Here is a 54,828-nt window from a genome sequence, read left to right as displayed (position 1 = left end):
CGTCTCCGGCGCGGCCGAGCCGTACTGGACGGCGAGCTTCACCAGGAGCCCGGCGACACGGGCGCTCGTGGTGCGGGCGCCCTGTTCGGCGCGCAGCCCGTCGGAGTCCCGTAACCGGCCCACGACACTGCGCAGCACCGACAGACAGAGGCCGGGGTCGCGCTCCAGGAGCCGTACGAAGGCGTCCGAGGTCACCACCACGCCCTCCGTGCGGCGCATCGCGGTGACCGTCGCGCCCCGGGGTCCGCCGTCTATGCAGGCGAGTTCGCCGAGGAGTTCACCGGGGCCGCGCAGGGCGAGCAGGCTGGTGTAGCCGTTGGCCGAGTCGACCGTCGCCTTCACCAGCCCGCCGGTGAGCAGGACGACGAAGTCCGCCTCCTCGCCCTCCCGCATCAGCACCTCCCCGCGAGCCCACCCGCGCGGGTGCCCGGCCTCCCGCAACAGCTTCACTTCCCCGGGCGAGTAGAGCGCCACCCCCGAGCCTCCCCGGCCACGTCGACCCACGGTGACCGTTCGCCACCGGAGGGCCACTGTCCATCGTGCGGCCGGGCTCTGCCAAGGGGCCGGCGGCCGTACGGTGCCGCGGTCAGGGCTGCCGGAGCAGTGCGTTGACGGCCCGCCCGAACACCGCCCGGGAGGTCCGGTACACCAGCGGGTCCAGGGCCGACGGCAGCCCCCGGATCCGCAGTTCCTCGTGCCAGACCACCCGGGTACGGCCGCCGGGCCCCGGGTGCACCTGCAGTTCCGCCCAGCCGAGCACGACCCGGCCGTGCTTGACGAGGCGGCACCGGCCGGAGCCGCCGTCCTGCGGCGGATGCCAGACGGTCACCTCCATGGGATCCTCGAAGGAGAGGGGTCCGAGACCGGAACGCGCCACGAAGACCGTGCCCTCGTGGGTCGGGGGATCGGTGAGCACGGTGATCCGGGTCAGCGGGACCACGTCGGCATGCCGGGACCACTCCGTGAGCCGACGCCATGCCTCGTCGATGGGCAGCGGGGCCGTGCGTTGGAGGAGGAAGTTGACCACGGCACGATCGTAGGGAACCGGCCACCGGAAACGGGGCGCGCTCCGGCGTGTTCACAGGACCGTCAGGCAGGACCGACAGACAGCACCCACAGCTTCGTCCAACGCCGGCCGGTACCGGCCGGGGCACCCTACGATTTCCGTCATGGCGGGCAAACCACCCGCTTTCACGGGGAGTTGGTCATCATGCCGTTGAAGACCTATGGCGTACTGATCACGCGGGCCGTCGGCACCCGGCGCGAAGGCGCCGCCGAAACCCCGCACTACCAGATCCACCTCACGGACGACCACGGTGTCCACTACCGGGCCGCGGTCAACGTCCTCTCGCAGCAGAAGCCCGCCGACCTGCTCTACCTGGTCGACGACGACCTGAAGCACCCGATCACGGCCCGCCTGGACGGTCTGGCGGGCGGCTGGAACACCCTGCCGCCCGGTCCCGGCGGGCCGAACCTCGACTTCGTGCGCGGCAACCTGTTCGACCCGTCCCACCTGCGCACCCTGCCCCCGGACGTGAGCGGCCCCGACAACGACCTGGCCGACCTCCTGGACCACTACGTACAGCGGGCGGTCGACGACCCGGACGCCCGGCTGTACGTCTTCGGCGAGCGCTTCGGCCCCGAACCCGCCGTCAAGGACAAGGTGTTCGGCTTCCTGCCCGGCAACGGCGTCCACGACATCCATATGAACCAGGGCAACAGTGGCCGCTTCACCAGCGACGACGGGGTCTGGCAGGACGGCGGACTGCTCATCCGCTTCCCCGGCGACGGCCAGGGCCAGGAGCGCTGGGTCGGGATCTTCCTCGCCTTCCAGAGCCAGGGCTGGCACACCGACGACGTCACCGGCCACACCCTGCCCGACGTCGACGCCTCCCGTCCCGCCCCCGGCGACCTGCCGGTGCGGATCGTCGCCGCGCTGGTCAACCCGGCCGGCCCGGTCCCCGAGCACGAGACGGTCACCCTTCTCAACGCCTCTGCCGCCCCGGTCGACGTCACCGGCTGGCGCCTCCTGGACCGCATGGGCCAGGCATCCCCGCTGCCGGCCGGTTCGCTCGCTCCCGGCGCCACCCTCGCCGTACCGCTGACCAACGGCGCCCGACTGGGCAACCACGGCGGCGAGGTCACCCTCCTCGACGCGGCCGGCCTCAAGGCGCACGGGGTGTCCTACACGGCCCAGCAGGCGGCCCGCGAAGGCTGGTGGGTCGTCTTCTGACGGGACTGTGCACAGCCCCTGTCGTGGCGGCGCGGCGGTACGGCACCATGAGCGCGGTCCGTACCGCCGTCGTCGTCCCGGGGGGCGTCTCATGGAACGCGAACTGCACGACAGGCTCGACGACCTGATGCGTGAGCCCTATCCGCTCTACGCACGGGCGCGGGCGGCGGAGGGGCTCGTCCATGTGCCCGAGCTGGCCGCCTGGCTGGTCGCCCGGGACACCGACGTACGAGAAGTCCTGCGCCGTACCGAGGAGTTCTCGTCGGCGAACGCGTTACGGCCCGACGTCATGCCCTCGCCCGCCGCGCTCGCGGTCCTTGCCGGCGGGTTCGGCGCGGGGCCGGTGGTGGTCACCTCGGACGGCGAGCTGCACCAGCGGCTGCGCGCCCCGCTGGTGCGCGCGCTGTCCCCGGCCCGGGTCGCGGCGACCGTACCGTACGTCCGTGAGCGCGCCGCCGCGCTCGTCGACGGGTTCGCCAAGGACGGCGGGGTGGAGCTGATGGCTGCCTACGCCGGGCGGCTGCCCGGTGATGTCATCGGGCGGATCGTCGGCCTCGACCCCGCCGACGTGCCCCTCGTCGTGCACGGCGGGCACCGCGCCGAGGAACTGCTGTTCCGGCCGCTGCCGGAGGCCGAGCAGATCGCCGCCGCGCAGGACGTGGTCGCCATGCAGCACGTCCTCGACCGCTGCGCCCGCGACCGCTACACGCACCCCCGTGCCGACCTGTGCACGGAGATCGTCGCCTCCGTGACCGAACCCGGCCACGCCGAACTCCCCCTGGAGCAGCGGCACGAGGCCGTGGCACATCTGCAGAACCTGCTGATCGCCGGGCACCTGACCACGACCGCGCTGATCGGCACCACCCTCCTGCACCTGCTCGGCCACCGGGAGCAGTGGGAACTGCTCCGCGAGCGCCCCGAGCTGATCCCGGCGGCGGTGGAGGAGGCGGTGCGCCACGACGGCCCGCTGCAGGGCTTCCGTCGGGTCACCACCCGGCCGGTCACCCTCGCCGGCACCGAACTCCCGGCCGGGGCCGAGCTGTTCGTGGCCTTCGGCGCGGCCGACCGGGATGCCTCGCGGCACCCCCGCCCCGACACGTTCGACATCACCCGGTCCGCGCCCGCGCGCCACCTCGGCTTCGGCTTCGGCGCGCACGCCTGTGTCGGCGCCCAGCTGGCGCGCGAACAACTCCGCATCACGGTCGAGGAGTTCACCCGGCGGCTGCCGGGGCTGCGACTCGCGGACGGCCGCCCGGTCACCATGCGGCCGACGATGATCCATCGCTCGCCGGAGGAGCTGCACCTCACCTGGCCGGCGGATTAGGAGTGCGGCTCAGGGGCGGTACACCCGGGACCGGCACGACTTATAGAAAGTATGTGCGAATTTTCTGGCCGTGTCCGGCGGCGGGTGTGACCATGGGATGAGGGGGACCGACCCCGGCGGAGAGGACGTCCCATGCGCTACCGGGACCGCACCCAGGCCGGCCGCGAACTCGCCGCCGCGCTGGTGAAGTTGCATGACGAGGACGAGCTGCCGGACCCCGTCGTGCTGGCGCTGCCCCGGGGCGGCGCGGCGGTGGCCGTGGAGGTCGCCCGGGAGCTCCGGGCCCCGCTCGACGTGCTCGTCGTCCGCAAGATCGGAGCCCCGCACCAGGAGGAGTTCGGCGTCGGCGCCATCGCCGGGGACGATCCGCCGCTCCTCGACCGTGCGACCCTGGCCCACCTGGGCATGACCGAGGAGTCCCTGGCTCCCGTGGTCGAGCGGGAGCGGCTGGAACTGCGCCGCCGTGAGCACCGCTACCGGGAGGGCCGCCCGCCGCCCGAGCTGCGCGGCCGTACCGTGATCGTCGTCGACGACGGTCTCGCCACCGGTTCCACCGCCCGCGCCGCGCTGCGCCACGTACGGCGCCGGGACCCCGCCCGCACCGTGCTCGCTGTCCCCGTCGGCGCGCCCGACTCCCTCGACGCGCTCGCGGCCGAGGCCGACCTCGTCGTCTGCCCGTACCGGCCGGCCTTCTTCAGCTCGGTCGGCCAGTGGTACGACGACTTCGGGCAGCTGACGGACGCCGATGTGCTCGACGCGCTGCGCGGGGTCTGACGGGGAGGCGGTGCGGTGCCGGAGCTGGACGGGGCGGAGGCGCGGCGGCGGTTCGCCGCGGCCAGGGTGGCCCGGCTCGCTACCGTCGACGGGACCGGCCGCCCGCATCTGGTGCCGGTCGTCTTCGCGCGGTACGGCGCCGACGGGATCGTCACCGCCGTGGACCACAAACCCAAGACCACGCCCCGCCTCAAGCGGCTGCGCAACATCGCCGCGCGGCCGTCGGTCTGCCTGCTCGTGGACGCGTACGACGAGAACTGGGACCGCCTGTGGTGGGTCCGGGCGGACGGCGAGGCGAGGGTGGTTCCCGCCGACGTGACCGTCGTCGGGCCGCTGTGCGAGAAGTACCCGCAGTACCGGGAGCGGCCCCCGAACGGTGCGGTCGTTCTCGTCACGGTGTCCCGCTGGACCGGCTGGCAGGCGGCGGACGGGTGAGGTGTCCGTCCGCCGTTTCGCGGGGGCACCGTGCCGCTGGATACGATTTGACCAGGTTTCGGCTGCTACGGGGTGGACAGGTGATGGCGACGCGCATCGCGGGCTACGAGGTCCAGGGCGAGATCGGCCGCGGCGGAATGGCCGTCGTCTACCGTGCCACGGATCTGCGGCTGGACCGCACCGTCGCCCTGAAGCTGCTCGCCCCGGAGATGGCCCGCAACGACACCTTCCGCCGCCGTTTCACCCATGAGTCGCACGTGGCCGCCGCCATCGACCACCCCCACATCGTGCCGATCTTCGAGGCCGGCGAGACGGACGGCGTGCTGTACATCGCGATGCGCTACGTCCCGGGCCCGGATCTGCGCGCGCTGCTGGACCGGGAGGGAGTGCTCCCGGTGGACACGGCGCTGCGGATCGCCGCCCAGGTGGCCTCCGCGCTGGACGCGGCCCATGAGCACGACCTGGTGCACCGGGACGTGAAGCCCGGCAACGTCCTGCTGGCAAAGGGCACGGACAGCGAACACCCCGAGCACGTCTATCTCACGGACTTCGGGCTCACCAAGAAGTCGTTGTCGCTGACGGGGTTCACGACGGTCGGCTCGTTCGTCGGCACCCTGGACTACGTGGCGCCGGAACAGATCTCGGGGCGCCCGGTGGACGGCCGGTGCGATCTCTACAGCCTCGCCTGTGTGGTGTTCGAGATGCTGGCCGGCGGTCCGCCGTTCGTCCGGGACGAGGACATCGCGTTGCTGTGGGCGCACCAGTACGACCGGCCGCCGGTGCTGAGCGAGGTGCGCTCGGGACTGCCGCCGGAGTTCGACGACGTGCTCGCCAGGGCGCTGGCCAAGGCACCCGAGGACCGTTACGGCTCCTGTCTGGAGTTCGTGGGCGCGCTGCGGACCGCCGCGTACGGCACTGGACCGGGGGAGCGGACCCCGGTGCACTCGGACCCGTCCGCCGACGGAACCCGCACGGTCGGCCGGGACATCCCGCTCACCTCGCGTCCACCCGCCTGGGCCCGCCCGGTCTTCGGCCCCTAGCCTGCTCCGGCCCCCTCACTCCTCGCCGAGGATCTGCTCGGCCCACACCGTCTTGCCGGTGCCGGCGTGCCGGGTGCCCCAGCGCCGGGTGAGCCGGCCGACGAGCAGCAGCCCGCGTCCGCCCTCGTCGAAGGTGTGGGCCCGCCGCATGTGCGGGGCGGTGTTGCTGGAGTCGAAGACCTCGCTCGTGAGGGTGTGGTCGTCGTGGATGAGCCGGAGCCGGACGGGCGGGCGGCCGTAGCGGAACGCGTTGGTGACCAGCTCGCTGACGACCAGCTCGGTGACGAACGCGGCCTCCGCCAGCTTCCAGGCGGCCAGCTGCTCGGTGGCCAGCCTTCGTGCCTCGGCGACGGCGGCGAGGTCGAAGGGCAGCTCCCAGGTGGCCACCCGGTCGGCGTGCAGGGCCCGGGTGCGGGCGACGAGCAGGGCGATGTCGTCGTGGGGACGATGGGTGAGCATGGACGTCAGGACCCGGTCGCAGACGCTGTCCAGACTCTGGGCGGGGCGGGCGAGCGCGGCGAACATCTTGCCGAGGGCGTCGTCGATGCCGCGGCCGCCGGGTGCGAGCAGGCCGCTGGTGTAGAGGGCGATCAGGCTGCCCTCGGGGAGTTCCGTCTCGTACGACTCGAAGGGCATCCCGCCCAGGCCCAGCGGGGGTCCCGCCGGGACGTCGAGGAAGCGGACGGCGCCCGCGGTGACCACGGCCGGCGGCGGGTGGCCGGCCCGGGCCGCGGCCAGCCGCCGGGTGACGGGGTCGTACACGGCGTACAGACAGGTCGTGCCGACACCGTCGGCGGCCTCGTCGTCGACGGTGTCAGCGTCGTCAGCGGCACCGGCTTCCTCGGCGGCGAGGTGGTCGGAGAGGTCGTCGAGGTGGCTGAGGAGTTCGTCGGGCGGCAGGTCGACGTCGGCCAGGGTGCGGATCGCCGTACGGACCCGGCCCATGGTGGCCGCGGCCCTCGTGCCGTGGCCGACGACATCGCCGACGACGAGCGCGACCCGGGTACCGGACAGCGGGATCACGTCGAACCAGTCGCCGCCCGTCCCGTTCCGGCCGGCGGACGGCACACAGCGGGTGGCGATGTCCAGGGCCGCCTGCTCGGGCAGCCTCCGGGGGACCAGGCCGCGCTGGAGCGTCATCGTGGTGGTGTGCTGCCGTACGGCCTGCTCGGTGCCGTGGATGCTGGTGGCCGCCCGCGCCGCCAGCTGCTCGGCCAGCCACAGATCGTCCGCGTCGAACGGCTCGGCCCGCCGGGTCCGCCCGAAGAGGGCCACCCCGAAAGTGACACCGGCCGCCCGGAGCGGCACCGCCATCACCGAGTGCACCCCGCTCTCCCGGACCCAGGCGATCGCCCGCGGATCCTCCCGCGCCCAGCGGGTCACGGCCGCGTCACCGGCCGAGTACACCGCGCCCCGCCCCTCGGCCAGACTGCGGCCCGAAGGCGACCAGGGCGGGCAGTACAGCACATCGCCGGAGGGGTGGGGGAGCGGCGGTGTGCCCGGGGCCGACCGCAGGGCGGCCCGGCGGAAGACGAAGCCGCCGGGCCGGGGCGTGTCCAGCAGGTCCACGGTGCAGATGTCGGCGAAGGCGGGGACGGCGACGTCGGTCAGCTCCCGTGCGGTGCGCTGCACGTCCGAGGTGGTGCCGATGCGCACCCCGGCCTCGCTGAGCAGCAGCATCCGCTGCTGTACCAGCTGCTCGGACGGTTCGGAGCGGGCCGTCAGGGCCACCGCCCGCAACCGCCCGGCCGAGTCCGCCAGCGGAACGATCCGTACATGCCAGTCGTGCTCGGGTTCGGCCGGGTCCAGCCGGAGCCGGAGCTCCTGCGTCCCGCCGCCGCCCAGGGCCCGCCGCATCCCAAACTCGGCCTCGGCGCTGCCCTCGTACGGCGCGATGTCGGTCAGCCGCAGCCCGCGCATCGTCCCCTCGGCGAGGGACAGCGTGCGCTGCATTCCGGCGGTGGCCCGCACGAGCCGCAGCCCCTCGTCGAAGACGGCGGCGACCCAGGGGGACTGGCCGAAGGCCCATTCCCCCAGCGGCCGCTCGGTGGCCGACGGCATACCGGTCACGGCGGACACCACCTGCCACTCCCAGCCGCCCGGCCGGTCACCGGAGGGCCGGCGATGGACCAGCACATCGCGGTCCAGCCGGTGCCCGTCCCGGTGCCGCAACGCCGCGGTCCCGCTCCAGCGGCGCACCCCGGCCGCCTCCCGCCACGCGCCGCCCGCCGGCTCGGCGAGCAGCCGCGCGGCCCGCTGCCCCAGGATCTCGGCGGGCGCATAGCCCAGCAGCACCCTGGCCCCGTCGCTCCAGCCGGTCACCACGCCCCGCTCGTCCACCGTGACCGCGGCGGTGTGGGCTCCCTGCGGTACGACGTGGGTCTGCGCCCGCTTGCTGGGATAGGTGGGACTTCGTTCCATCGCCGCTCATCCTTCGCGGAGCCTGCACGGCCGGCACTCTCCCCAGGATGATCCCGGCCGGGACCGAGCACCAATCCGCTTGTCCTGCTCTGTCCGATCCTGCCCCATCCTGCCGTGCGCTGTCCCGCCTGCTGCCCGGGGCCGTGATCCCGCTCCGCCCGACAGATCCGCCGCGCCGTGACAGCGTGGATACAGCGGTCGGCCACGGTGTCCTGGAGGCGGAGATGACGGTGAACGGGCTCGGACTGGTGGTGCACGGCGGCAGGGCGGAGGCGGTGGACGCGGCCCGTGCGGTACGGGAGTGGGCCGCCGGGCGCGGGGTGCGGTGCACGGACATCGACGTATGGCACGACGGCGGACGGCACCACTCCGGGGAGGAGGTCGCGGCCGCAGGCGATCCCGACCTGATCGTCACCCTCGGCGGCGACGGCACCTTCCTGCGCGGCGCCCGGCTCGCCGCCCGCAGCGACGTGTTGGTCCTCGGCGTCGACCTGGGCCGGGTCGGCTTCCTGACCGAGGTGCCCGCCTGCTCGGTGCGCGAGGCGCTGGACGAGGTGCACGAGGGCCGGTTCAGCGTCGACAGCCGCCTGCTGCTCACCATGCGCGCCTCACGCCGCCTGGAGGTGCCGGCCGACATGGAGCGGCTGATGCAGTACGGCCGCGGGCCGCTGCTGCCACCGCCCCAGGTGCGCACGGACTGCGAGCGGGACCCCGACTGGGGCGTCCCCCTGCACATCACCGCGGTCAACGACGTCGTCCTGGAGAAGCTGTCCCGGGACCGTCAGGTGTCCGTCGGCGTGTACGTCGCCGGCCGGCTGCTCGCCTCCTACTCCGCCGACGCCCTGCTGGTGGCGACGCCCACCGGCTCCACCGCCTACAGCTTCGCCGCCGGCGGACCCGTCGTCTCGCCCTGCGCGGAGGCGCTCGTCTTCACGCCGGTCGCCCCGCACATGACGTTCAACCGCTCGGTCGTCACGGCCCCGGACGAGGCCGTCGGCCTGCGCGTCCTGGAGCGCTCGGGGCAGGCCGCGGTCAGCGTCGACGGGCAGGTGCGGGGCGTCGTCGAGCCGGGCGACTGGATCGGGGTGTACGCCGCCCCGAGCCGGCTGAAGGTGGTCCGGCTGGCGGCGATGGACTTCTACGGCCGTCTGCGCGAGCGCATGAACCTGACCGACGCCCCGGCCGCGGTCGCCGACGGTACGCCCCCGCCCCTGTGGTCGCTGACAGCGCCCCCGCCCGGCGACCTCGCCCACCTCTCCTTCCCGCTGCTCGCCGCCCAGCGCGCCCAGGCGGAAGAAGCGTGCGCCGACGGGAAAGACGGCGTCGCGCCCGCGCTGGAAGAGTCGGTCTTCCCACGTCATGCGCAGGAAGGCGAACATCCATGACCACCGGCCCCCAGGTCCAGACCGTCCGCGGCCCGGTACCGGCCGACGACCTCGGCACCGTACTGATGCACGAGCACGTCTTCGTGCTCAGCGAGGAGTTCCGGCAGAACCTCCCGGAGACCTGGGACGAACGGCAGCGCGTCGACGACGCCGTGACCCGGCTCAAGGCCCTGGCCGCGGCCGGCGTCACCACCCTCGTCGACGCCACCTGTATCGGCCTCGGCCGCAACGTCGCCCGCGTCGCCGAGGTCAACGAACAGGTCGACCTCAACATCATCGCGGCCACCGGCATCTCCACCGTCGCCGACGTCCCCGACCACTTCCGCTACCACGGTCCGGGCACCCTCCTCGGGCGGTGCCGAGGGCATGACCGAGCTGTTCGTCCGCGAACTCACCGAGGGCATCGCGGCCACCGGGATCCGGGCCGCGTTCCTGAAGTACGCGATCGAGGACCGGCTCACCCCGGGCGTGGAGCGGGTGCTGCGCGCGGTGGCCCAGGCCCATCTGCGCACCGGTGCCCCGATCACCGTGCACACCAACGCCGTCGCCCGTACCGGACCGGTGGCCCAGGACATCCTGCGCAGCGAGGGCGCGGACCTCGGCGCGGTGGTCGTCGGGCACAGCGGCGACACCGCCGACCTCGGCCATCTGCACGAACTCATCGACAACGGCTCGTACGTCGGCGCCGCTGCCGATCGGCTCCGGGTAGACGACCGTGAGGTGCCGCTCCAGTTCGGGCATGCGCAGGTACTCCCAAGTCGATGCCCGGGCCGCCGGAGTGCGCGATGCACACCGGGCCCGTGCCGTGCACGTGGTATCGCTGCACCAGGCAGTCGATCTCGACGGTGTGCGTTCCGGCGGTCAGGGGGTCGGCCAGGTGGTCGCTCAGGCGTGTGGTGCTCATGGGTGCTCCGAGTCCGGTGGGTTGCGATGACACCGGCAGGACGCGACGGGGAGGGGGAAGTTCGACCCGGCTCATATGAGGACGGTCACATGTGCGGCCTGCCGCGGCTGGACGCGGACGGCGACTGGAAGGGCCAGGCCGACCGCCAGATCAGGCTCCTGACGGACGGCCTGCAGACAGGAGCTCCGGCCCGCGCCGAAGGGCACGAGCCGGAGCTGTAGGGATCGAGAACGGTCAGTCCGCGGACCGTACCGTCGGCATGGCGAGCGCGACCGGCCCGCTCTTGCAGGAGTCGTGGCAGTCCTTCTCCAGGCTGCAGCACAGCGAGCAGATCGCCCCCGAGTGGAACGGGCAGCCCGCCACGTCCGGCCGCTCGAAGTCGGTCGCGCACACGGTGCAGGTCAGCACGGCCGCCGACGGCAGCCCGTCCGCGTCCAGCAGCGGCTCCGCGAGATCGTCGACGCGGGCGATGTAGTACTTCCCCTTGGTCAGCACCGCGAACAGCGGCGAGAGCACCATCGCCAGGAACAGCGCGATGAAGGGCGAGTACGCCTTGCCGTACTCCCCGAACGCGTTGAAGTACGCGGCGATCGAGACCGCCGACGCCATCAGCATCGAGCCGAACCCGACCGGGTTGAAGTTGTGCAGATGGGCGCGCTTGAACTCGATGTACGAAGGGCTCAGCCCCAGCGGCTTGTTGATGACCAGGTCGGCGACGACCGCGCCGATCCAGGCGATCGCCACGTTGGAGTAGAAGCCGAGCACGGTGTTCAGGAAGCCGAAGACGCCGCCCTCCATCAGGGCCAGCGCGATACCGACGTTGAGGAAGATGTAGACGACCCGGCCGGGGTGGCGGTGGGTCAGCCGGGAGAAGAAGTTCGACCAGGACAGCGAACCGGAGTACGCGTTGGTCGAGTTGATCTTTATCTGGGAGAGGATCACGAAGAACGTGGCGAGCCCCAGCGCGATGGGCGCGGCGAACGTCTTGAAGCCGGACACGTACTGCTGGATCGGCTCGTTGGCCTTGGCCAGGCCCACGCTGCCGGCGATGTAGAAGGCGAGGAAGGCGCCGCCGATCTGCTTGGCGGCACCGAGCACCACCCAGCCCGGACCGGCACTGAGCACCGCACCCCACCACTTCCGGCTGTTCTCCGGCGTCTTGTCCGGCATGAACCGCAGATAGTCGACCTGCTCACCGATCTGCGCGATCAGCGACAGCGCGACACCGGCGCCCGCACCGACCCCGAGCATGCTGATGCTCGGCCCGGTGGGGGAGTTGCCCGCGAAGTGCGTGAACCCCGAGAACCTGCCCGGCTCCTGGATCGCGATCGACACGAACGGCGCGACCATCAGCACCAGCCAGACCGGCTGTGTCCACACCTGCATCTTCGACAGCGCGGTCATGCCGTAGATGACCAGCGGCAGGATGATGAGGGAGCAGATCAGGTACCCGACGGCGAGCGGGATGTGCAGGCCGAGCTCCAGGGCCTGCGCCATGATCGAGCCTTCGAGGGCGAAGAAGATGAAGGTGAAGCTGGCGTAGATGACCGAGGTGAGCGTCGAACCGAGGTAGCCGAAGCCGGCACCCCGGGTCAACAGGTCCATGTCGATGGAGTACTTGGCCGAGTAGTACGAGATCGGGATGCCGGTGAGGAAGATGACCACCGCGGCCGTCAGGATCGCCACCATCGCGCTGGAGAAGCCGTTGGAGATGGCGATCGAGCCGCCGATCGCGAAGTCCGCGAGATAGGCGATGCCGCCCAGCGCGGTCGTGGCCACCACATACGGGGTCCAGCGGCGGAAGGACTTCGGCGCGTAGCGCAGCGAGTAGTCCTCCAGTGTGTCGTTCTTCGCCCAGTCGTTGTACGTCCGTTTGCTGTCCGTCAGTTCGTCCGCGGCCGCCTGTGGTGCCTCTTTGCCGACGATCTCCGTCACGGCTGTTACCTCTCTCGTCCCCGGGCGTTTGCAGGGAAGAGTCGCGGCACGCTGTTTCCCGGACGTTTCACTCGCTTTAAAAGACAAACCTTGATACTTCCCGCGGGAAGTAACGGGCTCACAGCTGGGCGACGATGTGGAAGTCGAACGCGTCCGCCCGTGCCAGGTACAGCCGTTGGGCGAGATGGTTGCCGTCGAGTCGTACGACGCCTCGCGGGCCCTCGTACGACACCGGGTCCCGCACCGCGCACATCGCCCGCACGTCCAGCGAGCGCGCCCGCTCGGCCAGGGCCGCCAGCAGCCGCACCCCTTCGAAGCACGACTCGCCCAGGCTTCCCACGACGGGCGCGTGCACACCGAACCGGGCCGCGTAGCGGGCGCCGAAGTCGAGGCTCTCGGGGGTCGCGAGGGTCTCGAAGAAGCCGGCCGTCGCCCAGAGCCCGTCGGTGGCCTCGGCGCCGGTGGCCAGCAGGATGTTCTCGTCCATGTGGGTGCTCAGCCTCAGGCACCGCTGGTGCAGCCCGTGCGCGGCGAACGCCCGGTTGAAGCGGGCCGCGTCCGCCCCGACCAGCAGCATCAGCACGGCGTCCGCCTCGCACCGCTCGATCCGGCGCAGCACCGGCCCGAACTCCTCCGTCCCCAGCGGCACGAACACCTGGTCCCGCACCCGGCCGCCGCAGTCCCGGGCGTACCCGCGGGCCGCGCGGGCGGTCACCCGCGGCCAGACGTAGTCGTTGCCCACCGTGCACCAGCGCCGCACCCCGGCCGACTCCGCCAGCAGCCGCATCGCGGGCAGCAGTTGGGCGGCGTCGGTCTCACCCGTCAGGAACACGCCGGGAGTCCGCTCGCCGCCCTCGTACTGCGCGGTGTAGACATACGGCACCCGGCCCGCGATCCCCGGCAGCAGCGCCTGCCGCACCGCCGAGGTGTGCCAGCCCACCACCCCGTCCACGGCGCCCGGCGCGACCAGGGCCTCGACCTCGGCGGCCACCCGCGCCGGCGGCGCCCCGCCGTCCACCGTGACCAGCCGCACCTCCCGGCCCAACACCCCGCCGACGGCGTTCAGTTCCTCCACGGCCAGCCGCGCGGCCGACTCACAGGACGGGCCGAGGACACCCGCCGGGCCCTGCAGGGGGACGACCAGAGCGAGAATCAGTGTCGTACTCAGGGGATCGCTCGGTGGCGCCGGACGCATCAGGTCGCCTCCGTGCGGGCTCGTTGCGGCTCGTATTCTGCGCGCACATTGAAGTGTTCTCCCGCTGGAGCCGGGAGATTCCCTCCTACCTCGCGGTGGCGGGCTTGACGCCTCGTGGGCGCCTGACGACTGCCCTCCCGGCAGCCGGGATGAGCGCGTGGCCCATCCGGTACAGGTGCAAGACGTTTCGGGCGGCGTTGTGGTCGGCGTTGCCCGACCATCCGCAGTCCGGGTTCTCGCACACGAACGTGGCCTGGTCCCTGCGGCTGCCGGGTGTGATGAAGCCGCAGGCGGAGCAGCGCAGCGAGGTGTTGGGTGCGGGGACCCTGTGCAGGGTCCCGCCGTGGCGGGCGGTCTTGTACGTCAGCATCGTCACGGTACGGCCCCACGCCTCCTGGCTGATGGAGCGGTTCAATCCGGACTTCTGCGCGACGTTCTTGCCCGGGGCGGTGATGGTGCCCTTGGCGGATTTGACCATGTTCGGGATGTCGAGTTTTTCCACCACGATCACGCCGTAGGTACGGGCGAGGCGGGTGGTGGTCTGGTGTTGCCAATCGGTGGCGCGGCGCGTGGCTGTTGCGCGTAGCCGCTTGATCTGGTTGTAGGTGATCTGGAGTCGGCGAGAGGTCTTCTCGCCGCGCTTGCGGAAGCTCTTGCGGTAGGCGGCGCGCCGCTCCAGGCGGAGCAGCCTGGCCTTCTCGTCCGGGTTGAGCCACTTGTCTCGGTCGGATGTGCTGTCGGGGAGCCGCGATGGGCGGCCGTGGTCGTGGTGGTTGCCGTCGGACAGGGCGAGCGGGATGTTGATTCCGATGTCGATGCCGACCTCGGGGCCGGGGTGCGGCCCGGCTGCGGCGTCGAGGGTCTGTACGCGGAAGGCGATGTGCCAGCCGAGGGCGTCCTTGACGAGCCGCGCCCCGGTGATCCGGTTGTCGTTGCCGGCGTGCTTGCCGACCGGGAGATCCTTGGTCCAGCGGAAGCGGATCCGGCCGACCTTGGGGATGTTGACCATGCCCCAGCGGCGGTGCACACGCTTGATCTGCAGATCACGCCCCTGCGGGACGTCCACCGACATCACCGTGCGCAAGCGGGCCTTGAAGTTCGGTTCGTCAGCCCGGCCTTCCCAGCAGCTCTTCCAGGCCTGGTGGTACGTCTTCAGCACTGCCTGGGCGGCCTGGGCGGGCAGGACACCGAACCAGTCGATCTCCTTGCGGGCCTGCCGGATCGCCTCGTCCGCAGCCTTGAGGAACCGGCGGCACTTCGGCGTCATCGTCCAGAAGTCGTGCAGGAGATTCCACGTCGCTCGTGCGGCGTGGGCCTGGGCGTCGACAAGCCGGACCTGTGCAGGCGTCAGCGTCAGACGGGCGCGGTGCCCGAACTGCCGCTTCTCCTGTGCACGTTCCGTAGTCACGCGAGCACGATATCATTTGGTCTATGTCGCCGCGCTGGAATCCAAATGCCGATGTGCGCACCGGGCGTCACGTCGTGTGCAACCTTCATGTTCACTTGGTGTTTCTCACTAAATATCGGCGCGGAGCAATGACCGGTGAGATGCTGACGCGCTGCGAACAGATCATGCGAGAGGTCTGCGAGGACTTCGAGGCCGAGCTGCAGCAGTTCAACGGCGAAGAGGATCATGTCCACCTGCTCGTGCACTACCCGCCCAAGGTCCAGCTCTCCAAGTTGGTCAACTCCCTCAAAGGTGTCTCCGCTCGGCTCCTGCGCAAGGAGTACGACGCCCACGTCCGCCGGTACCTGTGGGGCGGGCACTTCTGGTCCGGGTCCTACTTCGCCGGAAGCTGTGGCGGGTCACCTCTGACCGTCGTGCGCCAGTACATCGAGAACCAGCGGCGCCTCGTGTGGCGTCCGTCGTGAAGGATGGGGCACTGCGGAAGATCAGAAGGTAGACCTACCGGAAGGACACCGGCAATGCCGTCCGTACCCTCCTCGCCGGACCTCGCCCACCTCCTCAGCCATGCCGAGCGGCGCATCGTGCAGCGGCTGTCCGCGGTGCTTGCCGAGGAGGACTGCACGGTCGAGGAATGGCGTGTCCTGTCGATCGTCGGGGACAGCCAGGGGCGCCCGATGTCCGAGATCGCCGACCATGCGCTGATGCCGGCGCCCAGCCTGACCAAGCTGGTCGACCGGATGGTCGCCGACAACCTGGTCCACCGCCGCCCCGACCCCCACGACCGCCGCCGCGTCCTGCTCTACCTCACCGCACGCGGCGACGACCTCCACCGGCGTGCCGCCCACCGCGTCGCGGCCGACCAGGCCCGACTGCTCGACGCGGTCGACGACGACGGGGCGCTGGCGCGGCTGCTGTCCCGGCTCACGGTCGCGGCCGACGCCCCGAGCGGCTCCGTGCGGAGCGGCACCCGCGGCTGAGCTTCCCGCTGCCGGTCACGGCAGGTGACCTCCCTGTTGTCGGTGGTGTCCGACAATGCGAGCCCTGGTGGCGATACTGTCGACCCGATGCCACTCACAGGCTGCCCCAAGGTATCTGTTACGCACAAAGTGTCGACAGGTCATGGGAGTTGATGGACCATCAGCCGTGCGCAGGGACGCGCGCTGTCATCACCCTCAGGAGTCGTCATGAACGCGACTGCCCCAGGTACCCGCAGAAGTGTCAACAGAAGGACCCTCCTCGCCTTACTCGCCCTCACGGGCGCGGGGGCCCTCGCCAGGCCGCCCCGAGCCGCGGCCGCGACCACCGCCACCACAGTGGCCACCGCCGTCACCGACACCACTGTCACCACCGTCGCCGGTCAGGAACTGGCCCTGGTCGGTGCCAACCCCGACTTCGTCTTCGCCACGAACCTCGCCGGAACCGTCGGCTCCGGCGAGGCCTCGCCCGTCGACGCGGCCTACTGGCTCGGTGTCTACGAGGTCACCAACGCCCAGTACCTCGACTTCGCCGACGACACCGGCGAGGAGACGCCCTCCTACTGGGACAACGGCACCTACCCCGAAGGCGAGGCCGACCATCCCGTACTGCAGGTCTCCCTCGACTCGGCCACCGCCTACTGCGCCTGGCTCACCGAGCAGGCAGGCAACGGCGGCCAGACCTTCCGGCTGCCCACCGAGGCCGAGTGGGAGAACGCAGCCTCGGGACCCGACGCCCTCACCTACCCCTGGGGCGACACGGCCGGCACCTCCTACTCCGACCTCGTCCTGATCAGCAACTACAACTACAACGCCGTCTGCGCGGCCTACGAACTCGCCGAGCACGGCTCCGACCTGGCCACCTACACCGCGACCGGCTCCGACGAGTACGGCGAGAGCTATCCGATCTCCGAGATCCTCTCCATCGGCGCCACCGGAACCGTCGCCGGCTGGAACGTCACCGCCGGCCGCACCGGCTTCATCTACACCGACGTCTACGACGCCCTCACCGCCACCGGCGGCTACACCACCCCCGTCACCACCTATTCGGGCGGGGCCAGCGCCGACGGCGTGCTCGACCTCTGCGGCAACTGCTGGGAGTGGACCACCTCCGTCATCACGGCCACCCACGGCGGCGAGATGAACACCCAGGTCAACGCCATCCGCGGCGGCTCCTGGTACGCCAACCTGAACAGCTGCACGGCCATCTACCGAGGGGAGGGCCGCGACCCGTCCGGAGGCTATCCGACCGTGGGCTTCCGGGTGGCCGCCACCGCGTGACCGGTCGGCCATGTGACCCGTCGAGGGCCCCCCCCCGGGGGCGGGCCCGGGGCCCCCCCCGGGGCCCCCCCAGGGGTGGCCCCCCCCGCCCCCCCCGCCCCTGCCGGGGGGCCCCCCCGCCGGGGGGGGGGGGCCCCCCCCCGGGTGGGGGCGTCCGGGGGCGGGGGGGCGGGGCGCCGCCCCCCCCCTGGTGGGGGGGGCCTTGCCCCCCCCGGCCCCCCCCCGCACGGGGCGCTCGACGGGTCACCAGCCGGTGAACAGCAGATGGTTCAGCAGCAGCGCCAGCAGCGCCTGTCCGGTGAGCCAGACGCGCGGCCGGGGCAGGAACGCACAGGCCGGGAGCAGCCACATCGCGAACGGCAGCCAGATGCGTTCCGTCTCCGCCTTGCTCATCCCGGACAGGTCGGCGATCAGCAGCGCGAGCAGGGTGACCGCCACGAGGAACGCGAGACGCGTCCGAGCGGAGGAGACGGAGGAGACGGAGGAGGTGGAAGGGGTGACGGAGGCCGAAGGAGACTTACGGCGGTGGATCAGCGTCGCGCCCGTCCGCCGCAGCCCCGCCACCGTCGCCGGGCCGGTGATCAGCACCGTGCAGGCCAGGTTGGCCCACACCCAGTAGCCGTACGGTCGGGTGCCGCCGACGCCCTGGTAGTAGCGGGTGACCAGCAGCCGGTACCCCTCCCACCAGTCGAACCCGGCGAGCGTGAAGGCGACGGGGACGACCGCGGCCCCGGCCACCAGCAACAGGGCGAGGACGACCGGCCGCTCGCGGACCCGGCGCCGGCCGAGCACCAGCACCGCCGCCCCGATCAGCGCGAAGAGCGTCAGGCCGTACGACAGATAGCAGGTCAGCCCGTACAGCAGTCCGGCGCCCGCCGCCCACCCCACGCCCCGCCCGGTCACCGCGAGCGCCAGCAGCGCGACCGCCCAGGCGGCGACCGCCGCGAAGTACCCGTCGGCCGAGGCGCCCACCCAGACCGCGGCCGGGGCGAGCGCCAGGAAGGGCGCGGCCCGCCGGGCGAGCCGCTCGTCGGCCAGCGCCCGCACCGCGACCAGCACGGCGACACAGGCCGTGGACCCGACGGTGATGCACCAGGCGCCCGCCCAGCCCCCGCCGCGCAGTCCGATCCGGTCCAGCAGGACGAAGGTGAGCGTGGCCGCCGGAGGGTGTCCGGCGATGTGGGCGGGCCAGGGGGCCGGGGTGCCGCTGACGATGTGGTGGGTGAAGTCGCGCAGGGTCGCGGGGATGTCGTGGAAGCGGCCGATGACCGTGAGGTACTCGTTGGGGCTGGTGAGCCGGCCGGCCACGCCCCGCTGCCAGCCGTCGACCAGCGCCAGCGACCACGTCCAGGCCAGACAGGTGCCCCAGGCCGCGGCGAGCAGGCCGCGCCAGGGCAGCCGTACGGCGAGACCCGGCCCGTATGCCACCACGGCGGCCGCGACCAGCAGCGCGGCCGGGGTGCCCGGGCCCACATGCGGGTCCCAGTCGGCGAAGACCGGCGGCCAGTGCACGAACAGGGTGCGGTAGGTGTCCTGGATGTGCCGGCCGACCAGCACCGCGACGAGCACGAACAGGGCGGCGGCGAGGACGGCGAGCAGATCGGCGGAGCGGTCACGAAGGGGAGTGCGGGTCACACCGGAACGCTAGGTCGGCGACCGGGCGAGAGGGGGGATCAACGGGCTGACGTCAGACTTTCGTCATGGGTTGCGCACCCTTTCCCGGGGTTTCCCCGGCCTACGGTCGAAGCATGCGAGACGACGACCCACGGCTTCCCACCTCACCCGGCTTCTGGCGGAGCCCGCTGCGCGGCACCTGGTTCACCTCGGTGCTCGGCCTCGTGCTGCTCGTCGGCATCACCGTGCTGTTCGTGACGGGACTGCTGTCGTACGCCGCCTACAACCCGGACCTGGCGCCGGTGAACGACCAGACCCCGGACAAGGGCATTCTCGGCTTCTATCTGTTCTCCTGGCCGACGAACCCCTACTGGCTCTACCGGGTCACCCAGGGACTGCACGTCACCCTCGGTATCGCCCTGATCCCGGTGCTGCTCGCCAAGCTGTGGTCGGTGGTGCCGAAGCTGTTCACGCTGCCTCCGGCCCGGTCGCTCGCGCACGCGCTGGAGCGGATCTCGCTGCTGTTGCTGGTCGGCGGCGGCCTGTTCGAGTTCACCACCGGCGTCCTCAACGTCCAGCTCGACTACCTCTTCCCCGGCTCCTTCTACCCGCTGCACTTCTACGGCGCCTGGGTGTTCTTCGCCGCGTTCCTGGCACATGCGGCGCTGAAGACACCGGCGGCCGTCCGGGCCGTCCGTCGACGACGCGGAGACGAGGGCCAGTTGGAGGCGCCGCGGCCGGACACGCCGACCGTGTCCCGGCGCGGGGCGCTGTGGTTCGTCGGCGGCGCCTCCCTGCTGCTGCTCGTGACGACCGCCGGGCAGAGCATCGGGGGCGCCCTGCGCCGCACCGCGCTGCTCGCACCGCACGGCGGAGCCGACCCGGGCAGCGGGCCGAACGGCTTCCAGATCAACAAGACGGCCGGCTACGCGGGGATCGACGCGAAGGAGACCGGGGAGGAGGCATGGCGGCTCGTCGTCACGGGACGGGACGGCCGGACGGTCCGGCTCACCCGCACCGAACTCCTCCGACTGCCCCAGTACAGCGCCGCGTTGCCCATCGCCTGCGTCGAGGGCTGGTCGACCGCCGACCAGTGGTGGCGCGGGGTGCGGCTGCGGGACCTGGCCGCGCTCGTCGGCTACGACGGCGACCCACCGGACGTGTTCGTGGAGTCCCTCCAGCGGCACGGAGCCTTCCGCCGCGCCGCCCTGCGCGCCAACCAGGTCGCCGACCCGCGCTCCCTGCTCGCCCTGCAGGTCAACGGCGAGGACCTGTCCCCCGACCACGGTTACCCCGCCCGCGTGATCGTGCCCGCCGCGCCCGGTGTGCTCAACACCAAGTGGGTGGCCCGGATGACCTTCGGAGACCTGTGATGCGACCCCGCCTCGTCGTCGGCAGCCCCTTCCAGATCCTGCTCCTGGCCTGCTCGTTCGCGCTCGCCGCCTACGCCGGCGTACGGCTGCTGTCCGGGGACTGGCTCGGCGTGGCGCTGTGGGTGGTGGGGGCGGCGCTGCTGCACGACCTCGTGCTGCTGCCGCTGTACGCGCTGGCCGACCGGGCGATGGTACGGGGGCTGGGCGCCGCCGGGCGTCGGCAGTGGGCGATGTACGTCCGGGTTCCGGCCGCACTCTCCGCCCTGCTCCTCCTCGTGTGGTTCCCGCTGATCAGCGGGATGGTGGACGAGCGCTACCGGTCGGCCACCGGCCAGTCCACGGACGGCTTCCTGGCCCGCTGGCTGCTGATCACCGCCGTACTCTTCGGCGGCTCGGCGCTGCTGCTGGCACGGCGGCTGCGCAGGGCGACGAAGCGGCGCCCGCCGGCCGTCCACTGACCTTCCTGCTCCCAGCCCCGCGCGTACCGCAGCAGCGCCGGGGTGCCGAGCCGCGCCCAGAGAAAGGGCGCACCGACCGCGTCATGGGCGTCGGTGAGGTGGACGTCGGCGCGTTCGTCGACGTCCACCGGAGCGGCTTCGGCGATCAGCAGGCCACCGGGCACGAGGAGTTGTGCCACCCGGTCGAGCAGTGCGCCCGGGTCGCCGCCGATGCCGACGTTGCCGTCCATGAGCAGCACGGTGCCCCAGCGGCCCTGGCCGGGCAGCGGCTCGAACACCGAGCGGCGCAGGGCCTGCCCGCCGAGCCGCACGGCGTGGTCGACGGCGGCCGCGCTGACGTCGATACCGAGGACGGTACGGCCGCGGGCGGCGAGCTCCGCGACCAGCCGCCCGGGGCCGCAGCCGACGTCGAGGACCGCGCCCTCGCAACGGTCCAGGACCTCACGGTCGACCGGGTCCGCCCGTGCGCACCAGCGCTCCACGTCCAGGGGCAGCAGCCAGCCGTCGGTGCGGCGCAGGAACAGCGGGCCGCGCCCGGCGTGCAGGGCGGCGGCGTAGGGGTCGGCACCGGTCCAGGCGACGGCCGGCGAGGTGGTCATCGGCGGCCCGTTCCGCTCTGTGCCGTCCGTGCCGTGCACTGGGCCAGCCGGGCGGCGAACCGGCCGTCCGGGACGAGGGCGGCGACGGCGGCGGCGTCCGCCGCGGTGTCGACGTCCCGCAACCGCGGCAGATCGCACACGCGCAGCCCGGCCGCGACCAGCCGCCGCCGCTGGACGGCCCCGGTCTCCGGCACGGACATCGGCACGCCGCGCAGCAGCGCGGGGTGCGGGTCGGCGAGGCCCAGGGCCCAGAAGCCACCGTCCTCGGCGGGGCCGAACCAGGCGTCGCAGCCAGCGAAGTCCACGGTGAGCAGTGCCGGGGTGACCTGGGGGGTGTCCATGCCGATGAGGAGGGCGGGGCCGGTACAGCGGGCGAAGGCGTCGGCGAGACGTTCGTCCAGCCCGCCCGCGCACTGCGGCACGACGTCGAAGCCGGGCGGCAGCCAGGGGCCGGGCCGGCCGTCGAGCACGAGCACCCGGCGCGTGGCCGGTGTCGCGGCGACGGCGCGAAGGGTGTCGGCGAGCGACGCCTCGGCGAGGGCGGCGGCCTGCTCGGGGGAGAACGGCGGGGTGAGCCGCGTCTTGACCCTGCCGGGGCGGGGCTCCTTGGCGATGACGAGGAGGGTGGTCATGGGGGTTCCTTGGCTGGTGCGGGTGAGTGGGGGCCGGGGCGGGGGGTTTCGCTTACCGGCGCTGGCCGGGTGCCGTTGAGCTGGAAAGGCACTGCGGCTGCAGCGCCCCTTCAGGGGCGCGGGGCCCTATCGATTTGCGGCTCCGCCGCGCGGGCGCGACCAGCCCCCACCGGCCCGCACCCGGGGTGGTTCCCGCAGCACCCGGCTCATGTCCCGCACCGCCTGCCACGTGCCGCGCCAGGTCCCGGTGACCTTCGACGCACCCGTACGCGGCAGATACGCCACGTCGTGCTCGGCGATGCGCCAGCCCGCGTCGGCGGCCCGCACCACCATCTGCAACGGATAGCCGCTGCGCCGGTCGTCGAGGTCCAGCGAGAGCAACCGCTCCCGGCGCGCCGCCCGCAGCGGCCCCAGGTCGTGCAGCCGCAGCCCGGTCCGGCGCCGCAGCATCCGCGACAGCGCGAGATTCCCGGCGCGGGCGTGCGCGGGCCAGGCGCCCCGCCCCTGCGGCCGCCGTCGGCCCAGCACCAAGTCCGCCTCCCCGTCGGAGACTTCCCGCACGAAGGGCACGAGGAGCCCCGGATCCAGGGACGCGTCGCAGTCGCAGAAGCAGACGATGTCGGCGCTCGCCGCGGTCAGCCCCGCATGGCACGCCGCGCCGAAGCCGCGCCGCGCCTCGTGGACGACGGTCGCACCGAGCGCCCGGGCGATGTCCGCCGAGCCGTCGGTGGAGCCGTTGTCGACCACGAGGGCCCGCCAGCCCGCCGGGATCCGGGCGAGCACCCAGGGCAGGGCCTCGGCCTCGTTCAGACAGGGGAGTACGACGTCCACGTCCGTCGCCGGCGAGGATGAGGATGGTGAGGTGGTCACGGTCTCACCCTACGAACGTGAACCGGGCATATCGGGCGTCGGCTCCTTACGAAACGCGGACGTCGGCGCCCGGGTCCCGCCGCCCCCGTTTCTTACGAAACACGGACGTCGCACCCGGTGCCCGCCCTCGCGCGCGACATCCGCGACGGCCCGGTGCGAGGGTGGAGGCATGCAGCAGCCGTACGAGCTCACCGAGGACCGGGCCACCGCCGGTGCCGCCCGGGTCCTGGTCGTCGACGACGATCCGACCGTCGCCGAGGTCGTCGCCGGGTATCTCGACCGTGCCGGTTACCTCGTCGACCACGCCGACGACGGACCCACCGCCCTGATCCGCGCCGCCGCCCACTGGCCGGACCTGGTCGTGCTCGACCTGATGCTGCCCGGCATGGACGGCCTGGAGGTCTGCCGGCGGCTGCGCGGCCGCGCCCCCGTCCCGGTCATCATGCTCACCGCGCGCGGTGACGAGGACGACCGCATCCTGGGCCTGGAGGTCGGCGCCGACGACTACGTCACCAAGCCCTTCAGCCCCCGTGAACTGGTCCTGCGGGTGGAGTCGGTGCTGCGCCGCAGCCGCCCCGCGCCCGCCGCGAACTCCCTGTCCACCGCCGGGCTCACCCTCGACCCGGGCGCCCGCCGCGCCACCCGGAACGGCACCGAACTCGCCCTCACCCTGCGTGAGTTCGACCTTCTCGCCTTCTTCCTGCGGCACCCGGGGCAGGCCTACAGCAGGGAGGACCTGATGCGCGAGGTGTGGGGCTGGGACTTCGGTGACGTGTCCACCGTCACCGTCCATGTCCGCCGGCTGCGCGCCAAGGTCGAGGCCGATCCGGCCCGGCCGCGCCTGATCCAGACGGTGTGGGGCGTCGGCTACCGCTTCGAACCCGAGGGCCGCGAGGAGGTGGACTGACATGCGCGACACCCTGCTGATCGCCCTGTACGCCCTGGCCGGCGCCGCCGCCACCGGTCTCGCCGGTGCGGCCGCGCTCCGCCTGCTGCGGCGCCGGCCGCTGACCGCGTCCATCGCGGTGGTCGCCGCCGTCGGCGTGGTCGCGATGCTCGCCGGCACCCTGGCCGTCGCCTGGGCGATGTTCCTGTCGTCGCACGACCTGTCGGTGGTGACGACGGTCGTCGCGATGGCGGCCGTGGTCTCACTGGTGACCGCGCTGATACTGGGCCGCTGGGTCGCCGCCCGCAGCCGTGAACTCGCCCTCGCGGCACGCTCGTTCGGCGAACAGGGCGACTTCGCGGCGCCCGCCGTCCCGGCCACCGCCGAACTGGCCGAGGTGAGCCGCGAGCTGGCGGCCACCAGCGCGAAGCTCGCCGAGTCCCGGGAGCGGGAACGCGCGCTGGAGACCTCGCGGCGGGAGCTGGTCGCCTGGATCTCGCACGACCTGCGCACCCCGCTGGCCGGGCTGCGCGCCATGTCGGAGGCGCTGGAGGACGGCGTCGCCACCGACCCCGACCGCTATCTGAAGCAGATCCGCACCGAGGTCGAGCGGCTCAACGACATGGTCGGCGACCTCTTCGAACTCTCCCGCATCCACGCCGGGACGCTCGCGCTGAGCACGAGCCGGATGTCGCTGTACGACCTCGTCGGCGACGCCCTCGCGGGCGCGGACCCGCTCGCGCGCGAGCACGGCGTACGGCTGGTCGGTGACCGGGTGGAGCCGGTGCCGGTCGAGGTGGACGGCAGGGAGATGAGCCGGGTGCTGGGCAATCTGCTGGTGAACGCCATCCGCCGGACGCCCCCGGACGGCACGGTCGCGGTCGCCGCCGAACGCGGCCCCGAGGGTGTCGTCCTGTCCGTCACGGACGGCTGCGGCGGCATTCCCGAGGAGGACCTGCCCCGCGTCTTCGACACCGGGTGGCGCGGCAGCCACGCGCGCACCCCGCCCGCCGGAGCCGGACTCGGCCTCGCCATCGTGCGCGGGATCGTGGAGGCCCACCAGGGGCGGGCCTCCGTGCACAACATCCCGGGCGGCTGCCGATTCGAGGTCACGCTGCCGACGGCGCCCTAGCCACACTTCGCACTACTCCACGCGCGCGAACTCCCGCATCCCCTCCGCGAACCCGACCTCGGGCTTCCAGCCCAGTTCGGCCCGCAGCCGCGCGGAGTCGGCCGTGATGTGCCGTACGTCCCCCAGCCGGAACTCCCCGGTGACCACCGGCATCGGCCCGCCGTGGGCCTCGGCCAGCGCGCGGGCCATCTCCCCGACGGTGTGCGGCTCACCGCTGCCGGTGTTGTACACGGTCAGCGCACCCGGCGCGGAGCCCGCCTCCAGCGCCATCGCGTCGGCGGCGGCTACATCCCGCACATGCACGAAGTCCCGGCGCTGCCGCCCGTCCTCGAACACCCGGGGCGCCTCGCCCCGGGCGAGCGCCGAACGGAAGAAGGAGGCGACCCCGGCGTAGGGGGTGTCGCGGGGCATCCGGGGCCCGTACACGTTGTGGTAGCGCAGCGACACCGCCGACCCGCCCGTGGACCGGGCCCAGGCGGCGGCCAGATGCTCCTGGGCCAGCTTGGTCGTCGCGTACACGTTGCGTGGATCGACGGGCGCGTCCTCGCTGACCAGCCCGGCCGTCAACTCGTCCTCGCACACGGGGCAGTTCGGCTCGAACCGCCCGGCCTCCAGATCGGCGACCGCACGCGGCCCCGGCCGTACGACGCCGTGGCGCGGGCACTCGTACCGCCCCTCCCCGTAGACGACCATCGACCCCGCCAGCACGAGGTGCCGTACCCCCGCCTCGGCCATCCCGGCGAGCAGCACGGCCGTACCGAGGTCATTGCGGGAGACGTACTCCGCGGCATCCCCGAACCCGACCCCGAGGCCGACCATCGCGGCCTGATGGCAGACGGCGTCGACGCCCGCCAGCGCCCGCCCGACCGCCACCGGACTGCGCACGTCGGCGCCCGGGTCGTCGCGCACGTCGAACACGACCGCCTCGTGCCCGCGCGCCGCCAGCGCCTCGACGACATGGGACCCGATGAACCCGGCACTGCCGGTGACCAGTACACGCATGAGCCCACGCTAGGCCCGCCCCGCCACCGGCCCATGCCCCCACGCCCGCACGTCACGACTCCGTAAGACGCGCCGCCGGACACCGCATAGCAGAGGCGGGGCGACTCCTGGTCGTGGTGACAGGTTCCGGTCAAAGGTTGGCCAAAGGCCGGACGCTTCCGGCCGGCCGTGGTCGGGTCTCCCAAGACGGCTGTGCCAAGGCCCGTTTGGGAGGTCTGATGTCAGCACCAACCCGTAAGAGACGATGGCTCACGATCTGTGCCCTCGCCGCATCCGCCGCACTCGTCGCGACACCCGCGGGCGCCGCGTCCGGCAGGACGGGTCCGTTCGGAGCACGGGCCCTCGCGCGGCTCGCCGCCGAGCGGGAGCACTCGACGGGATCCGTGAGCCCGAAGGTGAAGGCCGACGATGACGACGGCGGCAACGAGGCGGATGAGATCGCCGAGGGCGCGGACCAGTACGCCGAGGCCCGCACCTCGCCCGGCATCGTCGCCCCCGGCGCGTACGGCGCTGCCTGGACCAGCTTGACCGACCTCCCCAGTACCGGCGGCAGTTGGCGCAACATCACCGACCTGCCGTACAACTCCGACGACTCCCGCTACCGCGACATCGACTCCAACTCCAGCGGCGGCTCGGGCAATGTCACCGGCCGGATGGCCGCGCTGGCCGCCGACGACGACGGATACGTCTACGCGGGCAGCGCGGGCGGCGGCGTCTGGCGGTCCAGGAGCGGCGGCGGGCACTGGCAGCCGATCAGCGACCGGCTCTCCTCGCAGTCCACCGGCGCGCTCGCGCTCGACGGCACCGGCCGGCTGTGGCTGGGCACCGGCGAGGCCACCACCAACGCGGACGCCTACCTCGGCAGCGGCGTCTACGTCCTGTCCGACCCGCACCACGGCACCTTCTCCGCCCGCGCCCGGGTCGGCGGCGACGAGCTGGAGTCGACCACCATCCACGAACTCCGCTTCGGCGGCGGCAAGGTGTGGGCGGCCACCAGCGAAGGCGTGTGGAGTCACTCCACCAGGACGCTCAAGGGCGCCTGGAAACTGGAGTTCGCCCCCAACCCCGACTATCTGCCCGGCGGTTCACTGGCGAGCGACCCCTCGGCCGCGTACAAGAACATCGCCAACGACATCGCGATCGACCCCAAGGACCCCGGCAAGGTGATCCTGGCGGTCGGCTGGCGCAGCGGCGACGACTACAACGGCTTCTACACCAAGGGCGCCGACGGTACCTGGACCCGGATCAGCAGCGGCTTCGGCGACCTGCCGACCGACGCGGACAACGTCGGCAACGTCACCTTCGCCCGCTCCGCCGACGGCTCCCGCTACTACGCCATCGACCAGTCGCCGGAGCAGCTGAACACCAACCCGGACAGCGGCCTGGAGGGCATCTACAGCGCGGCCTCGCCGTCCGGCCCCTGGACGAAGATCGCCGACTACAAGCAACTGGCCACCGACGGATCGGCGTTGACCACCAGCGGCTACATGCCCGGCGTGCAGGCCTGGTACAACCAGTTCCTGAGCGTCGACCCGAGCGACCCGAAGCACGTGTACGCGGGCCTGGAGGAGGTCTACGAGACCAAGGACGGCGGCAGCACCTGGTCCACCGTCGGCCCGTACTGGAACTTCACCTTCCCCTGCTGGAGCATCGACCCGGCCAAGCAGACCGGCGACTGCAACCCGACCACCCACTCCGACCAGCACGGCGTCGCCATCGGCCGCTACCACGGCAAGAGCTTCGTCTACGTCGGCAACGACGGCGGTGTCTACAAGCGCCCCGTCAACGGCTCCCAGGACACCTCCGGCCACGCCACCGACTGGACCTCCCTCAACGACGGCACCATCGACACCCTTCAGTACTACTCGGTGGGCGTCGGCAAGGACCTGGCCCACGGCGGCGTCTCCGTCACCGGCGGCCTCCAGGACAACGGCCAGTCGATCCTCCGCAGCAACGACACCGTCATGGGCTCCAACTTCGGCGGCGACGGCGGCGACACGCTCACCGACCCCGCCAACGGCTGCGACCTGGCGGAGGAATACGTCTATCTCGCCATCCAGGTGACCCAGAACTGCGGTGTCAACGACGGCAGTTGGGTCACCGACGCCACCAAGGCCACGTCGTACAACGTCGCCCCGGCCGACAACGCCACCAGCGAGGCCCGCTTCATCGCCCCGCTCGCGGCGGACCTGAAGGACAGCTCGACATGGATCGCCGGCGGCCGGCACATCTGGGTGCAGACCCATGGCTACGCCATCCGCAGCGGAGCTGAGTGGAAGAGCCTGTACGACCTCGGCGCCGGCCGCACCGCGACCGCCGTCGCGGCCTCGGGCGGCAAGGTCTACGCGGCCTGGTGCGGCCCCTGCAACAACCAGGGCTTCGCCCGCGGCATCTCCGTCGGCAACGCGGACGGCACCGGCTGGCACGACATCACCCTGCCTGCGGACGGGACCGTACCCAACCGCTACCTGAGCGGCTTCGCCGTCGACCCGAAGAACGCCGACCACGTCTTCCTCGCCGTCAACGGCTTCTCCCGGCACTGGACCGAGGGCCCCGGCGCCGGTGTCGGCCATGTCTTCGAGTCCACCGACGGCGGCACCACCTGGAAGGACATCTCCGCCAACCTCCCCGACGTGCCGACCAACTCCGCGGTCGTCACCCCGAACGGCGGCCTCGCCGTCGCCACCGACCTCGGCGTCGTCTACCGCGCACCGGGCCGCACCCAGTGGCAGCGCGTCGGCTCGCTCCCGGCGGTCGCCGTGCTCCAGCTGAAGCTGGGCCCCGACGGCAGCACCCTGTACGCGGCCACCCACGGCCGCGGCATCTACACCATCAAGGTGCGCGACTGCCGTTGACGCACACCGGGAGGGGTGACCCCGGTCCGCTCCGGCCTGTGGGGCTGGGCTCCGGGTCACCCCTCCCGCCCGTACGGCACCACGGTCACCTCCAGCGTGAAGGCGACGCCCGCCGCACCCGCCACGTCCGGCGCCTTCGCCAGCGCGGTGACCTCGGCCGTGCCGCCCCGGGTGCCCGCACACCGCAGCGAGGCATACGCGGTGCCGTCGGCATCCACCCGCCAGCCCGACAACAGGACGAACACCGGCGCGGAACTCCGCGTGGCCGTCCACCGCCGGTCGTCGACCCGCGGCCGGAGAACGAGCGACACCTCGGCCCCGGGGCGCACGCACAAGCGCCGCACGGGCGCGTCACCGGGGGAGACGGTGACCCGCGTACGACCGGCCGCGCAGTTCCCCGCGGATGCTGACGCTGACGCGGACGGAGCGGGGCCATCAGGTGCGGCCGAGGACGGCGCCGGAACCGGAGCCGCAGACGTGTGTGCCGGTGTGCCGCCCGACGGCCCCGCCCAGTGCCCCGACGGCGGCCCCGTGCCCGCGGCACCGCCCCCGGACGACGCACCGCAGGCCGTCAGGGCGACCACCCCGACGACCGCCCACCCCGTGACCCACCAGCGCATCCCGTCACCTCCCGGCCGCCCGGACGACTGCCAGGAACCAGGATGCTCCCACGCCGCCGCAGGGGCGACGGGGCGTTGTGGGGTCACTGCGGATAGGGGACGTAACAGTCGAGGGCCGGGTGGTACAGCACCTGCCAGGTGCGGCTCCCGACGACTCCGCTGGGCGGCAGACCGTGGCAGACCTGGATCCAAGCGATCTTCTTCAGCATGACGGAGTCGTACACCCCGTCGACGGCCAGCCTGGGCGGCACGCCTCCCCATTTGTTGCTCAGGCACTGCGCCTGCCTGACCGCCGCACCGGTGTCACCGTAGGTCAGCGTGGGCCGGACGTCCGATGACACATGGGAACAGTAGTGATCCGGGGCGGCCGCGGCCGTGTGGGGTACGGCCAGGCCGAGTGCGGCGGCCGCGCACAGCGCCGCGGCCGAGGCGAGCAGTCGGTTCCGTCTCATGCCCACTCCTTCAGGCGCGATACACGCCCAATGATCCCGCACCTACCGTGACCTCCGCGAGTCGTGACCGCGGGAGCCGGTCCCGCCGACGCCGCCGGGGTCAGGTGTTGCCCATGTCACCTTCCCTGTGGGGGAGTTCGACCTGGGCGACCCGCGAGTGCCGGTAACGTTCAGGCGTCGGCTCGGGCCGGAGTTCGGGAGTCCAGTGGTGATACGACGCATGGCGGCAGCGGTGCTGCTGCTGGCCGCCGTCGTACTGCTGCACGTCACGACGCCCCACGGGACCGGCGTCCCGGCGTACACCCCGTCCGCCGTGGCATCCGCGGCCCGGACGGGGCCGCAGGCGGCGTACGACGTCGCGTCCGCGGTGCCGCAGACCGGCAGCGGCGCTGCCCATGCGGGAACGGCCGCCGATTCCCCCGGCCGGCCGCAGCGCGCGGATCACCTCGTCGCACCACCGTCGCCGGACGCCCTCACACCGGCGGTCGAGGCGGCCGCGGCACTCGACGACACCCTGCCGGGGGCGGCCCGTCCGCGCACGGTGAGAGACGTCCGCAGCCCCGGCGACGCCGCGGTCCTGCAGACATTCCGCTGCTGAGCGGTACCGACCCACACCCGCGTCCGGACCACAGGCACACGGCCTTCTCGCGCCTGCCTCCCGGGCGCTCCCCTGTCGCGCACTGAACCGACACGTGCTGAACCGACACGTGCTGAATCGACACGCACTGAACCGATACGGAGACACCCCGTGCCCCAGCAGCGACGGCGTACCCGCCGTACCCGTACCACCACCCCCGCCCCCGCCACGGCCCGTCTGGTCCGTGGTGCCGCCCTCGCGGGCAGCCTGGCCCTGCTGCCCCTGACCGCGGCCTGCGGCGGGGGCGAGGACGACGCGTCGACGGAGGACAGGTCGTCCAGGACCCCGACGGTCTCCGCCCAGCAGGCCCAGGTCGTGGCCCCCGCCAAGGTGGAGGTCATCGCCAACCTGACCGACTGCAAGGTCAAGATCCGCGTCCAGGCCGAGGAACTGCGCGAAGGCAGCTGCCACACCAAGGACGGCGACTACCTCATCACCACGTTCCCCGAGGAGAAGTACAAGGAGATCTGGCTGGACACCATCAGCATGTACCAGGGCACCTATCTGGTCGGCACGCGCTGGGTGGTCAGCGCCCAGCCGAAGATGCTCAAGGAGTTCCGGCCCAGGCTCGGCGGCACCATCGTCCACCTGACCGGCGACACGGGCCCGAGCGCCGTACCGAGCGCGTCCTGACGCCGTCCCGGCCCGGGCCCCGCCGGTCGGGGCCCGGGGCCGTCCGGAGACCGTGGTCGTCCGGAGACCGGGCTACCGGCGGTGCATGGTCTCCAGGGCGGCTGCCAGGACATGGGGGTCGTGGTGGCCCTTGTAGACGGCCGGCGGTTCCTTGTCGAGACGGAGCAGCCGGGACACGGCCGTCCAGGCGGTGCGCACCGAGTACTCGACCGTGAAGACGACGTCGTCGGGCACCTCGGCGAACTGCCCGATGAAGGCGAGGTTGACCGAGCCCTCGGGGACGACCTGGGGGCGGTCGTCGTGGCGGCGGGCCAGGAACTGGCTGGTGATGTACGGCATCATGCAGGGGACGACGGTGGAGGTCTCCAGCACCCGGGCCCGTGTCCGGTCGTCGAAGTGCAGGTGGTGCAGGACCTCTTCGAGGATCTCCCGGCCCGAGCACATGGCCATCGGCTTGGGCGTGCCGTTGCCGGCCCGGCCGGGGAAGAGGCCGTAGCCCCACCAGACCGAGACGCCCTCGGGCTGGTCCCGGTAGACGGGCTGGCGGTTGGCCACGATGCTGAGCAGCCAGTTGGAGTCGGTGAACGTCATCAGCCCGCCCCTGCCGGTCTCCCGGCCGCTGAACCCGGCCAGCGCGTCGAGGAAGACGGGGTCCTTGGCGGTGACCGTGAACGACTCCCAGCGGGACTCCTTCACATGCTTGTCGAAGGCGTCCGGGTTCCCGAAGTTCTCGCGCCCGCGGGCCAGCCGGTGCCAGAGCAGCCAGGCGTCCGAGCGGTCCGGAGCCGGCGGCGGGGGAGAGGTGTGGGTGCCGCGGCTGGAGGCGTCGGTCATCGAGCCGTTGGTCACCAGCACCAGATCCTCCGGGGCGACGGCGATGCGCTCCTCGCGGCCGGCCCGGGTCACGTCGACGGACGTCACCGTGCCGCTGCCGACTCCGGGAGCGAAGCCCAGGTCGGTGACCCGGCAGCCGGGGTGGATGGTCACCCCGCGCTCGCGCAGCCAGGCGGCCAGGGGCCGCACGATCGAGTCGTACTGGTTGTACCGGGTGCGATGGATGCCGGACATGGAGCCGAACTCGGGGAACAGGTGGACGAACCGCCTGAGATAGCGGTGGAACTCGATCGCGCTGTGCCAGGGCTGGAAGGCGAACGTGGTGCACCACATGAACCAGAAGTTGGTGGTGAAGAAGTGCTCGCCGAAGCAGTCGGTGATCCGCTTCCCGTCCAGACGGCCCTCGGGTGTCGCCAGACAGCGCACCAGGTCCAGCCGGTCACGCTCGGAGAACCCCATCGAGCCGACGTCGACGATCTTGCCGTCGCCGTCGACCAGCCGGGCGATGTCGTCCCACGCGAACTCCTCGTGCCCGGCCAGGATCTCCTCGGTCACCGACGTCGAGGGATCGTCCAGGGTGGGGATGCCGGACAGCATGTCGTACGTGCACCGGAACTCGGCCTCGAACATCCGCCCGCCGCGCATGGTGTAGCCGGCGTCCGCCGTGCCGCCCGCGTCCAGGCTGCCCCCGATGCCCGGCTGCTCCTCGAAGAGATGGATGTCCGCCCCGTCGAACCCGCCCTCGCGGATGAGGAACGCCGCTGCGGCGAGCGCCGCTATGCCGCTGCCCACCAGGTATGCCTTCGCCATCACAACACTCCTCGTCGTTCGCGTCCGTCGGTCGGGAACCGCGCCTCCTACGGTTTCCCGCGCGGGCGAACGCCGTCAGTGGGCCGTTGGTCGCCGGTCAGGTCCGGACGGCCCCCTCACGGGCTCTCGGGGTGTTCCGTCAGCCACTGGCGGTACGCCGACACCGCCGTCGGCAGGGTCGGGAAGATGAGGTCCGGGCCGACGGCCTGCGCGAGGCCGTATGCCTCCAGGCTCTCCAGGAGGTCCTGTTTCACCCGGGCGAGCGCGAACACGACGCCACGGGCGATGAGTTCGCGGCGGAGTTCGTCGACCGCGTCCAGAGCCGTGATGTCGACCTCGACGTTGGCCTCGGTGTTGAGGACGAACCAGCGGACGGACTCGGTCTGTTCGTCGACGGCGGCCAGCGCCCGGCGGTGGAAGTTCTCGGCGTTGGCGAAGAACAGGGGCGAGTCGTAGCGGTAGACCAGGAGTCCCGGGATCGTACGGGCCGTCGGGTAGTCGTCGACGTCGTGCATCCCCGCCACTCCGGGCACCAGGCCCTCGACCGCGTCGTGCGGGCGCGCCACCCGGGTGAGCAGCTCGGCCAGCGACAGGCCGACGGCGACCACCACACCGTAGAGGATGTCCAGGGCGAGGACCCCGACCAGGCAGCCGAGGGCGAGGAGCAGCTCGCGGCGGCGGAAGGAGGCCAGGCGGCGGAAGCCGGCGAGGTCGATCATGCGCATCGCCGCGTAGACCACCAGCGCGCCGAGCACGGCGGCGGGTGTGCGGGCCAGCAGGGGGCTGAGGAAGAGCAGTACGGCCAGCACCAGCGCCCCGGCCACCAGGGAGTACGCCTGGCTGCGGGCGCCGGCCGAGGTGGCCAGGGCGGTGCGGCTGGCGCTGCTGCTGACCGGGAAGCCGTGCAGCAGGCTCGCCCCGAGGTTGGCCGTTCCCAGGGCCAGGAACTCCTGGTTGGCGTCGAGCCCGGGGCCGTCCGCCGGACCCCGGGGCGTGAAGGCGCGCGCGGTGAGGATGAAGTCCGTGTACGCCACCAGGAGAACGCCGAGCGCCGGCAGGACCAGGCCGGGCACCTCGGTCGGGTCCGGTACCGCGAGGGCGGGCAGTCCCGAGGGGACGGTACCGATGACCTTGATGCCGTAGCGGTCGTCGAGGTCGAACACCATCACGGCCGCGGTGCCCAGGACCACCGCCAGGAGCGGGCCGGGGAGCGCACGGAAGTACCGCGTCACGAGGAGGAGAAAGAGCAGGATCGCGGCCGAGAAGACCAGGGTCGGCGCGTGGACTTCGCCCAAGTGTGTGAAGAACGACCAGAGTTGGGGGAAGAACTCGGTTCCGGACGCCCGCGCCCCGGTGAGCTTGGGCAGCTGGTCCACGACCATGATCAAGGCCACGCCTGCCAGGTAACCGATCAGGACCGGGCGGGAGAGGAGGTCCGCCAGGAAGCCCAGCCGCGCCGCCCGCGCGACCAGGCAGAGCAGGCCGACCGTGGCGGCGAGGCAGGCCGCCAGGACGGCGTACCGGTCCGGGTCACCGGCCGCCAGCGGGGCCACCACCGTGGCGGTCATCAGCGCGGTCGTCGACTCCGGGCCGACCGACAGCAGCGGTGAGGAGCCGAACAGGGCGTACAGGGCCAGGGCGGGCAGGATCGCCCAGAGGCCGGCGACCGGAGGCAGACCGGCGACCCCCGCGTACGCCATGACCTGCGGCACCAGATACGCGGCCACGGTCACCCCGGCCAGCAGGTCGCCCCTGAGCCAGGCGCGCCGGTAACCGAGCAGTGAGGCGAGTCCGGGCACGAGCCGGTGCCACACAGGGTGTTGGAGTCTGCCGTGGGCCATGTGCCGCCTTCCGTCCGGTGATCCCATGATCCACCCGGACTTCACCCGCAAGCGGCCGCGGTGGGGGGTGTCGGACCGCGGACGAACCCGCGCCGTGCCGTGCCGCGCCGTCTGCGGGTACCGGTGCGTCTGCGTCTGCGGGTGCGACGACGGGTCGGTCGGTCAGAGGCTCGCCGTGTGATCGGGGACGTAGGTCTGCAGATCTCGCGGCGGGCGCTGGTAGCCGGTCGACGGCGGCCGGTCGGGCAGTTCCAGCACCGGCGGCGGAACGTCGTGGTACGGCACCGAGGACAGCAGGTGCGCGATCATGTTCAGCCGCGCCCGGCGCTTGTCGTCGCTCTCCACGATGTACCAGGGCGCCTCGGAGATGTCGGTGTGCACCAGCATCTCGTCCTTGGCCCGGGAGTAGGCCTCCCAGTGGGTGATCGACTCCAGGTCCATCGGGGAGAGCTTCCAGCGCCGCAGCGGGTCCTCCAGCCGCTTGCGGAACCGCTCCTGCTGTTCGGTGTCGCTCACCGAGAACCAGTACTTGCGCAGCAGGACCCCGGCCTCGACCAGCATCCGCTCGAAGATCGGGCACTGGCGCAGGAAGAGCTGGTGCTCCTCCGCCGTGCAGAAGCCCATCACATGCTCGACCCCGGCCCGGTTGTACCAGGACCGGTCGAACAGCACGATCTCCCCGGCGGCCGGGAGATGCTCCACGTACCGCTGGAAGTACCACTGCGTCCGCTCGCGCTCGGTCGGTTTCGGCAGCGCCGCGATCCGGGCGATGCGCGGGTTGAGATGCTCGGTCACCCGCTTGATCGTGCCGCCCTTGCCGGCCGCGTCCCGCCCCTCGAAGACCACCACCAGCCGGGCACCGGTCGCCCGCACCCACTCCTGCAGCTTCACCAACTCGGTCTGCAGGCGCAGCAGTTCCGTCTCGTACACCTTGCGCGGCAGCTCCGCCGCCTTCTTGCCGGCCATGCCGCCTCCACCGCCCGACGGCCCGCTCGCGGAGCCGTCTCATGTCCAAGGTCGAACACCAGGACGTCACCGTACTGTCCGAGCAGATACAGCGCACCCCTGACGCACCACCGACCCGCCCCGACGCGCCTCCTGCCGCACCGCGCCGCTCGCGGCCGGGGCGACCGTGTGCATCCGGCCGGTGACGCCCGGCGATCACGGCCGGCCGCGGGGAAACCCGGACCTCCGCGGCGGGGCCGCCCGGCCCATGCCGGTCACGGCGAGATGACCGACTCTGGAAGTGTGCGGTACGAGCGCACCCGACCTCTGGAGGTCGCCATGACCGGTACTCCCTACGCCGTGAGCGACGTGATGACCCGCACCGTCGTCGCCGTCCGCCGTGGAGCTGCGTTCAAGGACATCGTGAAGACCATGCGGGGCTGGCGGGTCAGCGCGGTTCCCGTCCTCGACGACCAGGGTCGCGTCATGGGCGTCGTGTCGGAGGCGGACCTGCTGCACAAGGAGGAGGTCCGGGACGGCGCACCGGAGGGTCCCGCCCGGCCGCGGCGGCCGGACGACCTCACCAGGGCCGCCGCGACGACCGCCGGCGAGCTGATGACCGCCCCGGCCGTCACCGTCCGGGCCGACGCCACGCTGCCGCAGGCCGCGCGCCGGATGGCCCGGCACGGCGTCAAGCGGCTTCCGGTGGTCGACGCCGACGGCGTGCTCACCGGGGTCGTCAGCCGCGTCGACCTGCTCAAGGTGTACCTGCGGGACGACGAGGACATTGCCGAGGAGATCCGCCGCGAGGTCCTCCCGCATGTCTTCGCCGACACGGCCGACCCGGTCGAGGTGCGGGTCAGCGACGGCGTCGTGACCCTCACCGGCCGGGTCCGGGATCCCGCACTGGTGCAGGTGGCCGCCGGGTGGGTGCGGAGCGTGGACGGGGTCGTCGACGTCGACTGCGCGCTGACCGGCGCCCGCTACCAGCCCGCTCCGGGCGGCGAAGGAGTGCCGCGGTCCTGACCTCGTGGAGGGAGGTGCGCGACCATGTCCGACAAGATCCCTGGGACAGCGAGCCGTTCGTGGCTGTGGCGCTGGCGGCGCAACCAGTTGCGGCGGCACGGCGACGTCGTGGAGGCCTGGATCGTGCTCGCCGTCTGGGCCCTCGCCCTCGTCGGCGGAGCGCTCGTCGGCTGGGCCGCGGCCGGCGCCGTGGACCAGACGTTCGCCGGCCGGCGTGCCGGGGTCCACGCGGTGTCCGCCGAGCTGACGGAGAACGCGACGGAGGGCCCGTTGGTCGGCAGCGGCTACGACGTCGGGAAGTCGTGGGTCACCGTGCGCTGGACGGCCGCGGACGGCTCCCTGCACACCGGCAGGGCGAAGGTCCTGCCCACGGCCACGGCGGGCAGCAGGCTCCAGGTCTGGGCGGACCGGAGCGAGCGGCTGGTCACCGCCCCGCCGAGCACCGCGGAGTCGACGTTCAGCGCGGTCATGGCAGGCGTCCTGGTGACACAGCTGACCGCGACCGCGGTCTGGGGTGCCGGATGGCTGCTTCGCCACCGGCTGTTCCAGCAGCGCCTCGCCGACTGGGAGGCGGAGTGGCAGCGGGTCGGCCCCCAGTGGCGCAACCTCAGCGGCGGGAAGGGCTGACCCGGCGTACCGCCCGACCGGCCCCCCGGCGGGGACGGTCGGCCCGATGCATCACCGGCTCCCGCGCGCGAAACTGGAGATTACAGAAGGGCGGACGGCGACCTGACCATCCAGGTCCCTCGACCGTCCAGGTCCCAGACCATCCAGGTCCCGGTCCCGGAGGAGAAGACGGGAGCGCGGACCGTTCCGGTACGGGCCGCCTGGGGCAGGGCTCAGGCGGCCCGTACATGTGCGCGGCCGGTGGTCGTCACCGGCCGCGCACGCCACCGTACGGACCCGCGGACGCGTCACAGCGGATCGCAGCGCACGGACACCGGGGCGAGGTGGCAGCAGACGTCGACCACGCCTTCCACGGCGCGGGCCAGGCGTTCGGCCACCGGCGCCAGCGCCGGGCCGTCGATCCAGCCGGTGAGGGTGACGACCCCCTCGGCGACCTCGACCCGGATATGGTCCGCGGAGATCGGGAACAGCTGTTCGATAACGTCCTGGCGTACCTCCTCGGCCAGTTCCTCGTCCTCGCGGAGGAACACCTTGAGCAGGTCCGCACGGCTGACGACGCCTTCGAGCATGCCCACGCCGTCGACGACGGGCAGCCGCTTGACCCTGCGCCGGGCCATGATGCGGGCGGCCTCGGCCAGGGTGGCGTCGGCGTGCACGGTCACCGCGGGCGCGCTCATCAGCTCCCCGGCGGTCACCCCGCCGGCCTTGGCGAGGTCGGCCGGCCGGTCCCGCTCGGTGAACCGGTCCGGGGTGCTGTCCCGGAACTCCTCCTTGGGCAGCAGGTCGGCCTCGGACACGACGCCGACCACCCTGCCCTCGCCCTCCAGCACGGGAAGGGCACTGACGCTCCACTGGTCCATCAGCGTGACGACGTCCTTGAACGGCGCGTCACGGCCGACGGCGACGGCGGCGCGGGTCATCACATCGCCGACGGTGTGCGGGCTGCCGTGCATGATTGCCTCCTCGGTTCCCTGATCCCAGCGTGTGCCCGACCGGCTGCGGGCACCAAGGGCTGCCCGGACCCTCCCGAGGGGGCTCTTCGGCCCGGGGTACGGCGATCTCGTCCTCGCACGCCGGAGACATCCGGGACCGAGGCCGCCGACACCTTCCGCACGACAGGGCGGGAAGGGCTCCACCCGCTTCTCGCGGATCCGGATTGCGCGGTGCGCGACCGTGGCCTGCCGCTTCTCCGCGTCTGTGTCGGGTCCTTCCCGCCACCTCCAGCACATCACGGGAACGGCCCCGCCACCAGAGCTGAGCGGTCCCCGCCGTGACGACCGAGGGGACCGGCGCCGGCCGGCACGCCCCGGAACCGTCACCCGGTGGACCGTCCGGCACGGTCGCCCCGCCACCCCGTGCCGACGGCGAATCACCGGAATCAGGCGACCCGCGCTCACCGCGTCGCCGGGTACGACGGTCCCGACCAGGTGGGCGCAGAGGTTCACCCGAGTCCGAAGGGAAGAGCATGACGACCACCAACCCACCCGCCGCGCAGGCCGGTTCCTACCGGGTCGGGGAGCTCGAACTCCGGCGGATCGGCTACGGCGCGATGCAGCTGGCCGGGCCCGGCGTCTTCGGGCCGCCGCGCGACCGCGCCGCGGCGATCGAGGTGCTGCGGACCGCCGTCGAGCTGGGGGTCGACCACATCGACACGGCCGACGCCTACGGGCCGTACGTCACCAACGAGATCATCCGCGAGGTGCTCTTCCCGTACGGCGACCACCTGCACATCGTGACCAAGGTGGGGATGGTCCGCGACGAGCGGGGCAGCCGGCTGCCCGCCAACTCACCCGAGGCGCTGCGAGGGCAGGTCATCGACAACCTCCGCCGGCTCGGGATCGACGTCCTGGACGTTGTCAACCTCATCGCCGGCGCGGCCCTGACCCTGCCGCCCGACGCCGTCGCCGAGTTGGACGCGATCTGACCGTCACCCCTCACGGCGAGGACGCCGGGAAGCGGTCGATGTTCTGCTCCACCCAGGTACGGAGGTGGGCCAGGGGGAGGCAGGCGTCCTCGCCGAGGGGGGTCAGGCTGTATTCGACGCGCGGTGGGACTTCCGGGTAGATCTCACGGTGGACCAGGCCGTGTTCCTCCAGGCGGCGCAGCGTCTGGGTGAGAACCTTGGGGCTGACGCCCTGCAGGCGTGCCCGCAGCGCGCCGAACCGCTCCGGTCCGTTCTCCAGGGCGCCCAGCGCGAGGGTGCTCCACTTGTTGGCGAGCAGGTCGAGCATGTCGCGGCACGGGCAGGCGGCGAGGTAGACGCTCCTCGGGTCGTCGCAGAGCTCGGCTGTCGTCGGCAAGCAGCAGTAGTACCCATCGGGAACCATGCTCCCTTGCGGGTGACCACCACCCGTTGCGTACCGTCGGGCTCAGCTCCTGATCGCGTGAACCCCCAGGTCACGTCCCTGTGTTGAAAGGCCGAACCACCATGACCGACGCATACGACATCCCCGAGACGATGCCCGCCGTCGCGTACCGCACGTCACTGCCCGTCGACCACGCCGACAGCCTGGTGGACGTCACCCTGCCCACCCCCCGGCCGGGCCCCCGCGACCTGCTGGTCCGGGTCGAGGCGATCGCGCTCAACCCGGTGGACTACAAGATCCGGCAGAACGTCGACCCGGCCGGCGAGGCGAAGGTGCTCGGCTGGGACGCCGCCGGAACCGTCGTCGCCGTCGGCGAGGAGGTGGAGCTGTTCTCGGTGGGCGACGAGGTCTACTACGCCGGTGCGATCGACCGCCCAGGCGCCAACTCCCGCTACCACGCGGTCGACGAGCGCATCGTCGGCCGCAAGCCGGCGACGCTCTCCTTCACCGAGGCCGCCGCGCTGCCGCTGACCTCGCTCACCGCCTGGGAGGGCCTGTTCGAGCGGCTCGGCCTGCGGACCGGAGCTCTGGAGCAGACCGGCGCCCTGCTGATCACCGCGGCCGCGGGCGGCGTGGGCTCCATCGCCGCGCAACTGGCCCGCGCCCTGACCAGTCTCACCGTCGTCGGCACGGCGTCGCGGCCCGAGTCCGCCGACTTCGCGCGCCGGATGGGCGTGCAGCACGTGGTCGACCACCACAAGCCGCTGGCTCCGCAGCTGGCGGAGGCGGCGCCGAACGGCATCGACTTCGTCTTCAGCACCACGGGGACCGATCACAACCTGGCCGCGTACGCCGAGGCGCTCAACCCGTTCGGCCACATCGTCGCCATCGACGACTTCGAGGCCGTGCCCCTGGGGCTGCTCAAGCGGAAGAGCATCTCCTTCCACTGGGAGTTCATGTACACCCGCTCGATGTTCCGCACCGCCGACCAGCAGATGCAGCACCACATCCTGACCCAGGTGGCCCGCCTGGTGGACGCCGGAGTCCTCACCACCACGGCCACCCGGGACCTCGGCCGGATCGACGCCGCCGGCCTCCGCGAGGCCCACCGTCTCCAGGAGAGCGGCACCGCCGTCGGCAAGACCACGCTCACCGGGTTCTGACGCCCTCCGCCCCTCCCCGGCCGGCCTGCCGCGAGCCGTGCTCAGCCGGTGCTCAGTCGGTGAGGCCCAGCGTCCCCGCCGCCTGGATCGCCAGCCAGACCTCGGCCAGCGCCCCGGTCGACGTCAGGTCGCGCTGGGCGAGAGCGCCGAAGCGGCGCAGCCGGTAGGCGAGGGTGTTCGGGTGGATGTGCAGCGCGGCCGCGGCCGCATCGTTACGGCGGTCGCGCTCCATCCAGGTGCGGGCGGAGACCAGCAGCTGCGAGTCGTGCGCCTCGTCGTAGCGCAGCACGTCGCCGAGCACATGCTCGACCAGCGCGGTCAGGACGGCGGGGTCGTCGGGAAGCCACCGGCCCGTCGAGTCGTCGCCGTACCGGACGACGGGACGGCCGGACTCCGCGGCCTTGGAGACCGCCCAGAGCGCCTCGCGCTGGGCGACCTTCAGCGCGGCGCCCGGCAGGAACGGACGGCTCATCCCGGCTGCCACCCCCGGCAGCTCACCGACGGCCGTCGCCAGCTCCGGCGCCCCCAGGACATAGCGGTCCTCACCCCGGGTGAGCAGCAGCCGGGGGTGGTCCTCCAGACAGGGCAGGAGCGCCTCGTCGGTGGTGTTGCGCACCACGAGGAGCACGGTGTCGCCCTCGATCGCATGGCGGGCCAGCCGGCGGCGGGCCGCCTCCGGGTCGAGCACCTCCTGCAGGAGTTCGGCCAGCGTCTCCGCTCCCTCGCGGCGCAGCGTCTCGCGTTCGTTGCGCACCATCGCCAGGCGCAGCGCCGCCACGGTGGCGATGTGCTGGGCGACGGCGAGTCCCGCGGGCTGGGCGCCCTGCCGCTCGTACGCGACGAGAAACCCCGCCGGGCCGCCGGGCGCGGGCACCGGAAGGACGAAGCCGCCGGGGATCGTCGGCGGCGCGTCGACGGAAGCGGGCAGCACGGCGGGATCCGGCACCGGGACTCCGGGCAGCAGCGGGCGGCCCTGCGGTGTGCAGAGGTAGACGTCGTAACCCGACAGGTCTTCGAGGCGGCGCATGAGTGCCGCCGTGTCGAGGTCCTCGGCGACCAGCCAGCGCAGCGCGCCGAAGACCTGGAGCTGCGCGCCCAGCCGGTGCCCGGCGTCCGCCTGGACCGAGGCCGCGATCTCCTGGGCGACCGCGATGAACGGAACGGCAAGGGGCACTTCGAGGACCGGGAAGCCCCGCTCCTCCGCCGCCCGGAAGAACGCATCGTGCAGCGGGGGCATGTGCAGCTGAGCGGAGAGTGCGAGGGCGGACACCCCGGCGTCGTCCAGCCGCTCCAGATAGGCGCGCTGTCCGGCCGCGGTACGGGGGATCGCCAGGCCCGTCGTCATGATCACCTCGGCTCCCAGGAGCCACGGCGTCGGATCGGCGAGTTCGCTGGCGTGCGCCCAGGACACCGACCGCCCCAGACCGCCGCGACCGGCCTTCACGGAGAGCTGGAGTGCCGGGTAGGAGAGCAGGTCCCCGACGGTGAGTTTGTTGCTGACCACATAAAACAGCGTACATGTCTGTGATGGACACAATTGTCGATGATCGGCCGCGGACCACACACTGTGGAAACCGACGCTCTGGATGAACGGAAGGTGGAGCGCCCGTGACGACCTCGATCACCGAAATCGAGACCTATGGTGTCGAGCGGATCCCGGACGAGGACCGCACGGCCCGACCGATCGATCTGTTCCGGCTCGCCTTCGGCGGTGCCAACACCTTCGCGACCTGTGTGCTGGGCGCCTTCCCGATCCTCTTCGGCCTCTCCTTCTGGCAGGGGCTCGCGGCCACCGTCCTCGGCCTGGTCGCGGGCGCGCTGCTGCTGGCCCCGATGGCGCTGTTCGGCCCCACCAACGGCACGAACAACGCCGTCTCCTCCTCCGCGCACCTGGGCGTGCACGGCAGGGTCGTCGGCTCGTTCCTCTCGCTGCTCACCGCCGTCGCGTTCTTCTCGATCTCGGTCTGGTCCTCGGGCGACGCGCTCGTCGGCGGCGCGCACCGGCTCGCCCACGTGCCCGAGTCGAACGTCAGCTACGGCATCGCCTACGCGATCTTCGCCGTGCTCGTCCTGGCCGTCTGCATCTACGGCTTCCGGTTCATGCTGCTGGTCAACAAGATCGCGGTGCTCGCGGCCTCGGCCCTCTTCGTGCTCGGCGCCTTCGCCTTCGCGGGCGACTTCGACCCCGGCTACGCGGGCACCTTCACCTCCACCTCCGCGCCACTGTTCTGGCCGTCGTTCATCGGCTCCGCGCTGATCGTGCTGTCCAACCCGGTCTCCTTCGGCGCGTTCCTCGGCGACTGGTCCCGCTACATCCCGGCCGGGGCCCCGCGCCGCCGGGTGATGGGCGCCGCGTTCCTCGCCCAGATCGCCACGCTGCTGCCGTTCCTCTTCGGCCTGGGCACCGCGTCGATCATCGCGGAGAAGGCAGCGAAGTACGTCGACCCGGCCGCCCCCAACTACGTCGGCGGTCTGCTCGCGATCTCGCCCGGCTGGTACTTCCTGCCGCTCTGCCTGATCGCCCTGATCGGCGGCCTCTCCACCGGTACGACGTCCCTGTACGGCACGGGTCTCGACTTCTCCAGCGTCTTCACGCGCTTCAGCCGCGTCCAGGCCACCTTCTTCATCGGCGCCCTGTCCATCGCCTTCATCTTCGTCGGCCGTTTCGCGCTCAACCTCGCGCAGTCCATCTCCACCTTCGCCACGCTGATCATCACCTGCACGGCACCGTGGATGATCGTCATGACGCTCGGCTACGTCACCCGGCGCGGCTGGTACGACGCGGATGCGCTGCAGGTCTTCAACCGCCGCCAGCGCGGTGGCCGCTACTGGTTCACGCACGGCTGGAACTGGCGCGGCATGTCCACCTGGCTCGTCTCCGCCGTCGTGGCGCTCCTCTTCACCAACCTGCCCGGCCAGTTCGTCGGCCCGCTGGGCAACCTCGCGGGCGGCACGGACATCTCGCTGCCGGTCGGCCTAGGCCTCGCGGTCGTGCTCTACCTGGCCCTGCTCACCGTGTTCCCCGAGCCGCGCGCCGTGTACGGACCGGCCGGCCCCCGCTTCGTCCGGGCGTCGGACGCCCCGGTGCCGCCGATCACCGGCGGCACACCGGAGGAGACCGTCACCGAGCCCGCCGCGGCCCACTGACCTCTCCCCGCCCCCTCGTAAGAGAAAGCCGGACGTTCCCCCGGTGAACGCCCGTGACCAGGAGCTGCGCATGAGCACCACCACCGTCCAGGACGTCAGGGCCGCCGCGGCCGAACTCGTCGCCGCCTTCGCCGAGGGCCGCCTCGACGACTACTTCGGCGCCTTCGCCCCCGACGCGACCTTCGTCTTCCACACCACCCCGCAGCGGCTGGGCTCCACGGCCGAGTACCGCGCGCTCTGGCAGCAGTGGGTGGAGCAGGACGGCTTCCGCATCCTCGGCTGCACCTCGTCCGCACAGCTGATCCAGCCCTTCGGCGACACCGCCGTCTTCAGCCACGACGTGGAGACGACGATCGCCACCCATGCCGGCGAGGAGACGCTCCAGGAGCGGGAGACCATCGTCTTCACCCGCACCGACGGCGGCGGCTGGACGGCCGTCCATGAGCACCTGTCCGCCCGTCCCACCGCCTGACCAGGAGAGACGTTCCATGAGCACCACGTTCCGCAACTACATCGACGGGGTGTTCGTCGATGCCTCGGACGGCCGCACGCTCGATGTGGTGGACCCCACCACCGGTGACGTCTACGCGACCTCCCCGCTCTCCGGGGCGGCGGACGTCGACGCGGCGATGGCGGCCGCGGCCGAGGCGTTCCCCGTCTGGCGCGACACCACGCCGTCCGTACGCCAGCTCGCACTGCTGAAGATCGCCGACGCGATGGAGGCACGGGCCGACGAACTGGTCGCCACCGAGAGCCGGGACACCGGCAAGCCGCTCCACCTCACCCGCAGCGAGGAGGTCGCCCCCGCCATCGACCAGGTCCGCTTCTTCGCGGGCGCGGCCCGGATGCTGGAGGGCCGTTCGGCCGGCGAGTACATGGAGGGGATGACCTCGATCATCCGCCGTGAGCCGGTCGGTGTCTGCGCGCAGGTCGCGCCCTGGAACTACCCCCTGCTGATGGCGGTGTGGAAGTTCGCCCCGGCGCTCGCGGCGGGCAACGCGGTCGTCCTCAAGCCCTCGGACACCACCCCGGCCTCCACGGTGCTGCTGGCCGAGATCATCGGCGGTGTCCTGGCGGAGCTGGCACTGCCCACCGGCATCTTCAACGTGGTCTGCGGCGACCGTGACACCGGCCGGCTGATGGTGGAGCACCCGACCCCCGCGATGGCCTCCATCACCGGCTCGGTACGCGCCGGCATCCAGGTCGCCCAGAGCGCGGCCAAGGACGTCAAGCGGGTCCACCTGGAGCTCGGCGGCAAGGCCCCGGCGGTGATCTTCGAGGACGCCGACCTGGAGAAGGCGGTCCAGGACCTGATCGTCGGCGGCTTCTTCAACGCCGGCCAGGACTGCACCGCCGCCACCCGCGTCCTGGTCCACGAGTCGGTCCACGACGAGTTCGTCGCCGCCTTCGCCAAGGCCGCGGCCGACACCAGGACCGGGCAGCCGGACGACGAGGACGTGCTGTACGGCCCCCTGAACAACGCGGGCCAGCTCGCCCAGGTCAGCGGCTTCGTCGAGCGCCTCCCCGAGCACGCCACGGTCCGGGCGGGCGGCCACCGGGTCGGCGAGAAGGGCTACTTCTACGCCCCGACCGTCATCTCCGGCCTCCGCCAGGACGACGAGATCGTCCAGAACGAGGTCTTCGGTCCGGTCGTCACCGTCCAGTCCTTCACGGACGAGGCCGAGGCCGTGCGGTACGCCAACGGCGTCGACTACGCGCTGGCCTCCTCGGTGTGGACCAGGGACCATGCGCGGGCGATGCGGATGTCGAAGAACCTCGACTTCGGCTGTGTGTGGATCAACACCCACATGGCACTCGTCGCCGAGATGCCGCACGGCGGGTTCAAGAAGTCCGGCTACGGCAAGGACCTCTCCGCGTACGGCTTCGAGGACTACACCCGGATCAAGCACGTCATGACGTCGCTCTGAGGCATCTCACATCGCTGAGCGGCCGGTCCTCGCCGAGCCGTCCGCGGCGGGCCGGTCGGTGTGGCCGGTCGGGAAGTCCGTGATGTAGGTCATCGTCTTCTCGGTCGACCAGGGCTTCGCGCTGCCGGCGGCGGAGTCGCCGGAGCCCGCGGAGGTGCTCGGCGAGGCGTTGGAAAGGGCTGAGACGCTCAGGTCACCGTGGCCGGCGCCGGTGAGCACCACGCGCTTGGCGCCGACGCCCTTGTCCTTGAGGGCGGTGAACAGGTTCAGGGCCTGGCTGGGGGAGACCAGCGGGTCGGCGCTGCCGTGCAGGAGAAGGAACGGCGGCGTCGACGAGGAGATGTGGGTGGCCGGGTCGGCGGCGGCCATCTGGCTGGTGTACTCCTTGACGGACCTGGTCGTCCCGGGGCCGTAGACCCATTGCGCGGCCGGGTTGCCCGCGGCGTAGTTGCCGTCCTTGGCAGCCTGGTCGTAATCGGCGGCGGCCGCGGTCGAGTGCCTGCAGTTCGGCGACGCGCTCCAGACTGACCGTCAGCCCGCGCCAGGCGTCGGCGTCCTCCGCCCCTTCCCGGGTGGCTTCCTCGATCCGCCCATCGCCAACCTCGGCCACCGGGGCATCGAGAAGGCCGGCAGGCCGGTGGGCACGTGGCTCCGGCGCACCGACGACCCGCAACGGGACCTGCCGCAGGCCGCCCTCCTGATGGAGAGGGCCGGCACCGGCGGCGCCCTGTTCCGCAACCTCTACCGCGACTTCCTCGCCGAATGCACCCAACAGCTCGACAGCGGCCATCTGCGCACCGGTCTCAGGCTGTACATCGAGGCAGCCGCTCTGTGGACGGAAGTCGCGGCACTGATCACAAAGGCCGGTGCATCGGGCGATGCGCGGTGCCTGGTACGGGCAGGCGCCGTCCTCGGTGAACTCTCCCGCATCGAGCGCGAGGCCATGCAGGCGCTGAGCCGCCTCGGGAGGGCCGGGTGCCCTCAGGGGCGGTAGACCATGCCCGGCTGCGGTGTGGCGGGGGCGAGCAGCTGTGACACCGTGACGATGGTGTAGCCGCGCTGTTCGAGGGCCTTGATGATTCCCGGGACGGCGGGCACGGTCCCCTTGTGCAGGTCGTGCAGCAGGATGATGCCGTCGCGGTGGGTCTGGTCGAGCACCCGCTGGGTGATCAGAGCCGAGTCGGTCGTCTCGTAGTCCTTGGCCGTGACGCTCCACAGCACCTGAGCCAGCCCCAACTCCTTGCACACCTTGGCCACTTTGCGGTTGGTGCGGCCCTCCGGGGGACGCATCAGGACCGGCCTGGTGCCGGTGATCCGCTCGATGGCGTCCTGTGTCCGGGTCAGTTCCGCACGGGCGTCGGCCTCGTCGAGATCCGTCAACCTGGGGTGGGTCCAGGTGTGGTTGCCGATCTCCTGCCCCTCGGCCGCGATACGGCGCAGGATGTCGGGGTACTTCGAGATATGGCCTCTGCCCTGCACGAAGAACGTGGCGTGCAGACCGTCCTGCTTGAGGATGTCCAGCAGCTTGGGGGTCGTCGGACTCGGGCCCCCGTCGAAGCTGAGGGCGACGCATTTCGCCTTGCGGCAGTCGACGCTGCCGGCCACCGATCCCGACGCCGCGGCGCGGGCGGCGCGCGGCGAGGTGTGGTCGTAGGTCGTGACCGTCAGGGCCAGAGTGAGTGCGACGGCCAGGGCCGCGGCCACCGCTGTCGCGGCGGCGATGAGTATCCGCGAGCGTCTTGTGCGCAGGGTGAAGGGCACGTGCGACCTTTCTCCGGACGGAGTTTCGAGGGCTATCGGGTGCGGGTGAGAGCCGGCTGGGCCGCCACGTCCCGCACCCGCATGTCGAGCGTCAGGCGATGCCTCAGCAGGTGTCCGAGCCGACGTTCCACCGTTCTGTGGATGAGCAGGGACAGCCCCAGCATGCAGACGACGGACACCGCCATCCAAGGCAGCGGCCCCGGTCCGGGAAAGGCCCGGATCAAGCCTTTGGCCAAGGGAATTCCGATGCTTTGGTGGACGAGGTAGAAGGGGTAGGTGAGTTCCCCCGCGATGACCGGCCAGCGCCAGCGCAGCCTCGTCAGCGGTCCCCCGGCACCGGCCAGCGCCAGCAGCCCGAGACAGACCGTGAGTACGGCCGCGCACACGGCCCAGGAGGGCGGGCTCTCGCCGGGGGGTACGGTGGCGTGGTCGGCCACCCGGCGTCCGAGCGCGGTGAGTTCGTAGCACCAGGCGAAGCCCAGCAGCAGCCAGAGCAGCAGGCTCTGTCCGAACCTGCGTATGAGGTAGAGGACGATTCCGGCGACGAACAGGCCGGTGTACCGGGGCAGTACGAGTTCGTCGAGCAGGGGCGAGTGCAGTTCGAGTGCGATGACGCCGGCCAGCAGCCAGCCTCCGCAGAAGATCACCACTCGCCGGTACGACAGCCCGAAGACCAGCAGCACGGCCATCAGCAGGTAGAACCGGGCCTCCACCCAGAGCGTCCAGCCGACCCGGTCGACCAGTTCGACTCCCAGCGGGCCCGGGGCCATTGTCAGGTTTCCCAGGACGGTACGGAGGTCGATGCGGGTGGCGGCGGGCCAGTGGCCGATCCGTGAGACCAGGACGAGCGCGACGACGAGAAGGACGGCGCACCAGTAGGCGGGGAAGAGCCGTGCGATACGGGAGACGGTGAACTGTGCGGGAGTCCGCCCCCAGCAGCTCATGCAGATGACGAAGCCGCTGATGGCGAAGAAGAACTCCACGCCGAGCCAGCCGTAGCGGCTGATCTCGTGCAGGAACGGGGCGAGGTCCCGGAGCTCGGTCCGGCCCCAGAAGTGCGGGGTGGGCGTTCCGAGGAAGTGGTAGGCGGCCACCATGACCGCTGCCACCAGGCGGAGCCCGTCCATCGCGACCAGGCGCTCCGGCCCGGTCCGCGGTCGGCGAGACGGCATGTCGTGGACCGTCTCAGTCGGTGGGCAGAGGGGAACGGCGGACACGTGTCCCGGACCGGCCGTGCGGGCCCTTCTCCCGGCCTGCGGCGCGGTCGACGAAGGTGCCGGGCGAGATGTCCGTGCCGTGGTGGGTGCGTGGTGTCTTCGGTGACTTGGCGTCGGCGGGCATGGCGGAGCGACCTCCGTGCAGCAGTGGTGACCGGGGGATCCCGGTGAGGGAGAAGACAACGAGGAAGGGGCCGATGGCCCGTTGCGGCTGCCGCGGTCAGACGCGGCGGCGCAGGAGCAGCACGGTGACGACCGTGAGCAGTGCGGCGAGGCCGCCGAGGACGGCGGTGTCGGTCCACTGGAAGGTCCAGTAGTCACTCGCCGGGTTGGCCTCGTAGAAGCGGGCCACGTACCCGTGCGCCGCCATGCACTCCTTGAGCTGGGTGCCGGACGGGTAGGCGCAGTTGAACACGGAGTCGTGGCGGCCGGAGGCGGTGATCAGGCCGTAGGTGCCGGTCGACCACTTCTCGCCCATCGGCGCTTTGGGGATGCTGCCGGCGCTGACGTAGATGTGCGGCGGGACCAGCAGCCGGGCCCGGTGCGTCCACTCCAGCAGGAGTGTCATCACCCCCGTCACCAGCAGGGTCAGGCCCATCGCCGCCAGCACCCGGCGGGCCAGCAGGCCCAGCAGGGTGCCGGCCGCCAGGCCGAACAGGGCGGCCGCCACGACGCGGGGACCCGAGCCGCTCAGGGCCGTGTCGTCGTACCAGAACAGGCCGTAGCTCCGGTCGGCGGCCGGTCTCCACCACCAGGCGAACACCCCCGCCAGCAGGCCGGAGAGGGCGGTCGTGACCGCCGCGGCCAGGGCGAACCGGGTCGCGAACCACTGACCGCGGCTCACGCCCTGGGCGAGGACCATGCGGTGCGTGCCCAGTTCCCGGTCGCGGCCCAGCAGCGGGGCGCCCCAGAAGACACCGATGACGACGGGCAGGGCGATGTTCAGCGCTCCGAGGTATTTCAGCGGCGTGACCTCCAGCAGCAGGGGCAGGCCGGTGTAGGGCCGTGTGCAGTACAGCGGCCCGGTGGCGCAGTGGTCGAACAGTCCGCTGTGCAGGGCGTCCAGCATGCCCGAGCGGAAGTACGCGGCGATCGCCGCGGCGACGACGAGGACGGCCACGGCGATGCCGACCGAGGCGCGTTGCTGCCGCCATGCGAGCCAGAGGGAGCCCTTCACGCCGCCGCCTCCGTCCGCTCGACGAGGGTGGTGGCGGGGTGCCTCGGCTCACCGGCCTGGAGGTAGCCGATCAGGACGTCCTCCAGACCGGGCCGTTCGACATGCCAGTCGCCGCGCAGCGGTCCGCGCTGCCGTATGAGGGCGGTCAGCTGTCTGCCACTGGTACGGCTCCGTACGACGGTGTGCTGTCCGGCCAGGGTGTCGGCCTGGTCGGCGGGGCCGGTCAGCAGGGCATGGCTCTCGCGCAGCACCTCGGCGTCCTCGCTCAGTTCGACGCGGCCGTCCCGCAGCACCAGCACCCAGTCGCAGGTCTCCTCGAGTTCGGGCAGGACGTGCGAGGACAGTACGATGTTCATGGCGCGCTCGGCGGCCTCGGCCATCAGCTCCGCCATGATCTCGCTCCGTGCCACGGGGTCGAGGTCGGCCAACGGCTCGTCGAGAAGCAGGAGTTCGGGCTGCTTGCCCAGCGCCAGGGCGAGCGCGACGCGGGTGCGCCGGCCGGGGGACAGTTCGCCGACGCGGGCGTGGAGCGGGATGCCGCCCTCGCGGACGATCCGCTCGGCGGTCGCCCGGTCCCAGGAGGAGTTCAGCTTCTCGCCCATCAGCAGGGTGTCCGCCACGGTGAAGCGGGGGTAGAGCGGCTTGTCCTGGGTGAGCAGCGCGACCCGGGCGCGGGCCTCGGGCGTGCCGGGCACGGTGCCCAGCACCCGGAGTTCCCCGGAGCCGGGCCGCAGCAGGCCGCCGGCCAGGTGCAGCAGGGTGCTCTTGCCGGCGCCGTTGCGTCCGACGAGGGCGGTGATACGACCGCTGGGCACGGTGAACCCGCAGTCCCGCAGGGCCCGGCCGCCCCGCCTGCGGTACCGGAATCCCAGTCCCGTGGCGCACAGCGCGGCCGACGCGTCAGGCCCGGTCATGCATCCTCCTTCTTCCGGTCCCGGTCGCCCGGGGTTCCGCTGTCGTGGGCGTCCAGGGCGGCGCTGACCAGGGCGAGGACATCGGCCCGCTCCAGGCCCGCGGCCCGGGCGCGGGCCACCCAGTCGGTGACCTCCCGGCGCAACGGGGAGTCGTCCTCCGAGCCGGGCCGGGCGAGCGACCGTGTGACGAAGGTCCCGAGGCCGCGGCGCAGTTCCACCAGACCGGACTGCTCCATGTCGCGATAGGCCCGCAGCACGGTGTTGGGGTTGATGGCGGTCGCCGCCACCACCTCCCTCGCCGTGGGGAGCTTGTCCCCGACCCGCAGGGTGCCCATCCGGAGCGCCCGTTCGGTCTGCTCGACGATCTGCACGTAGGCCGGTACGCCGCTGCCGCGGTCGATCCGGTAGTCGATCACGTCGCCTTCCTCGGCTCCACCATGCTTGTGTTAATGAATTAATGGAAGCATGGTGGAAGTCCGGCGGCGATGTCAAACGGCGATGTCAGACGCGGAGGGAAGAAGGAGCTCGGATCGAGCGCGTCAGGAGCGCGTGCGGTGGCGAGGGCCGCCGTACTCGCCGTCGGTGACGTGCTCCAGCCAGTCGACGTCGTCCGTCTCCCACAGGGCGATATGGGTCATGAAGTGGTCGGGTGCGGCGCCGTGCCAGTGCTCCTCGCCCGGCGGAGTCCAGACCACGTCACCCGGACGCGCTTCGAGGATCTCTCCGCCGCGGGACTGGATCAGGGCGATGCCCTCGACGATGTAGAGGGTCTGCCCCAGACCGTGGGAGTGCCAGGCGGTCCGCGCGCCGGGGGCGAAGCGGACCGCGTTCGCCCGGGCGCGGGAGGGTTCCTCTCCGCGGTAGATGACGTCGGCCCACGCGTCGCCGGTGAACCACTCGGCCGGCAGCTTGATCGTCGGCTGCTTCTTCAACAGTTCCATCGTGAAACGTCTCTTTCGTGGTGCGCAGGTGCCGGCAGCCCTGCCAGGACTGCCGCGGGGAAGGCAGGGAGGTCAGGCGGCGGGACCCTCGGTCTCCTCAGTGATGGCCTTGAGTCGGGTGACGGCGGTCATGGCGGTGGGCCAGCCGGCGTAGAAGGCCAGGTGGGTCAGGGCCTCGCCGAGCTCTTCCTTCGTCAGGCCGTTCGCCAGGGCGAGCTCGAGGTGGAAGCCGAGCTGCTCGGTGCGGTAGAGCGCGGCCAGTGCGGTGACGGTGACCAGACTGCGGTCACGTGGGGACAGCTCGGCACGGTCCCACACGTCTCCGAAGAGGACCTCGTCGGTCAGCTCGACCAGCTTGGGGGCCACGGAGGCCAGGGCTTGCGGTGCGGTCTGCTGGGCCATGGTGCGGAATGCTCCTTGTGTCGATCGTCCGGGCGGTTCACGGGCCCTCGGGTCCGTTCCCGGCGGCCACGATCGAGGAAACCGCCGGTCACGCGGATGGGGAAGGCAACGCTGTTCCGGGTAACGGCAGTACCTGTCAGGGGAGGCGGTGCCGGAGCCGACGGCGCCGCCGGTGGAGTGGGCACGGCTCGGTCCGGCGTTCGAAGTGGTCCGGGTGGCGGGCGCCCCGAATGGCCCGATGGGATCATGGTGGACATGGTTCGAGAGCCGCAGCCGAGCCGCCTCGGCGTCACCTCCGGCGTCATCCTCGTGACGCTGGTGGTACAGGGACTCCTGCTCCCGGCGGCGGTGCGCCGGGCGAAGCTGCCTCCCGACACGTCGGTCGTCGAGGAGCGCAACCTCGCCGAGACGACCGCCATCGAAGCGGCGCTCGAGGCGATGCCGCGGCTCGCCGTCGAACTGGGCACGGGGCCGAAGACCGTCGAGTGGCTGCGCCAGGAGTACGAGGGGCGGCTGGCGTCCGCGCGGGCCCTGGGGGCGGGCGCCGAGGACGACCCCGCGCTGCTGCTGCACCAGGACTACACCGCACTGCACCTGGCCCTGATCGCCCACAGACGTGCCACCGTCGTCCGCCTGAGGGACGAACGCCACATCGATGACACCGTACTGCGCCGTCTGCAGGCGGACCTCGACAGCGAGGAGGTCCGGCTGTCCGGCGGCGCCACGGTGGAGTGACCGGCGTAGGGGCTCAGAATCCGGCTCAGGACTCGGTTCGGGCCTGCTCGACCATGCCCTGGCGTTCGACCTCGTCCCTGACCAGCATCGACAGCAGAGAGGCCACGGTGAGCCCGGCCTCGGCCGGATGGCGCAGGACCTTGCTCGGGTCGATCCGGTAGTGGTTGGTGCGGCCACTGCGGGTGTGGGAGAGATAACCGTCCTGTTCGAGATCCGAGATGATCTTCTGGACGGCACGTTCGGTGAGCCGGCAGCGGGCTGCGATGTCCCGGATCCGCGCGCTGTGGTTGTCGGCGATGCTCGCCAGGACGCGCGCGTGATTGGTGACGAACGTCCATCCCGTATGAGGCTCGGGCACTCCATCGACTCCCAGCATGACCAAATCCTACGACTGTTTGTTCACGCACACAAAAGCAGGAAATTCTATTCACGTATCTCTTGACGTATGAGGCTGGGGCGTAAGAACCTGGTGAAGGAGACGTGGAGGAGGCGATGATGACCGAATCGTCCTACGACACTCCGGGTGCGGGTGAAGGCGCGGTCGTACGCGCTGCGTCGCTTCCGTCGGCCAACGTCCTGCTGGTGCGGGCGGGACCGGACGACGCCCGGGTGTCGGTCACGCTGAGCGGGGAGTTCTGTCTCGACGACAGCCAGAACCTGCGACACTCTTTGACCCGCGCCCTCACCAGGTCGGCCGAGGGGATCGACCTGGACCTGGGAGGCACGACGTTCGCGGACTGCTCCGCGCTCAACGTCCTGTTGGCCGTTCGCCGTCAGGCGGTGCAGGACGGCAAGACGGTCACCGTCACCACCGCGAGCCCGGTCGTCGAACGCCTGCTGACCGTCACGGACACCTACGACCTCTTCCTGCCTGCACACGATGACGACGGGCTGCTGCAGGTCGAGCTCGTACAGCTGCGGCGTGCGATGCGGACCAGGCCGGACATCGACCTGGCCCGCGGAATACTCATGGCGTCCTTCGGCCTGAACCCCGACGAGGCCTGGGAGGCGCTGGTCACGGCCTCCCAGAACACCAACACCAAACTGCACCGGCTGGCCCGGGACGTGGTCGCCACCGTGGTGCAGGGGGCGTCGCTGCCCGGTCAGGTCCAGCGGCAGCTCACCATCGCCGTCGCCCGGGTCCGGAACGCCGAGGCCGAACCGCCGGGCCGGCCGCCGCGACAGGCGGTGTGGTCGGCGGGGGAGCGTGCATAGGCGACGCCCCTGACGATGTTCTGTTCCACGGCTACTGCGCGGTGCCTGTTCGCCTGCCTCGGTCCGGGCTACCAGTAGTGGCGTCGGCCGGCGACGGCGTGGCCGAGCGAGCCGAGCAGGAACAGGATGAGCCCGATCACGAGCAGGACGACCCCGATCGTCCACAGGAGACCGATGTTGAAGACGAATCCGAGGACGAGGAGGATGATGCCCAGGGCGATCATTGCCTTCTCCTCTCTCTCCGGCCGAACTGTCGGCCGCTGATGGTGGGATGACGGCGGCAACTCGTCCGCGTCCCCGGTCCGTTCCGGGTGCCGGTGGACATCGGATCGAGCTCCTTTCCGCTGGGGCGATGTCTTTGCGGGTACCCCTTCTGCTCCGAATATTCCGATGCGCGGACGTTTGCCCGGCGGCTCGGGGTCACGCGTCCTGTGGGTCCGGACGCCGAGGCCAGCGCGCATCCCCTCACCACTTGGGTTCCGAACAGGTGCCTGCTCCACTGCGTACAACCTTCCGGAAGGTCATCGGTCTAAACAGGCACACACCTACGCGAACTACCGGGGGGTAGTCATGCGACGTACAGGTACTGCACTGGCCGCGATGATGCTGGCGGGCGGCGGTCTGCTGGCCGGCACGGTTCCGGCGGTGGCGGCCGCGCCGACGGCCGTGGACTGTGCCGTGACGTGGGGGAGCCTGGACAAGACCGGTGACTCCGTCGCCTCCAGGCGACTGACCGACGTACGGACCGGACAGCACGAGTGCTTCGA

General features: G+C 71.9%; 54 protein-coding genes and 4 pseudogenes (2 of these 58 running past the window's edge). 28 read left to right on the top strand and 30 right to left on the bottom strand.

Features of this window, described 5'->3' with window-relative positions:
• Positions 1-474, bottom strand: partial view of a Crp/Fnr family transcriptional regulator gene (locus ACIRR9_RS38665; RefSeq protein ID WP_403762085.1) — the 5' portion only. Its footprint begins 180 nt before the window's first position; the window shows 474 of its 654 coding nt (coding positions 1-474); the start codon lies at positions 472-474; its stop codon lies beyond the left edge, outside the window.
• A 112-nt stretch (positions 475-586) separates the two neighbouring features.
• Complete coding sequence (locus ACIRR9_RS38660) at positions 587-1,027, bottom strand: SRPBCC family protein (protein ID WP_403762082.1); 441 nt, start codon at positions 1,025-1,027, stop codon at positions 587-589.
• Between the two features lie 183 nt (positions 1,028-1,210).
• On the opposite strand from ACIRR9_RS38660, the gene ACIRR9_RS38655 reads away from it, so the two are divergent.
• The 5 genes from ACIRR9_RS38655 to ACIRR9_RS38635 all read left to right on the top strand — a co-directional run bounded on the left by ACIRR9_RS38655 (position 1,211) and on the right by ACIRR9_RS38635 (position 5,806).
• Complete coding sequence (locus ACIRR9_RS38655; RefSeq protein WP_403762079.1) at positions 1,211-2,233, top strand: DUF2278 family protein; 1,023 nt, start codon at positions 1,211-1,213, stop codon at positions 2,231-2,233.
• Between the two features lie 91 nt (positions 2,234-2,324).
• Complete coding sequence (locus tag ACIRR9_RS38650; RefSeq protein ID WP_403762076.1) at positions 2,325-3,557, top strand: cytochrome P450; 1,233 nt, start codon at positions 2,325-2,327, stop codon at positions 3,555-3,557.
• Positions 3,558-3,689: 132 nt separating this feature from the next.
• Positions 3,690-4,331 (top strand): phosphoribosyltransferase family protein, encoded by a 642-nt coding sequence (locus tag ACIRR9_RS38645; protein WP_365341374.1) that lies wholly within the window; start codon positions 3,690-3,692, stop codon positions 4,329-4,331.
• A gap of 15 nt (positions 4,332-4,346) precedes the next feature.
• Positions 4,347-4,766, top strand: coding sequence for a TIGR03668 family PPOX class F420-dependent oxidoreductase (locus tag ACIRR9_RS38640; RefSeq protein WP_403762073.1), 420 nt, complete (start codon positions 4,347-4,349; stop codon positions 4,764-4,766).
• A gap of 83 nt (positions 4,767-4,849) precedes the next feature.
• Complete coding sequence (locus ACIRR9_RS38635) at positions 4,850-5,806, top strand: serine/threonine-protein kinase (RefSeq protein WP_403762070.1); 957 nt, start codon at positions 4,850-4,852, stop codon at positions 5,804-5,806.
• 15 nt (positions 5,807-5,821) lie between these two features.
• Here the strand turns inward: ACIRR9_RS38635 and ACIRR9_RS38630 are convergent, their stop codons facing one another.
• Positions 5,822-8,227: a SpoIIE family protein phosphatase gene (locus ACIRR9_RS38630; protein ID WP_403762067.1), complete on the bottom strand. Its 2,406-nt coding sequence runs from the start codon at positions 8,225-8,227 to the stop codon at positions 5,822-5,824.
• A 224-nt stretch (positions 8,228-8,451) separates the two neighbouring features.
• Here ACIRR9_RS38630 and ACIRR9_RS38625 point away from each other — a divergent pair, with 224 nt between their 5' ends.
• From ACIRR9_RS38625 to ACIRR9_RS38615, 3 genes and pseudogenes are all read left to right on the top strand, one after another.
• On the top strand, positions 8,452-9,612 hold the full coding sequence (locus ACIRR9_RS38625; protein ID WP_403762237.1) for an NAD(+)/NADH kinase: 1,161 nt from the start codon (positions 8,452-8,454) through the stop codon (positions 9,610-9,612).
• Positions 9,609-9,896, top strand: a pseudogene (locus tag ACIRR9_RS38620) (phosphotriesterase-related protein); the annotation flags it as partial. The gene ACIRR9_RS38625 and the pseudogene ACIRR9_RS38620, both read left to right, overlap by 4 nt.
• An 82-nt stretch (positions 9,897-9,978) precedes the next feature.
• Positions 9,979-10,737 (top strand): hypothetical protein, encoded by a 759-nt coding sequence (locus tag ACIRR9_RS38615; RefSeq protein WP_403762064.1) that lies wholly within the window; start codon positions 9,979-9,981, stop codon positions 10,735-10,737.
• 13 nt (positions 10,738-10,750) lie between these two features.
• Here ACIRR9_RS38615 and ACIRR9_RS38610 read toward each other — a convergent pair whose 3' ends face one another.
• The 3 genes from ACIRR9_RS38610 to ACIRR9_RS38600 all read right to left on the bottom strand — a co-directional run bounded on the left by ACIRR9_RS38610 (position 10,751) and on the right by ACIRR9_RS38600 (position 15,054).
• Positions 10,751-12,451: a hypothetical protein gene (locus ACIRR9_RS38610; RefSeq protein WP_403762061.1), complete on the bottom strand. Its 1,701-nt coding sequence runs from the start codon at positions 12,449-12,451 to the stop codon at positions 10,751-10,753.
• Between the two features lie 118 nt (positions 12,452-12,569).
• The gene (locus tag ACIRR9_RS38605; protein WP_403762058.1) at positions 12,570-13,646 is read right to left on the bottom strand and encodes a substrate-binding domain-containing protein; all 1,077 of its coding nucleotides are present in this window, start codon (positions 13,644-13,646) and stop codon (positions 12,570-12,572) included.
• An 85-nt stretch (positions 13,647-13,731) separates the two neighbouring features.
• A complete protein-coding gene (locus ACIRR9_RS38600) occupies positions 13,732-15,054 on the bottom strand; it encodes an RNA-guided endonuclease InsQ/TnpB family protein (RefSeq protein WP_403762055.1) in 1,323 nt (440 codons plus the stop codon).
• Between the two features lie 23 nt (positions 15,055-15,077).
• On the opposite strand from ACIRR9_RS38600, the gene tnpA reads away from it, so the two are divergent.
• The 3 genes from tnpA (at position 15,078) to ACIRR9_RS38585 (ending at position 17,309) form a co-directional block, all read left to right on the top strand.
• Positions 15,078-15,518, top strand: coding sequence for an IS200/IS605 family transposase (gene tnpA / locus ACIRR9_RS38595; protein WP_403762052.1), 441 nt, complete (start codon positions 15,078-15,080; stop codon positions 15,516-15,518).
• Positions 15,519-15,572: 54 nt separating this feature from the next.
• Positions 15,573-16,031, top strand: a complete 459-nt coding sequence (locus ACIRR9_RS38590; RefSeq protein WP_403762049.1) for a MarR family winged helix-turn-helix transcriptional regulator — start codon at positions 15,573-15,575, stop codon at positions 16,029-16,031.
• A 207-nt stretch (positions 16,032-16,238) separates the two neighbouring features.
• Entirely contained in the window at positions 16,239-17,309 is a 1,071-nt protein-coding gene (locus ACIRR9_RS38585; protein WP_403762046.1) for a formylglycine-generating enzyme family protein, read from the top strand.
• Positions 17,310-17,552: 243 nt separating this feature from the next.
• Here ACIRR9_RS38585 and ACIRR9_RS38580 read toward each other — a convergent pair whose 3' ends face one another.
• Positions 17,553-18,944, bottom strand: a complete 1,392-nt coding sequence (locus ACIRR9_RS38580; RefSeq protein ID WP_403762044.1) for a hypothetical protein — start codon at positions 18,942-18,944, stop codon at positions 17,553-17,555.
• A gap of 113 nt (positions 18,945-19,057) precedes the next feature.
• Between ACIRR9_RS38580 and ACIRR9_RS38575 the strand changes: the two genes are divergently transcribed.
• Positions 19,058-20,296: a molybdopterin-dependent oxidoreductase gene (locus ACIRR9_RS38575; protein ID WP_403762041.1), complete on the top strand. Its 1,239-nt coding sequence runs from the start codon at positions 19,058-19,060 to the stop codon at positions 20,294-20,296.
• Positions 20,297-20,609: 313 nt separating this feature from the next.
• Here the strand turns inward: ACIRR9_RS38575 and ACIRR9_RS38570 are convergent, their stop codons facing one another.
• The 3 genes from ACIRR9_RS38570 to ACIRR9_RS38560 form a co-directional block, all read right to left on the bottom strand.
• Positions 20,610-21,353: a class I SAM-dependent methyltransferase gene (locus ACIRR9_RS38570; RefSeq protein ID WP_403762038.1), complete on the bottom strand. Its 744-nt coding sequence runs from the start codon at positions 21,351-21,353 to the stop codon at positions 20,610-20,612.
• Positions 21,350-21,985: a DUF2064 domain-containing protein gene (locus ACIRR9_RS38565; protein ID WP_403762035.1), complete on the bottom strand. Its 636-nt coding sequence runs from the start codon at positions 21,983-21,985 to the stop codon at positions 21,350-21,352. Before ACIRR9_RS38565 ends, ACIRR9_RS38570 begins: the two co-directional genes overlap by 4 nt.
• A gap of 126 nt (positions 21,986-22,111) precedes the next feature.
• The gene (locus ACIRR9_RS38560) at positions 22,112-22,855 is read right to left on the bottom strand and encodes a glycosyltransferase family 2 protein (protein WP_403762032.1); all 744 of its coding nucleotides are present in this window, start codon (positions 22,853-22,855) and stop codon (positions 22,112-22,114) included.
• 169 nt (positions 22,856-23,024) lie between these two features.
• On the opposite strand from ACIRR9_RS38560, the gene ACIRR9_RS38555 reads away from it, so the two are divergent.
• Complete coding sequence (locus tag ACIRR9_RS38555) at positions 23,025-23,762, top strand: response regulator transcription factor (protein WP_403762029.1); 738 nt, start codon at positions 23,025-23,027, stop codon at positions 23,760-23,762.
• Between the two features lies 1 nt (position 23,763).
• On the top strand, positions 23,764-24,873 hold the full coding sequence (locus ACIRR9_RS38550; RefSeq protein ID WP_123972995.1) for a sensor histidine kinase KdpD: 1,110 nt from the start codon (positions 23,764-23,766) through the stop codon (positions 24,871-24,873).
• A 12-nt stretch (positions 24,874-24,885) separates the two neighbouring features.
• On the opposite strand, the gene ACIRR9_RS38545 is transcribed toward ACIRR9_RS38550, so the two are convergent.
• Complete coding sequence (locus ACIRR9_RS38545) at positions 24,886-25,875, bottom strand: NAD-dependent epimerase/dehydratase family protein (protein ID WP_403762026.1); 990 nt, start codon at positions 25,873-25,875, stop codon at positions 24,886-24,888.
• A gap of 218 nt (positions 25,876-26,093) precedes the next feature.
• Between ACIRR9_RS38545 and ACIRR9_RS38540 the strand changes: the two genes are divergently transcribed.
• Positions 26,094-28,730 (top strand): glycosyl hydrolase, encoded by a 2,637-nt coding sequence (locus ACIRR9_RS38540; protein ID WP_403762023.1) that lies wholly within the window; start codon positions 26,094-26,096, stop codon positions 28,728-28,730.
• Positions 28,731-28,786: 56 nt separating this feature from the next.
• Here ACIRR9_RS38540 and ACIRR9_RS38535 read toward each other — a convergent pair whose 3' ends face one another.
• Positions 28,787-29,041, bottom strand: coding sequence for an acetyl-CoA synthetase (locus tag ACIRR9_RS38535; protein ID WP_403762020.1), 255 nt, complete (start codon positions 29,039-29,041; stop codon positions 28,787-28,789).
• Positions 29,042-29,433: 392 nt separating this feature from the next.
• The gene (locus ACIRR9_RS38530; RefSeq protein WP_403762017.1) at positions 29,434-29,802 is read right to left on the bottom strand and encodes a peptidoglycan-binding protein; all 369 of its coding nucleotides are present in this window, start codon (positions 29,800-29,802) and stop codon (positions 29,434-29,436) included.
• A 208-nt stretch (positions 29,803-30,010) separates the two neighbouring features.
• On the opposite strand from ACIRR9_RS38530, the gene ACIRR9_RS38525 reads away from it, so the two are divergent.
• Together ACIRR9_RS38525 and ACIRR9_RS38520 are read left to right on the top strand one after the other, a co-directional pair.
• Positions 30,011-30,400 carry a hypothetical protein gene (locus ACIRR9_RS38525; RefSeq protein ID WP_403762014.1) on the top strand — a complete coding sequence of 130 codons (390 nt, stop codon included), beginning with the start codon at positions 30,011-30,013 and terminating at the stop codon, positions 30,398-30,400.
• 150 nt (positions 30,401-30,550) lie between these two features.
• Positions 30,551-31,072, top strand: a complete 522-nt coding sequence (locus tag ACIRR9_RS38520; RefSeq protein WP_403762011.1) for a hypothetical protein — start codon at positions 30,551-30,553, stop codon at positions 31,070-31,072.
• Between the two features lie 72 nt (positions 31,073-31,144).
• Here ACIRR9_RS38520 and ACIRR9_RS38515 read toward each other — a convergent pair.
• From ACIRR9_RS38515 to ppk2, 3 genes and pseudogenes are all read right to left on the bottom strand, one after another.
• Positions 31,145-32,734 (bottom strand): annotated as a pseudogene (locus ACIRR9_RS38515) (oleate hydratase); the annotation flags it as partial.
• A gap of 98 nt (positions 32,735-32,832) precedes the next feature.
• Complete coding sequence (locus ACIRR9_RS38510; protein ID WP_403762008.1) at positions 32,833-34,557, bottom strand: SulP family inorganic anion transporter; 1,725 nt, start codon at positions 34,555-34,557, stop codon at positions 32,833-32,835.
• 162 nt (positions 34,558-34,719) lie between these two features.
• Positions 34,720-35,523 carry a polyphosphate kinase 2 gene (ppk2, locus tag ACIRR9_RS38505; protein WP_403762005.1) on the bottom strand — a complete coding sequence of 268 codons (804 nt, stop codon included), beginning with the start codon at positions 35,521-35,523 and terminating at the stop codon, positions 34,720-34,722.
• A gap of 318 nt (positions 35,524-35,841) precedes the next feature.
• On the opposite strand from ppk2, the gene ACIRR9_RS38500 reads away from it, so the two are divergent.
• Positions 35,842-36,528 (top strand): CBS domain-containing protein, encoded by a 687-nt coding sequence (locus tag ACIRR9_RS38500; protein ID WP_403762002.1) that lies wholly within the window; start codon positions 35,842-35,844, stop codon positions 36,526-36,528.
• Between the two features lie 24 nt (positions 36,529-36,552).
• Positions 36,553-37,155, top strand: coding sequence for a hypothetical protein (locus tag ACIRR9_RS38495; RefSeq protein WP_403761999.1), 603 nt, complete (start codon positions 36,553-36,555; stop codon positions 37,153-37,155).
• A gap of 287 nt (positions 37,156-37,442) precedes the next feature.
• Here the strand turns inward: ACIRR9_RS38495 and ACIRR9_RS38490 are convergent, their stop codons facing one another.
• On the bottom strand, positions 37,443-38,108 hold the full coding sequence (locus tag ACIRR9_RS38490; protein WP_403761996.1) for a CBS domain-containing protein: 666 nt from the start codon (positions 38,106-38,108) through the stop codon (positions 37,443-37,445).
• A 512-nt stretch (positions 38,109-38,620) separates the two neighbouring features.
• On the opposite strand from ACIRR9_RS38490, the gene ACIRR9_RS38485 reads away from it, so the two are divergent.
• Complete coding sequence (locus ACIRR9_RS38485; RefSeq protein WP_403761994.1) at positions 38,621-39,079, top strand: aldo/keto reductase; 459 nt, start codon at positions 38,621-38,623, stop codon at positions 39,077-39,079.
• A 10-nt stretch (positions 39,080-39,089) separates the two neighbouring features.
• On the opposite strand, the gene ACIRR9_RS38480 is transcribed toward ACIRR9_RS38485, so the two are convergent.
• The gene (locus ACIRR9_RS38480) at positions 39,090-39,455 is read right to left on the bottom strand and encodes a winged helix-turn-helix transcriptional regulator (protein ID WP_403761991.1); all 366 of its coding nucleotides are present in this window, start codon (positions 39,453-39,455) and stop codon (positions 39,090-39,092) included.
• Positions 39,456-39,613: 158 nt separating this feature from the next.
• Here ACIRR9_RS38480 and ACIRR9_RS38475 point away from each other — a divergent pair, with 158 nt between their 5' ends.
• Positions 39,614-40,624, top strand: coding sequence for a zinc-binding alcohol dehydrogenase family protein (locus ACIRR9_RS38475; protein WP_403762235.1), 1,011 nt, complete (start codon positions 39,614-39,616; stop codon positions 40,622-40,624).
• A gap of 52 nt (positions 40,625-40,676) precedes the next feature.
• Here the strand turns inward: ACIRR9_RS38475 and ACIRR9_RS38470 are convergent, their stop codons facing one another.
• A complete protein-coding gene (locus tag ACIRR9_RS38470; RefSeq protein WP_365351153.1) occupies positions 40,677-42,128 on the bottom strand; it encodes a PucR family transcriptional regulator ligand-binding domain-containing protein in 1,452 nt (483 codons plus the stop codon).
• Positions 42,129-42,232: 104 nt separating this feature from the next.
• Between ACIRR9_RS38470 and ACIRR9_RS38465 the strand changes: the two genes are divergently transcribed.
• The 3 genes from ACIRR9_RS38465 to ACIRR9_RS38455 all read left to right on the top strand — a co-directional run bounded on the left by ACIRR9_RS38465 (position 42,233) and on the right by ACIRR9_RS38455 (position 45,699).
• Positions 42,233-43,771, top strand: coding sequence for a purine-cytosine permease family protein (locus tag ACIRR9_RS38465; RefSeq protein WP_403761987.1), 1,539 nt, complete (start codon positions 42,233-42,235; stop codon positions 43,769-43,771).
• A 70-nt stretch (positions 43,772-43,841) separates the two neighbouring features.
• On the top strand, positions 43,842-44,243 hold the full coding sequence (locus tag ACIRR9_RS38460) for a nuclear transport factor 2 family protein (protein ID WP_403761984.1): 402 nt from the start codon (positions 43,842-43,844) through the stop codon (positions 44,241-44,243).
• Positions 44,244-44,259: 16 nt separating this feature from the next.
• Entirely contained in the window at positions 44,260-45,699 is a 1,440-nt protein-coding gene (locus tag ACIRR9_RS38455) for a gamma-aminobutyraldehyde dehydrogenase (RefSeq protein ID WP_403761981.1), read from the top strand.
• 6 nt (positions 45,700-45,705) lie between these two features.
• Here the strand turns inward: ACIRR9_RS38455 and ACIRR9_RS38450 are convergent.
• A pseudogene (locus ACIRR9_RS38450) lies at positions 45,706-46,119 on the bottom strand (prolyl oligopeptidase family serine peptidase); the annotation flags it as partial.
• Positions 46,120-46,276: 157 nt separating this feature from the next.
• Between ACIRR9_RS38450 and ACIRR9_RS38445 the strand changes: the two are divergent.
• Positions 46,277-46,693: pseudogene (locus ACIRR9_RS38445) on the top strand (DUF4872 domain-containing protein); the annotation flags it as partial.
• Here the strand turns inward: ACIRR9_RS38445 and ACIRR9_RS38440 are convergent.
• The 8 genes from ACIRR9_RS38440 to ACIRR9_RS38405 all read right to left on the bottom strand — a co-directional run bounded on the left by ACIRR9_RS38440 (position 46,681) and on the right by ACIRR9_RS38405 (position 52,111).
• Positions 46,681-47,460, bottom strand: a complete 780-nt coding sequence (locus tag ACIRR9_RS38440; protein WP_384563194.1) for a polysaccharide deacetylase family protein — start codon at positions 47,458-47,460, stop codon at positions 46,681-46,683. The pseudogene ACIRR9_RS38445 and the gene ACIRR9_RS38440 sit on opposite strands and share 13 nt — an antisense overlap.
• A gap of 32 nt (positions 47,461-47,492) precedes the next feature.
• Positions 47,493-48,632, bottom strand: a complete 1,140-nt coding sequence (locus ACIRR9_RS38435; protein WP_403761977.1) for an acyltransferase family protein — start codon at positions 48,630-48,632, stop codon at positions 47,493-47,495.
• Positions 48,633-48,645: 13 nt separating this feature from the next.
• The gene (locus tag ACIRR9_RS38430) at positions 48,646-48,801 is read right to left on the bottom strand and encodes a hypothetical protein (RefSeq protein ID WP_403761974.1); all 156 of its coding nucleotides are present in this window, start codon (positions 48,799-48,801) and stop codon (positions 48,646-48,648) included.
• A 96-nt stretch (positions 48,802-48,897) separates the two neighbouring features.
• Positions 48,898-49,854, bottom strand: a complete 957-nt coding sequence (locus ACIRR9_RS38425) for a transporter (RefSeq protein ID WP_403761971.1) — start codon at positions 49,852-49,854, stop codon at positions 48,898-48,900.
• A complete protein-coding gene (locus tag ACIRR9_RS38420; RefSeq protein ID WP_403761967.1) occupies positions 49,851-50,768 on the bottom strand; it encodes an ATP-binding cassette domain-containing protein in 918 nt (305 codons plus the stop codon). Before ACIRR9_RS38420 ends, ACIRR9_RS38425 begins: the two co-directional genes overlap by 4 nt.
• Positions 50,765-51,184, bottom strand: coding sequence for a GntR family transcriptional regulator (locus ACIRR9_RS38415; RefSeq protein ID WP_403761964.1), 420 nt, complete (start codon positions 51,182-51,184; stop codon positions 50,765-50,767). Before ACIRR9_RS38415 ends, ACIRR9_RS38420 begins: the two co-directional genes overlap by 4 nt.
• Positions 51,185-51,307: 123 nt before the next feature.
• Complete coding sequence (locus tag ACIRR9_RS38410) at positions 51,308-51,709, bottom strand: cupin domain-containing protein (RefSeq protein WP_403761961.1); 402 nt, start codon at positions 51,707-51,709, stop codon at positions 51,308-51,310.
• A gap of 72 nt (positions 51,710-51,781) precedes the next feature.
• The gene (locus tag ACIRR9_RS38405) at positions 51,782-52,111 is read right to left on the bottom strand and encodes a carboxymuconolactone decarboxylase family protein (RefSeq protein WP_403761958.1); all 330 of its coding nucleotides are present in this window, start codon (positions 52,109-52,111) and stop codon (positions 51,782-51,784) included.
• A 255-nt stretch (positions 52,112-52,366) separates the two neighbouring features.
• Between ACIRR9_RS38405 and ACIRR9_RS38400 the strand changes: the two genes are divergently transcribed.
• The gene (locus ACIRR9_RS38400) at positions 52,367-52,846 is read left to right on the top strand and encodes a hypothetical protein (protein ID WP_403761955.1); all 480 of its coding nucleotides are present in this window, start codon (positions 52,367-52,369) and stop codon (positions 52,844-52,846) included.
• 25 nt (positions 52,847-52,871) lie between these two features.
• Here the strand turns inward: ACIRR9_RS38400 and ACIRR9_RS38395 are convergent, their stop codons facing one another.
• Positions 52,872-53,222 (bottom strand): helix-turn-helix domain-containing protein, encoded by a 351-nt coding sequence (locus tag ACIRR9_RS38395; protein WP_365344376.1) that lies wholly within the window; start codon positions 53,220-53,222, stop codon positions 52,872-52,874.
• A 116-nt stretch (positions 53,223-53,338) separates the two neighbouring features.
• Here ACIRR9_RS38395 and ACIRR9_RS38390 point away from each other — a divergent pair, with 116 nt between their 5' ends.
• Positions 53,339-54,061, top strand: a complete 723-nt coding sequence (locus tag ACIRR9_RS38390) for an ANTAR domain-containing protein (protein WP_403761952.1) — start codon at positions 53,339-53,341, stop codon at positions 54,059-54,061.
• Between the two features lie 68 nt (positions 54,062-54,129).
• Here the strand turns inward: ACIRR9_RS38390 and ACIRR9_RS38385 are convergent, their stop codons facing one another.
• Positions 54,130-54,285 (bottom strand): DUF6131 family protein, encoded by a 156-nt coding sequence (locus ACIRR9_RS38385; RefSeq protein WP_365344373.1) that lies wholly within the window; start codon positions 54,283-54,285, stop codon positions 54,130-54,132.
• A gap of 346 nt (positions 54,286-54,631) precedes the next feature.
• On the opposite strand from ACIRR9_RS38385, the gene ACIRR9_RS38380 reads away from it, so the two are divergent.
• Positions 54,632-54,828, top strand: the beginning of a protein-coding gene (locus ACIRR9_RS38380; RefSeq protein ID WP_403761949.1) for a hypothetical protein. Its footprint extends 346 nt past the window's final position; only the first 197 of its 543 coding nucleotides appear in the window; its start codon is at positions 54,632-54,634; the stop codon falls past the right edge of the window.

Source organism: Streptomyces sp. NPDC101234 (assembly GCF_044767525.1).
GTDB lineage: Bacteria > Actinomycetota > Actinomycetes > Streptomycetales > Streptomycetaceae > Streptomyces > Streptomyces sasae.
The sequence above is the reverse complement of the archived record's forward strand: the minus strand, read 5'-3'. Positions and strand labels throughout refer to the sequence as shown.

Bases quoted from the DNA above. Each gene is read 5' to 3' on its own strand.
- ACIRR9_RS38655 (WP_403762079.1), top strand. From the start codon at position 1,211: ATGCCGTTGAAGACCTATGGCGTACTGATCACGCGGGCCGTCGGCACC.
- ACIRR9_RS38650 (WP_403762076.1), top strand. From the start codon at position 2,325: ATGGAACGCGAACTGCACGACAGGCTCGACGACCTGATGCGTGAGCCC.
- ACIRR9_RS38645 (WP_365341374.1), top strand. From the start codon at position 3,690: ATGCGCTACCGGGACCGCACCCAGGCCGGCCGCGAACTCGCCGCCGCG.
- ACIRR9_RS38635 (WP_403762070.1), top strand. From the start codon at position 4,850: ATGGCGACGCGCATCGCGGGCTACGAGGTCCAGGGCGAGATCGGCCGC.
- ACIRR9_RS38630 (WP_403762067.1), bottom strand. From the start codon at position 8,227: ATGGAACGAAGTCCCACCTATCCCAGCAAGCGGGCGCAGACCCACGTC.
- ACIRR9_RS38625 (WP_403762237.1), top strand. From the start codon at position 8,452: ATGACGGTGAACGGGCTCGGACTGGTGGTGCACGGCGGCAGGGCGGAG.
- ACIRR9_RS38615 (WP_403762064.1), top strand. From the start codon at position 9,979: ATGACCGAGCTGTTCGTCCGCGAACTCACCGAGGGCATCGCGGCCACC.
- ACIRR9_RS38605 (WP_403762058.1), bottom strand. From the start codon at position 13,646: ATGCGTCCGGCGCCACCGAGCGATCCCCTGAGTACGACACTGATTCTC.
- tnpA (WP_403762052.1), top strand. From the start codon at position 15,078: ATGTCGCCGCGCTGGAATCCAAATGCCGATGTGCGCACCGGGCGTCAC.
- ACIRR9_RS38590 (WP_403762049.1), top strand. From the start codon at position 15,573: ATGCCGTCCGTACCCTCCTCGCCGGACCTCGCCCACCTCCTCAGCCAT.
- ACIRR9_RS38585 (WP_403762046.1), top strand. From the start codon at position 16,239: ATGAACGCGACTGCCCCAGGTACCCGCAGAAGTGTCAACAGAAGGACC.
- ACIRR9_RS38575 (WP_403762041.1), top strand. From the start codon at position 19,058: ATGCGAGACGACGACCCACGGCTTCCCACCTCACCCGGCTTCTGGCGG.
- ACIRR9_RS38570 (WP_403762038.1), bottom strand. From the start codon at position 21,353: ATGACCACCTCGCCGGCCGTCGCCTGGACCGGTGCCGACCCCTACGCC.
- ACIRR9_RS38565 (WP_403762035.1), bottom strand. From the start codon at position 21,985: ATGACCACCCTCCTCGTCATCGCCAAGGAGCCCCGCCCCGGCAGGGTC.
- ACIRR9_RS38555 (WP_403762029.1), top strand. From the start codon at position 23,025: ATGCAGCAGCCGTACGAGCTCACCGAGGACCGGGCCACCGCCGGTGCC.
- ACIRR9_RS38550 (WP_123972995.1), top strand. From the start codon at position 23,764: ATGCGCGACACCCTGCTGATCGCCCTGTACGCCCTGGCCGGCGCCGCC.
- ACIRR9_RS38545 (WP_403762026.1), bottom strand. From the start codon at position 25,875: ATGCGTGTACTGGTCACCGGCAGTGCCGGGTTCATCGGGTCCCATGTC.
- ACIRR9_RS38540 (WP_403762023.1), top strand. From the start codon at position 26,094: ATGTCAGCACCAACCCGTAAGAGACGATGGCTCACGATCTGTGCCCTC.
- ACIRR9_RS38530 (WP_403762017.1), bottom strand. From the start codon at position 29,802: ATGAGACGGAACCGACTGCTCGCCTCGGCCGCGGCGCTGTGCGCGGCC.
- ACIRR9_RS38510 (WP_403762008.1), bottom strand. From the start codon at position 34,557: ATGGCCCACGGCAGACTCCAACACCCTGTGTGGCACCGGCTCGTGCCC.
- ppk2 (WP_403762005.1), bottom strand. From the start codon at position 35,523: ATGGCCGGCAAGAAGGCGGCGGAGCTGCCGCGCAAGGTGTACGAGACG.
- ACIRR9_RS38500 (WP_403762002.1), top strand. From the start codon at position 35,842: ATGACCGGTACTCCCTACGCCGTGAGCGACGTGATGACCCGCACCGTC.
- ACIRR9_RS38495 (WP_403761999.1), top strand. From the start codon at position 36,553: ATGTCCGACAAGATCCCTGGGACAGCGAGCCGTTCGTGGCTGTGGCGC.
- ACIRR9_RS38490 (WP_403761996.1), bottom strand. From the start codon at position 38,108: ATGCACGGCAGCCCGCACACCGTCGGCGATGTGATGACCCGCGCCGCC.
- ACIRR9_RS38485 (WP_403761994.1), top strand. From the start codon at position 38,621: ATGACGACCACCAACCCACCCGCCGCGCAGGCCGGTTCCTACCGGGTC.
- ACIRR9_RS38475 (WP_403762235.1), top strand. From the start codon at position 39,614: ATGCCCGCCGTCGCGTACCGCACGTCACTGCCCGTCGACCACGCCGAC.
- ACIRR9_RS38460 (WP_403761984.1), top strand. From the start codon at position 43,842: ATGAGCACCACCACCGTCCAGGACGTCAGGGCCGCCGCGGCCGAACTC.
- ACIRR9_RS38455 (WP_403761981.1), top strand. From the start codon at position 44,260: ATGAGCACCACGTTCCGCAACTACATCGACGGGGTGTTCGTCGATGCC.
- ACIRR9_RS38435 (WP_403761977.1), bottom strand. From the start codon at position 48,632: ATGCCGTCTCGCCGACCGCGGACCGGGCCGGAGCGCCTGGTCGCGATG.
- ACIRR9_RS38430 (WP_403761974.1), bottom strand. From the start codon at position 48,801: ATGCCCGCCGACGCCAAGTCACCGAAGACACCACGCACCCACCACGGC.
- ACIRR9_RS38420 (WP_403761967.1), bottom strand. From the start codon at position 50,768: ATGACCGGGCCTGACGCGTCGGCCGCGCTGTGCGCCACGGGACTGGGA.
- ACIRR9_RS38410 (WP_403761961.1), bottom strand. From the start codon at position 51,709: ATGGAACTGTTGAAGAAGCAGCCGACGATCAAGCTGCCGGCCGAGTGG.
- ACIRR9_RS38405 (WP_403761958.1), bottom strand. From the start codon at position 52,111: ATGGCCCAGCAGACCGCACCGCAAGCCCTGGCCTCCGTGGCCCCCAAG.
- ACIRR9_RS38400 (WP_403761955.1), top strand. From the start codon at position 52,367: ATGGTTCGAGAGCCGCAGCCGAGCCGCCTCGGCGTCACCTCCGGCGTC.
- ACIRR9_RS38395 (WP_365344376.1), bottom strand. From the start codon at position 53,222: ATGCTGGGAGTCGATGGAGTGCCCGAGCCTCATACGGGATGGACGTTC.
- ACIRR9_RS38390 (WP_403761952.1), top strand. From the start codon at position 53,339: ATGATGACCGAATCGTCCTACGACACTCCGGGTGCGGGTGAAGGCGCG.
- ACIRR9_RS38385 (WP_365344373.1), bottom strand. From the start codon at position 54,285: ATGATCGCCCTGGGCATCATCCTCCTCGTCCTCGGATTCGTCTTCAAC.